The following is a 57,671-nucleotide window of genomic DNA, read 5'->3' as shown; positions in this document are numbered from 1 at the left end:
TCCCCTCTGGCTCTTGCAAAAAGCACATAATCGGATTCCATCACGTCTGCCATCTTTTCCCTGGTGTGGAGTGCGATATTGGCCACTCCGGTAATGCTTAAGGTCAGGGCCGGGAGCACCGCATGATAAAGCCGGTCGAAGACCGTGACCGCCGACGATTCCATTCCCACCGGCACAGACATTCCGATAGGGAACCAGCCAAGCCAGACAGAAAAAATCAGAAGAAGCAGGATCGCCAGCCAGAACGCCGGCGTACTGGAGATCACCACGCAGTATCCCCGGATCAGCCGGTCCGGGAGTCTCCCGCGGAACGCCCCGGCCACGACTCCCAGGAAGAGGCCCAAGATCCCGGAAAGAATCCATGCAGACAGAAGCAGGATGAGCGAACTGGAAAGCCGTTCTCCCACCACCTCCAGCACCGGTCTGCGGTATAGAAGGGATGTGCCGAAATCTCCCTTCAGCACATCGCCAAGCCATCCTGCGTATCTTGTAAGGGGCGGCGTATCCACACCCCAGTATGCCAAAAGGGCTTCCACCTGCTCCTGACTCATAGAGCCAAGAGCCACCTGCCCCACATTGGTCTGAAGAGGATCTAAAGGCGACGCCGACATCAAAAGAAAGGTCACAAAGCTTACCCCTAAAAGAAGCAGTGCTATCCGTATCAACTTTTTCCCTGCAAATCCAAGACGATGCTTCACACCTTGCTCCTTTCTCCTACTCTTCCCATTCCCACTGGTCTACATTATTGACGATGGACCAGCCATGGCCGTGGGGATGGATTTTTTGTTCCGCCACCGTAAGGCCGTCTCTTACCCAGTAGAGGTGGTCGATATTGACCAGCCACACCCAGGGGATATCCCCCTCCTGGGTCACACCGGTGGTTCCGTCCCACTGTGCCTGCTGCCACAGAGTATAGGCCTCTTCCAGGTCGCTTTCCGCCAGCGCCTGATCCATGTATGTGTCCACAGTTTCATTGGCATAGGGCGAGTACTGGGCCAGGTCCTTCCCGTCCACCGTATTTCCTTCAATCGTATGATAAATATTATAAAGCTCCATGGGCGTATGGGCTCCCCATCCCCACAAAAGAGGTTCTGACAAAGCCCTGTCGTAAGCCGTATCCCAGCCCACGCCCTCGATCGTACAGATAATCCCCAGTTCTTCCATCTGATCCGCAAAATCTGCCGCCAATGCCTGCCGTACGGAATCGCCATTGGAATACAAAAGATTCATCTTGGCCTGGGCGCCGTCTTTTTCCCGGACACCGTCCTCTCCCAGAACCCATCCAGCCTCATCAAGAAGGGCTGCCGCCCCCTCCGGATCGTATGTCACTTCCGACGCCTCGTTGTACCAGGGAAGCTGGTCACATACGCTATAGGCCGGACTTCCATACCCATTCAGCACATGGTCGATCATTTCCTGTCTGTCCACACCGATATTAATAGCCCGGCGCACCAGAACGTCAGAGGTAAAATCATTTCCCACCGCCCGTCCTTCCGAGTCTGTGGTTTCAGAAATTGCCGGAAGATTAAGCCCCCGGTTATCCACACTTTCATAAGCAGCCAGTGTATATCCTTCCACTTCTTCCTCTGAGTAAGTTGCCGATGTATAGGCCAGGTCCACTTGTCCGGACTGGGCGGCCAGAAATGCTGCATCCTCTTCCATAAACAGGATCGTCACCTGCTTCATCTTTGGCGCTTCCCCATAGTAATCCGGGTTTGCCTCCAGGATCACCTGCTGCCCTTTGTCCCACTGTTTTAATATATAACGGCCGGAACCGACAGGCTCTGTCCCGTAAGTCGCACTGTCATAGGCGTGTTCCGGCAGGATCCCCACCTCAGCCATGGTATAGGGCCAGATGGAAAACGGCCTCGTCATATGAAAGATCACTGTTGTATCATCTGCCGCCTCTGCGTGGTCCAGCATGGTAAAATCGTTGACCGAACTGGTCTCCTTTACCGTATTATAAGTAAACGCCACATCCTCCGCCGTCAGTGGCTCTCCATCTGTAAATTTCACATCGTTCCGGATCGTCACCTGCCAGGTCAGTCCGTCTTCACTGACACTGTACCCTGTAGCCAGGTCATAGCCAATGGTCAGGTCTGTATTGGTTACCGTCAGCGTACTCTGGATCAGTGGTTCGTGGACATGCTCTCCGGCTCCCCATCCATAGGCCGGGTCAAACCCGGCTTCCGGCTCCGAGCCGGGATCCAGGGCGATCACAACCGAATCCCCGTCTCCGCTTCCGCCGGAACGTTCCGCACTTTCTCCCCCGCATCCCAGGAGCAGTGATACCACAAGAGCCGCCATGCACAGCAGGGAGATCACTCGTCTTCTCTGCCCCATTTATGCTTCCTCCTGTCCGTCAGCTCTCTCAATTTTCTGCGCCGCCGCTTCCCAGACCTTTCCATAAGGCACCGCAGCCTCTCTCGCACACCGTGCCACATCCTCATATTCCGGTTTCGCATGGGTCACTCCATATCCAGCAGCCGTTTTCACCCGGATATTGCCCCACTTTGTCTGCACCGTTTCCATCCCCGGAGTCAGAAAATACTTTTCACACCGGCGTACCCTAAGGCCATTGGTAGTCGTCTCTGCCAGGATGTGACGGGCAAACGTCTCTTCTTTATCCGTCTCGCAAAGCACCGTCAGTACATGGCCCGCTCTCCCCTTTTTCATGGTCCCGGCCACGGTATAGACATCAAGGGCCCCAAACTCCAGAAGTCTTTCACAGGCAAAGGAAAGAGCTTCCGGCGTCATATCATCAATGTTGCATACAAGCTCCGTGATCTCTCCGTTTCCGCTCTTATTCTTTTCTTCAATATCCACGGTCTCTCCCAGGAAAACACGCACGCAGTTAGCCTGGTCAAATTCTTTGGTGCCAATACCGATTCCTACGCCTTCACTCTTCATCATCGGCATAGGTCCGAAGGTATCCGCAAAATGAGCAAGCAGCGCCGCCCCGGTAGGTGTACACAGCTCTCCCTTTACCTCTCCGCCATAGCTTGGGACTCCCTGCAGAAGATATGCCGTGGCCGGCGCCGGCACTGGCATCACACCATGCGCGCAGCGCACCGTTCCGCTTCCCACATGTACCGGAGAGACAATGATCCGCTGGGCTTTCAGAAGATACATGGCGTAGCAGACACCTGTCACATCCGCCACCGCATCCAGGGCTCCCACCTCGTGGAAGTGCACATCTCCCAGCGGGCAGCCATGCGCATGCGCTTCCGCCTGGGCGATGGCATCATATACTGCCTTGGCATGGCACTTCACCTCATCCGGCAGATTTAAGCCATCGATCAGCGCACCGATATGCCCCGGCGTGGCATGGTGATGCCCGTGGCCGTGCGCATGTGTGTGTGCATGCGTATGGTCATGTATGTGAGCATGCTCATGGCTGTGCTCGTGGTCATGTTCACGGCTGTGCTCGTGGTCATGCCCATGCCCGTGACCGTGCTCATGCTCATGGCTATGTCCGCAACCCGCCGACGGTTCCGTTTCTTCTTCTCCGTACACGGTAACCTTCATATGGGTTCCGGCAATCCCGCAGGTCTTTCCCCGTTCCGCCTTAAGGTTTACCCCTGGAAGTCCCAGACTGTTCATTTTCTCAAGAAATCCTTTTTGGTCTTCCAACAGTTCATAGAGCGCAGACATAAGCATGTCTCCGGCCGCTCCCATATTGCACTCGATATATAATGTTCTCATCTCTTACTCCTCCTTGATCCCTTCCATTTGGTTGATCCTGCTGGCCAGATATCCCGCGCCGAATCCATTGTCAATGTTGACCACACTGCATCCGGAAGCGCAGGAATTCAGCATCGATAAAAGGGCCGATAATCCGCCGAAGCTTGCCCCATATCCCACGCTGGTGGGTACCGCTATCACCGGACAGTCCACAAGGCCTCCCACCACGGAGGCCAGGGCCCCTTCCATTCCGGCAACTGCGATCACACACCGGGCCTGCATCAGCGGATCTAGATTCGACAACAGTCTGTGGAGCCCTGCCACTCCCACGTCATAGAGCCTGGTCACCCGGTTTCCCATGGCCTCTGCCGTCAGAGCCGCCTCTTCTGCCACAGCCATATCACTGGTCCCTCCGGTAGCCACCACGATATGTCCCCGTTTTTTCCGCTCCTCGGGAAATGCAATTCCAAGTCTGGGAATAGCGTGATAATCGATCGGGATCGTCTCTTTTAAGTAATCTGCCGCCTCCTGACCGATCCGGGTCACCAGGATATTCCTGCACCCTCTTTCTCCCATCGTGCATACAATCCCCCGGATCTGCTCCGGTGTTTTTCCTGCGCCGTAGATCACCTCTGCCGCTCCCTGGCGGACACTGCGGTGAAAATCAATCTTGGCATAATCAAGATCCTCAAAAGGCGCTTCTTTTAAGTCCAGCATCGCATCCTCCGGCGACACCTTTCCTCCCGCTACCTTTCGCAAAAGTTCCAGGATGTCCTGTTTATTATCCATACACGTCTCTCCTTTTCAAACCTGCTATCTTAATTCCTATCTTGACGCCTGCCGGGCTGTAAGATCCAGCAGCACCTCGGAAAACAAAGGCTTCAATGCCTCTAACACCTTTTCCCGTTCCAGGAGCAGCAATGCCATCTGCTGTTCCGTCACCTGGATCCTGGCCGCTTCTCCATACAAGCGCACCCGGAAATCCAAAAAGCCAAGTCCCGCAAGGGCTTCTTCTGCTCTTTCCACTTTTTTCAGATCCTCCATGCAGATCCTGGTGCCTGTAGGGATCCGGGTCGCAAGGCAGGCATATGCCGGCTTATCCCAGGTAAACAGCCCCGCCTCTTTGGAGCTTTTTCTCACCTCATCTTTTGTCATGCCACATTCCCGCAGGGGCGAACGTACCCTTAACTCCTCTAACGCCCGCATCCCCGGCCTGTCCCCGGCATCATCCGAAGCGTTTGTACCATCCAGAAGAAAGGAAAATCCGTCCTGCTTTGCTGCTTCTCTAAGCCTGGTAAACAGCGCTTTCTTGCAGTAATAGCAGCGCTCCTGCCCGTTATCCGCCGCTTCCGGAACCTCCAGGATCTCTACCGGAAGCTCGGTCATCGGTACGTCCAGCTCTCCCGCAAGTCTCCTGGCGTCCTGAAGTTCAAAAGCCGGCTGAAAAGCTGTCTTCACATAATATGCCCGGACTTCACAGCCGTATTTTTTTGCGGCCCACAAAAGGAACGCCGAATCGGTTCCTCCGGAAAATGCCACCGCCGCCTTCCTGTTCTCCCGGAAAAATTGTTCTAATGTCATCTGTTTCTCCTTTTACCATCTCTTTTTTTACAATACAAAAGGAAGATATCTGTCTTCTTCTGAAAACGGATATCTTCCTGATATCTCCTGCAAATTCTTCTGATTCACTAAATGTCACATCAAAAAATATTACCTCAACCCCATACAGCTTCAGCTGCTTTCCCGGCTTCCTGCCGGAATTTTACGTTCCTGATTTTACCATAAAAGTCAGGCCTTCGTCAAGATTCCATCCCCGGCTTTTCGATCCCTGCATGTTTGACATAGACCTCAAACGCGGACGGAATGGAATATTTTTTACCGATCTCTTCCGGCAAGGCAAACAGGAATCCTTTCTCATTCGTCTTTTCCAGCTCATCCACGATAACTTCATATCCGGTCATGTGCCACTCGATATGGCTGAAGATATGTTTTGCCTTTTCAAGCGGCCGGATACGAATGGGCGCAAGACCGATTTCTTTGCTGTAAGCAGTCACCTCATCCATGGACAGATGTCCCGAAAGATTCGGGAATTCATAAAGCCCCGCCAGAAGCCCCTTTCCAGGACGCTTCCGGACGGCAAGCTTCTGCCCGTCTTTAAAGATGAGCACCGTACGGTTTTCTATTTTTCTTGGCTTTGCCTTGCTCCGCACCGGAATCTCTCCTGTCAGCCCCTGCTCTCTGGCTTTGCACAGATGAGAAAGAGGACATTCCCCGCAATGGGGTTCTCCGTTTGGCACACAGACAAGGGCTCCAAGTTCTATCAGCCCCTGGTCAAAATCGCTGGCCTCTCCCTCCGGGATCACATGCTCCAGCGCCTCCTCGATCTTCTTCCTGACGGACTGCTTCATGATATCCTCCCGGCTTCCGGTGAGCCTGGATATGACACGCAGCACATTGCCGTCCACCGCCGGCTTCGGGATCCCATAGGCAAAAGCGCTGATGGCTCCCGCCGTATAACTTCCGATTCCTTTTAACGCACGGATCTCCTCATAGGTCTCCGGAAATTTTCCGTTATGATCGATCATTACCTGCTGTGCAGCTTTTTGCATGTTCCGGACCCGGTTATAGTATCCAAGGCCTTCCCAGAGCTTTAAAAGAACGTCTTCTTCTGCTTTTGCCAGATCCCTGACCGTGGGAAGTCTTTTCAGAAACCTCTCATAATAAGGCTTCACCGCCTCAACTCTGGTCTGCTGCAGCATGATCTCCGACACCCACACCCGGTAGGCGTCCGGGGACTGCCTCCAGGGAAGCTCTCTTTTATTTTCCCGGTACCACCGGGTCAATGGCTCTGCCATCTCATACAGCAGCGGATCTTCCAGCACCACCGGCACCGGATCTTTGATATGGACCTCGTCTTCTGACACCTGGCAGTCATAGGCCAGGATCTTGACCCCCTTTTCCGATGCGCGCAGCAGAGCCTTGGCAAATTCCGGATGGGTGTCCCGGTTCGGCGTAAAGAAACGGACGTCCTTCATCTGGATCACAAAGAACACGTATGTCTGCCATCCCTCCTGCACCGCTCCGGCCAGCTCTTCTACATGCTTCACCGCCCGGTCGCTTGGTGCGTCCGGGAAACGTACCCGGCCGTCCTCTTCCAGGGTCACACCCTTGACCTCGATCAGGATTTTCTGCCCGTCTGCTTCCACATACAGATCAAACCGTGAATTCCCATGGGTATACTCCGGCTGGATCTTCGTCACATTCCGGAAGAGATTTCCTTCCTCGATCCATTCTTTCACCAGCTGGTTGGGCGCCTGGGAATCCATGTTGATCATCCGTTCTCCCTTTTTTACCGCGATCAGATCCCACTTCGTCTTCCGCTCCGGATTTCCCGCCCGCTCCACATATACACAGGCCCCCGGCTGTAAAAGCTCCCGGCACCTGCCGGTGTTCTTCACATGCACCGTTTCCTCTTTTCCCTGGATCTCTATCTTGGCAATAAACCGATTGGGCCGGGAACGAAAGATTCCCGGCTCGATATTTTCGTACTTCATCTATTTGTCTCCCTTATCACAGGGCCTTCTTTTTTCTTCCAGCAGTCTTAAGATTTCTTCTGCGATCTTTGCCGCATCTGCCTCTTTTTCCGGATAGCCGCAGACATACTTAGGATAGCTGCTGTGTTTCAGCCCTTCTACCAGTATAATGTCTGCTTCGGGAAAATGCAAAAACAATTCTTGCTCTGTGATCCCTTCGCACTCCTTCGTCACCAGAAAACGATGATCCGAAAAGACTGCTGTCCCATAGGCCCCCGCCTTCCTGTGACGGAAGCTGTCGGTTCCCGGCACATCCGGTTCAAAGTCATGGCCGTCATGCTTGACCGTAGCCACAAGACACCCTCTCCCCGCAAGGAGCGGGATCAGTTTTGTGACAAGCGTGGTCTTCCCGCTGTTCTTCTCTCCGCAGATACAGTAAATCAAAGGTTGTTTGCAAGCATCCTGACCCATATTGTCTCTCCCTTCCTTACGCCTTCTTTCCGGCCCTTTATCTCCGCCAGACAGTTACATTCGCCAAGAGAAGCGAGCACACCGGATGCATGCTGCTCCGGAAATGATATCCGCCCGTCTTCCCACCGGGCACGGACAATACGTGGGCTCTCACAAGGTCTTACAAAATCACTGACCAGGACTCCCTTTCGATACTCCGGTGCATAAAAGCTGCTGCCTGTCATCTTTTCCAGAACCGGCCGCACCAGAAGTTCCAGATGCACCATGGCACCAAAGGGATTGCCGGACAGAGCGATCACCGGAACATTTCCATACATGCCTGCCATGGTAGGCGCTCCCGGCTTCACCTGTACGCCGTGAAAAAGCTTTCGGATCCCCAGCGCCTCAAACACCTCCGGCATCAGATCCTTCTCCCCTACAGACACGCCTCCTGTGGTAAGGATCAGATCCACCTTCTCTCTCATTTCACGGATCCATCCGGCGATCGCTTCCGTATCATCTGCCCGCCGGACGCTTCTTTCCACTTCCACGCCTAATTCCGAAAGTCTTGCTCCAAGGAGATAACCGTTAGAATTATAAATCCCGCCGGGCTTTAATGGCTCTCCTGGCTCCTGCAGCTCATCGCCGGTGGCAAGGACGGCCGCCCGGACTCTTCTTTTTACCGGAACCTCCTCATATCCTGCGGCCGCCGCCATGCCGACCGCCGCAAAATCCATCCGTTTTCCTCCCCGCAGCAGGACGGTCCCTTTGCAGAAATCCTCGCCTTTAGGACAGTAATTCTGCCAGGGCTTTAATTCCTCGCAGATCTCTACCATCCCATCTGCAAGAGGCTTTGTATGCTCCTGACGGATCACCGTATCCGCTCCTTCCGGGATAGGCGCGCCCGTCATGAGCCTCACCGCCTCTCCTTCTCCCACGCGGTGCTTCGCCATTTGTCCGGCGTAGATCTTTTCCGTGACGCTAAGGCGCACCGGCCGCTTCCAGGACGCGCCCCTGCTGTCACAGGAACGGATCGCATACCCGTCAAGAGGAGAACGGGGAAACGGCGGCTGATCCTCCTTTGCCGCAAGATCCTCTGAAAGGATCCTGCCCGTCGCTTCCTTGAGGCTGACCATTTCTGTTTCCGAGATCTCTTCTGCGGCATTCTTCAAAAGCTCCGCCGCCTCTTTTGCCGGAATCCATGCAAGCTTCCGATATTCCTCGATCCTGTTTATATTTCTAAGCTCCTCTTTTCCCGGTCCTTTCACCGTCACATAGTCCTCCTTCTCCCACAGACTCTTAAGCCTATAATCTCCCGATTCCAGATGCCGTTCCATCCGGGGCAGCATACTTTTGGTATAGACGCCCGGCAGGGGCAGAAATTCTCCTTCAAACAACACCGGCTTCCCGGTCTCTTCGTAGGCGCTCTTAAGCTTTTCTATGGATGCCTCCGACAGGAAGATCATGTCACAGGGCGCCACCAGAACCGCATCCTCTCTGCACCGCCTAAGCACAGAGGCAATCCCGCCCATAGGACCGGCGCCCGGGACCTCATCTTCCACCAGGATCATCCCCTCTTCCTGATATCTGCCTCTGTCTTCCACAGACAGATAGATCCGGGGGAAATTCCTGAAATTCCCCCGGATCCGATCTAAGAATGTCTCCCCCTGGTACTTAAGGTAAACCTTCTTCTCTCCACCCATCCGCAGGTTTTTTCCGCCCGCCAGGATACAGCCTGCGATTTCTCTCATCTCTAACGCTCCTCCATCCGGATCGCACCGGTACAGCAGACGCTTTTACAGGCCGGCTTTCTTCCCTCTTTTATGCGGCTGATGCATCCGTCACACTTTTCTGCCTTTCCGTCTTCGTCAAAGCGGATCACCTGCATGGGACAGACACTCTCACAGGCCCGGCATCCCGTACACTTTTCTTTATCTGCCAGCACCAGCCCATAAGTTTCCTCCCGGTACAGAGCACCGGATGGACAGACATTTATACACTTCCCGCAGTGGATACAGCCTGGGCACACATTTTTCTGAAAGCCGGCTGCCAGATCCGTCACTTTCTCCACACGGCGGAAACTCCCGGCGTCCGCTTCTTCCGGCCCGTGATGCTCTGCGATACAGGCCACATAGCATGCAAAGCATCCGGTACATGTATTTCGATCAAACCTTACTTTCATCATACTCTCTCCATCCTGCAGAAATAACTCTTGAATCCCGGGAAACCGGAAATCGGATCCAGATAGTCTTTCCCGATCAGTTCATTAGCGTCTCCATGGGGGCTGCCGTGATAGATATAAACCACTCCCGGTTTCCCGCCCACATGGTAGGCTGCTGCACCGGTCATTTCTCCTGCCGGCGACACCACCCGGACCTTTGCTCCGTCTTCAATCCCATACTTCTTTCCATCCTCCGGGTGGATCTCCACCATCGGTTCTGCCTCAATCCCGGCAAGCCAGGGCATCCGGTAAACCCGGGAATGGAAAAACTGTGGCTTCCTGCTTCCTGTATTCAGGATCAACGGATACTGCTTCTGATCGACTCCCGCTATCTCCCGAAAGTCCTGGTACACCGGAAGACCGGAGTATCCATGGGTGTCTTTATACCGCTCCAATACCAGGGAGCGGATCTCCACCTTTCCGGACGGGGTATGAAACGGCTCTCTTTCATAGGTTTTTACCGCCGGCGGATACAGATTTTTCCCTTTCATTCCCTCCGGGTGCGCCTTTAATTCTTCCAGAGTAAGCCCGGACGGCTCCAGGATATACTGCATATATGCGTCGTAGCCTTTTGCGAGGACTTCGTCCTCAAGCCCCATCCGCTTCATCACTTCCATGATGATCTCGATATCGTTTTTCGCTTCTCCCAAAGGCTCCACAACCCGATTGGAGAAGAAAAAACGTCCGCCAGGCTTCGTCTGTACTTCCTCTCTCTCGTAGGACGTGCAGGCTGGCAGCACCAGATCCGCCACTGTCGATGCATCCGACCAGAACATGTCTGTATTGACATAGAAATCAAGCTTCTTTAACGCTTCCAGAAGATGTCCGGGCTTTGGCCACATCCGGTGGTTCATTCCCGCAGAAAATACAGCCTTGATCGGATACGGATCTTCCTCCAGGATATAATCCGCCAGTCTGGTACACTGGGCCTCCTGGCACGGAAGATCAAACCAGGCCGGAAAGTCCTTCTGCCCGATAGCTTCCTTTCCGTCATAACGCTTCACTTTTCCAAATTCATTTGCCGGAGAAAAAGGTCCCGGCTGGGTCCGGTTGCCGCCTTCGACGTCATAATTTCCCGTCAGGGCGATCAGGGAAAAGACTGCCCGGTAGTTCTGCACGCCGCTTATATGATGTACGATCGGCGATGCCGAGAACATCAGGGATGCAGGACCGTTTCCTGCATAAAGTCTTGCCGCCCTGCGGATCTTATCAGCCGGAACGCCGGTGATCTTTTCGGCTTTTTCCGGAGGAAATTTCTGTACATACTCCCGGTATTCCTCGAAACCAAATACATAGTTTTCTACAAAGTCATGGTCATAAAGATCCTCCTCGATGATCACCTGCGCCATGGACAGCGCCAGTGCTCCGTCGGTTCCCGGAATCAGCTGGAGATGCAGGTCCGCATCATGGGCTGTGACCGTATGCCTGGGATCCACGTCGATGATCTTGACACCTCGCTTTTTCAGCGCCTGATAGCTTCCGCTGGTAGTCGTTTTCGAGTGATAGAGATTGGAACTCCAGATCAGAAGCGTCTTTGTATTATTAAGATCCGGTCCGCAGATCCTGTTTCCGTAAATGGACTTCCACGCCAGCGCCGCCGCCTGGAAACAGGTGCTGGACTCGGTACAGAAATTCGGCGACCCATACAGATTGGCAAACCGGAGCATGGCCGGGCGGAACCACTTGGGATATCCCACGTAGAATACTGTCGCTTCCGGGCCATATTCCCTTCGCACTTTCAGAAGATTTTCTGCAATCATATCGTAGGCCTCATCCCAGGAGATCCGGGCAAACTTGCCCTCCCCCTTCTCTCCGATACGCTTCATGGGATACAGGATCCGCTCCGGGTTGTATTCAAACTGAGCTGCCGCCACACCTTTCGCACACATACCGCCTTCCTGCATCGGCGTATTTTTCGCCCCTTCTACAGAAACCAGCTTCCCGTCCTCTACGTAAGCGTCAATCTCACAGCAGGCCCCGCAGACGGCACAGCTTGTTTTGACAATCTTCGTTTCTCCCATTTTTTCCTCCTTACCGCTTTTGTATCTTCCTCTTACGCCTTCGCTGTAAGCCTTTCAATCTCCCGGTTTATCCGGTTCCGAAGCGTAAGAAGATACATATCTGACTTAGGGAAACGGCGGAAGGTCAACGGTTCTGCCAGATCTCCCTCGATCAGTTCCATGACATGCTCCTTAGATGTCAGGCTTTCCAGAAGCTTACATGCCCTAAGGTCTGTCAGCGCCTCATAATGTACCATCATACGGATTGATTCCTCCGGATGGCCATCCGCTCCAGGATATACAATAAACGGATCCCCTGCCGGGAACGCATTTCCGGCATCTGTCACTTCATAAGGATTGATATGCTCGATGGAAAACTGAGTATTGTAAAAGTTATAACCCCAGTGCAGAATCCCGATAATGTCATATTTATACAGCTGCACGCCGTAAATCCTGTTTCTTAAGGACGGCATGGACATAAACCGGTTGCTCACCTCATAGAACTGCCCGGTACAGTAATAGGTCCACATATCGGTCAGGCCATGCTCCAGGAATTCTTCGATCTCATTGTTCCCCGGGATCGGTTTGTCGATCAGACCGTGCCGGTAGAACTCATAGCTTGAAAGAGCATCAAAGGTATGAAATCCGGAAAGCAGATCTCCCAGAGATTCCTTTGCCGCCCTGTAGCTCTCCAGGTGCTCCTCCCTTGGCTCATCGGAAATATGGAAATAGGTGTGCTCCGCGATCCCCCATTCCTTAAGCTTCTCAATAAGGCTTGGCAGAAAGCTGTGGAGGAAGTTTGTATATTCGCCCACCGCCGGTGTATGCCAGCCGAAGATCTTTTCTTCTTTTCCATCCACCGTTGCCACCACCTTGGGCGCATACTTAGCGCCCCACTGAGAGAACAGATGGGACATCTCAAAATATTCAATCCCGTATTTCCGGCACAGATCGATCCAGCGCTTCAGCCGGTCAAATCCAAAGATATACTGGCCGTCTTTTACTTCTACATCCACAAGCTGGGTCGTGGTCCGCTCCAGCCCCACAGCCGTATCCAGAGGGGAGGTAAACAGCGGCACCAGCATCATATTTCCGCCCCTCTTTACATACTCTGCAAAGAAATTTTCCAGGATCTGCCAGTGTTCCTCCGAGAACACCTCCACATGATAATAATCCGCCAGGCAGTCTGCATGCATCCATTCTGTATGCATGATCTCCTGCTTAGGAAGTGTCACCCCAACGACGTGAAGCTTCATCTTCGCAGAGCAGACAATCTCTCCTTCTTTTAGCAGCTGGATCTCAATCTCATAGTCGCCTGCCGGGATTTCTTCCGTCACTTCCACATCTACCCACAGACTTCTCCACTGATGCGAGCAGACAATGACCTTATGATCCTCCGGGAGATCCCTGAGAAGATCCGGATACATCCCCGGTGTTGTCTTCAGATAGTTATCATCCACGATCACGTTGGTGGCCCGTCCCACCGGCACCTGCTCCACGGTCCGCACCCGTACCCACTTTTCAAGCTCGGATACCACGCGCACCTCAAGCCGCTCCCGCATAAAACAGTCCCCGGTATAGGCAGCCTGGAAGGACACCGTCTCGTCCCACAGGGCGCTTAATACCAGGCATTCCGGCCTGTAGACCGGCGTTTCGGCCTGGAATACCTTCTCCAGGGAACTTAAAAGCTTCATTTCATAATTAATTTCTGTTTGTCTGCGCATCAAAATATCCTCTCCTTTTCATACCACATATTTTACTTTATGCCGCTCATAGTCATTCCTTTGATAAATTGTTTCTGGAACATAACAAAGATGATGATTATCTACATGTATCTATAGACATCATCTATGACACCGACTCCAATTCCCGGATCTTTCCCCTCCAATATGTATGCTTTTGCTTTCTTCTGAAGCGAGGTGTTCTCCGGATATCCGGACTTATCCTCCAGCACTTCCCCGAAGATCCTCTGTTCTGCCTGCGGAAAGGTATAGTGGACTTTCACGATCCGGAACAGTTTTTGAAAACGGATGATATTGCTGGTCTTAGGGAGCAGTTCTTCCAAAGCCGGAGACAGCAGCCAGGAATCGCACATATAAAATTCCGGCCTATCACCCTCTCTGTCTGCAAAAAAGAGCTCTGCCTGACGGAAAGACTCGATACACGCTTCATACTTCAAGGGCCCGTCCTCCGGGATATGCACATTCAGGCCTTTTGTTCCGGCCCTGATCCGAATCCCGTTCCCCTCCAGCGGCTCTTTTACCCGGATGGGCTCAAACTGGAGCCTCCCGAGCCTGAACAGCTTCATCTTTACAGACTGCCCCAGCCACCACAGCTCTTCCAGTCCATAGACTCCATATTTGCGGTAACATTCTCTGCACCAGATCGTAAGGTCATAAAAGGTCTGGTCAAATACCTGGTCCGGGATGCCTTCTTCCTGATATTTATCATATGTCTCCGCCGAAAGGCGCAGGTAAAAGGCAAGCGCCCAGGTATAGCGTTTTTCTTTTCCTTTCCAACGCTCCAGAAAGCTCTTGATATCCTGATAAAAAAGTTCTCTTTCCCGGACATACTCTTCCCGTGAAATCTCCACCTTTACAGCCGCGGTATAAGCCTCCCGCGGCAGCAATATCCGTTTTGCCAGCTCGTCTGTTTTCATAAATCTTCTTATCCTTTCACTCCGCCCATAGTCAGGCCTTCTTTAAACTTGCTCTGCATAAAAATGTAGAACAGGAACGGGGGCAGGAAGTTAATCACAGCACAGGCCATTGTCAGACCTACGTCTGTGTTGTACTGCGTCTTCATTAGACTAAGCGCCAGCGGCAGCGTCTTCATCTCTTCCTTGGTACATGCCACCAACGGCCACAGGAAGTTGTTCCACGCTCCTACAAATGTAAAGATTGCCAGCGCTAAAAGCGACGATCGCACCACCGGCAGCACCACCCGTACAAATGTCTTGAAATTACCACACCCGTCAAACCTATTTATTATATTTTTCTATAACTTCTGACTCCTTCCATGAAACAATCTACCTGCTCCGGTCCTGTGGTCTCTGGAATATCGCACCCCGTCGCAAGCGTGAATCCTTTTTCAGCCCTCTTTCCAGCGTCAATACATGATCTCACCGCTTCTATGATCTCATCCCGGCTTCCATTCATCACAATTTCCACCGGATCTACATTTCCTGCAACAGGCACATATTTCCCTAATTCCTCGGCCGCCTGCCGAAGATTGATGATATTATCCAGACTGACCTCATTAAGCTCGTACTGCGCCAGGTATTTCCAAATGCTGTTTGTCTTTCCGCACATGTGAAGCGAAACCTTCCTGCCTGTCCTCTCCGCCGTATAATCTGTCAGCTCTTTTGTAAATGGAAACACAAATTTCTCGTACATTTTCGGGCCAATCAGAGCAGGATTCGCCACCGGATCCGCCATTGCGATTCCCAAGCCATATTTTGCAGCCATATCGATACAGCTCTTCTGGCTGTCAGTAATAATCCTCAACAAACGCAGCACTTCCTCCGGGTATTTCCGGCAATCCCTCAAGAGTCTCTCCACCCCCCTTAAGTTAGCCGCGATCGTAAACGGCCCGCCGATACTGGCTTCAATCGGCACAATTTCTCCCGCTTTTTCCACCAGAAGCTCTGCGGCTCTTGCAAACGTCCGTATCCGTTCACTTTTAAACGCATCCACCGGCTCCATAACATTTAGCTGTTCAAAACTCTGAAGGAACGGTTCTCCAGCATAGGGCACACCTTTTTCCGGGTATATGAACGTTCCGCCAAGTGCCTCTGTAATCCCTCTGGTATTCGGTCCGGTCACGATGCGGTCATAGCCATATCTGTTAAACACACAAATCTCCGCCTCCGCCATTTTTTCCGGCAAATGCCAAAAATCCCAGATACTGACTCCGGAAAGATAACATTTAAACTCACTCATAAAAGGGACTGCCGGATACCGGTCAAAGTCCCTTCCATCATCAATCGCTTTCTTTCGTTCCCATGGCGTCATTTCATCCGCCGGATGCTTTACTGCTTGCATGAAATATTAATTCCTTTCTTCTATCAACGTACGGACTGTTTCCAGATCTGCCTCCAGAATCTCTGCGATTTCCTCCACAGACAGACCCTTTTTCCTCTTTTTCTCAATCAGTTCCTTAAGAAGCGCATTTCTCCCCTCTTCTATTCCGTCCTCTTTTATCTGGCGCATGTGCCTCTCCGCATCATATTCATATAAACTCACTTTTTTCACCTCCGCCCGGTTTCTCTCCAGGAAATCTGCCAGGATTCCTTCCTGGATACATTCCGTGATTGCCCGTTCTACTGCCTCCGGAAGATTCATTTCTCCTGCATATCGTCGGACTCTTTCCACATATTCTGCATAGTCCCCTAATGTCTTACAAACCTTTAAAAGTTCAGGATTATTCCCTGGATTGATATTCAGCATAACCGCCTCCAATTCCAGTGACGGCTGTCCCTCTCTTACCTGATATGCATCGGACAATCTAAGCACTTCTCGCTCTGCTCTTGGTTTTTCGCCATTATAAAAAATCAGGAACTTTGGCGGCGGCAGTTTTACCACTTTTTCCGAATATAAGTCCTTCTGTCTGGTCATAGATGAATATAAATCTGCCACATACATTAAAAAGCGCAAAGGAAGGTTTGGACTGTAAGTTGACTGATGCTCATACAGGGATAATCTCGAATCTATGACAAAAGATACGTCATTCTTGATTCCCATGTAGATTGCATTGTCCAGGGTATTAATCTCTAATTCTTCTGGATTCTTATAATTTGTACCATTAACCGCATTATACAATTTCAGCGCTTCTGCGGCATCGCTGAACAGCATCACAAAGACACTGGATTTAAAAGTTCTGTTTACAGTCTGTTTGATACCGTTGCTCATATGGAAACCTCCTTTTTGAAATATATACGAGAGATTTCCCTATCCATTCTTTCAGAAATCTCTCTGCTGGTTATGTTGGGATCAAAGCATTGAAATTTCTAAAAGACTTGGAATATAAGACTTGGCAATGCCAAAATAGAAACGCCAGAAATAAAATGCTTTGAAAGTATTATAACACAAGCAGATGGCGAATGCCATCTGCTATATAAATGTATTTTTAAGACGCTCCACTTGTTCGACACACCCGAAAAAAATCCCGTTGTTTTCCTTCCTTCTCCGTGGTACTCTATCCTTAAAAACAGAGTATGAAAGGAAGTATAAACTATGCAAATCATTACCACGGACAAAATCGCAAAGTCAAACGGTCCATATTCTCAAGGCTATACCCACAACGGCTTTTTCTTTACCGCCGGCCAGATTGGTGTGGAACCCTCAGACGGTGAACTGCACGTCCACACCATCGAAGAACAGACTGACCGCGCCTGCCGCAATATCGGCATTATGCTGGAAGCTGCCGGTACCTCCTTCGACAAGGTTATCAAGGCAAACTGCTTCATCGCAGATATGGATGATTTTGACGCCTTCAATCAAGTGTACGCCCGTTACTTTACCTCCAGGCCTGCTCGTACCTGTGTGGCCGTAAAAACACTGCCCAAACATGCCCTTTGCGAAATCGAAGTCATCGCCGCACTGGAAGACTAGATTTCCAAAAATCATAAAAGAAAGGTTCCATCATGATCTTCAGAAAGTATCAGCAGGAAGACCTGCCACAGATCCTCCGGCTCTTTCATGACACCGTTCACTCCATATGTTCCGGCGATTACACTGCAGCTCAGCTTGATGCCTGGGCACCTGATAGCTTTGATACCGATGTTCAGAAGCGATGGCATTGTACATTGACGGAACATTTCACAGTCATTGCGGAAGAAGGCTTGGTTATCACAGGCTTTGGAGACATCGATGACACCGGATACCTTGACCGCCTTTATGTCCATAAGGATTATCAGCGCCAGGGAATCGCTTCTGGTATCTGTGACCGCCTGGAAGCACATGCGTCTCCGAACATCATCACAACTCATGCCTCTATCACAGCAAAACCTTTTTTCCAGAAAAGAGGGTATCATGTGGCAGCCAGGCAGACTGTGAAACGCCACGGCATTCTTCTGACAAATTTTATTATGAAAAAGGAGTAGGTATTCCCTACTCCTTTTCCAGATCCCACCGTTCCAACACTTTACCGATCCGTTTTGCGATCAGCCCTACAAAAATCGCCGCCGCAACGGTTCCCTCTCTCACGCCCTGAAACTGTCCGGTAAATACGACAGACAGCAGGCAGGCCACAACGACCAATGTCACATCAAACCCGACTTTCATGTAGCCAAATTTGACAGGCAGCACCTTACATATGGCAAGCACTACCCCTTCTCCGGCAAGCACCACTACACCGGCCTTTACTTCCAGACTGACGCCGACCGCCACCAAAAAGATCCCGATGATGCAGATGATCCACTGCTGCCAGTAGGTATCATAACTGATCCCCTGGACAGCCCAGACTCCGAAATCCGTCAGATAGCCGAAGAAAAATGCAACCGGAAGCTGCATTAACTGGATCGGATGATAGTCTCTCCTCAGAATCAGGATCTGCATGACAATGAATACACAATGCATAATAATCGTTGCTGTTCCAACAGTCAGCGGCGCAAACAGGCTGACCACGTAGGGCACACTGGATATTGGCGAAGTCCCAAGTGATGCCTTGATGGAAAACGCTACTCCAAACGCCATGATAGAAAGCCCTAAAAGAAGAAGCAGATAACGCTTCAAAATATAAACTGATAATCGATTCAACTGTCTCATCCCTTTCTCGTCTCCCTGGCATTATAGCACTTCCATATCTGATGTCAAAAACCCGGCTCCTCTTTTCATGTATTAAAAAAGCCAGGCTTCTAAAACCTGACTTTTTCCATCGTTATTTTATGATTCATCCTCAAGCCCTCTTGGCATCTTCCCGAGTCTTGCGCCTCTTCCATACTTTCTGGCTGCGTAGATAAATGCCTCCACGTTTGCCTTCGGCGTTCCGATGGGGAGTTGACATCCTGTGTTCAGAATATACCCGGCAGGATTGTCCGCACATTTTTCCAGACATTCCCTGCAGGAAGCGATCACCTCATCGATGGTCCCCTCCTTCATCACATCTACCGGCGGCACATTCCCTGCGATCCGCATCCTGTCCCCCACCGCCTTTTTCGCTTCGGCCAGATCCTCACAGTTATCGATACTGAAAGAGAACAGCCCCGCATCTGCAAGGTCCTTCCAGATCGGATTGGTCTTGCCGCAGATATGGGCTCCCGGTCTCGATCCCATGATCTTCTCCGTTCCATCAATCAGCTTTTTGATATAGGGCAGGGAAAACTCATCGAACTGAGCCTTGCTGATCACATCCATACAGGTCACCGGATCCGAAAAATTCGTAGGAACCGGGCCAAACTCATGGGCAAATGCCTCAAACCATTTCAAAGAGCACTCTACTGTCAGATCCAGAAGCTTATGCAGCATTTCCGGATTTTTTCTGGTATCCTTCAGTACCTTTTCCACCGGCCGTACTGCGATCGCTGTAGATATGGGTCCTGCCACACTGGTCGTCATACTTACATCCGGGAAACGATCTTTCAGCCTCTTAGCACTTTCCAGAATCGGACGAAGCACTGGATTCGTATAAGGATCCGTCACCTCCAGCTTATCAAAATCTGCATAATCCCGAAGGATATGCTCCTCCACATAGTCAATCCCGTGTTCCGGTACGGCAAGCTTTGACCCCAGCGCTCCGCCGATGGTCTTAAGCCCTAGCCCTACATTGAAGCTATCCAGTCCAAACTCTTCCTTTCGACGACGGATCACCTCACTTTTTACCTCGAAATCTTTCGCAAACTGCGAGGTAGTGAACCCAAAGATATCCGCCATAGCCGGATCCGGCGCCTGCAGAGTATAGGGGATATGATCTACCTCTTCCCCTGCATTATAAGCCTTCATCCTCTCCTCTGCGGTCATCTCCACCTTCTGCTCTCTCATCAGTCGTTTTAATTCTTCATACTCCATATGCTTTCTCCCTCATCATCCAAGCATCCTGTCTTTTATAGAAAAATCATGCTGTCCGCAAAGATCCGTTCATAATTTTCCGTCTCGGCAAGCTCTATATATTCCATTTCAGATGCCAGTTCTTCGATTTCCTGTTTTGCCCTTTCGGACATCAGCGCCATGTAGGCCCCCGTCTTAGAAGAATTCCCCACATAGATCAGCTTGTCCTTTACTTCCTCCGGCAGAATCCCGGTCCCCACCAGCGATTCTGCCGGCAGATGTGCGCCAAACTGACCGGCGATCATTACCTTGTCCAGATCCCCCATTGTGATTGCCGCTTTTTCAAGAAGTGCAGTAAATCCGGATAGTATGGCGCCCTTTGCCAGCTGTACCTGACGGACATCTCCTTGTGTCACCAGGATTTCCGGCTTTTCATGTAACACAAATTCACGCTTTGTTCCATTGACCCGAATCATTGGGAAGCGATAGTCATCGTCTTCTAGTTTCTCTTTCTTGATAAACGCCCCGGTCTTCTTTACAATGCCGGTTCGGAGCAGTTCCTTTACCACTGCCAGGATGCCGCTTCCACAGATTCCTACAGGTTCCTGACCGCCAATGACTTTGATCTCATTTCCTTCCGGTGTAATCTTTACATCCTCGATGGCTCCTTCAGCCGCCCGCATTCCAGAGCTGATATTCATGCCCTCCAATGCCGGTCCCGCCGCACAGGAACAGCAAAGGATCCTGCCCTGGCTTGCCAGTACGATCTCGCCATTCGTTCCAATATCAATAAACAGCACGCGCCCCTTCTCTTTCTGGAGCGCACAGACATAAGCGCCTGCTACGATGTCTGCTCCAATATAGCCCGATACCTGGGGCAGACAGTACAAAAGAGTATCTTTGCCTGCCTCAATCCCGATCCCGGATGCGGGAAGTCTCTTTGCCTCTGTAAATTCCGGACGGTAAGGGGCTCTTCCGATGCTTCTGGCATCCACCCCCAGCAGCATATGCATCATTGTACAGTTGGCCGCCACGTCGATCTCCCGGATCTCCTCTTTTGGGATTTCCGCCTCGTCACATACCTCTGTGATCATGCCATTGATGGAGTGTACGATTGCATCCTGCAGTTCCCTGATTCCGGTCTGGGGATGCTCATACTCGTAGGTAATCCTGGTCAGCACATCCAGCCCATAATGCTTCTGGGCATTGATCATAGACGCACTTGCAAGCTCCTCCCCTGAGACCAGATCGATCAGTGCCGTCACCACGGTAGTGGTCCCGATGTCTATAACAATACCATAGCCTCCGCCAAAAGTATCCTTTTCAAATTCCGGCAGATATCCCCTGGTCAGGACTTCGTGTTTTCGCTCCTTTTTCAACAGCTCTACTTCCACATCACCATAGACTTCTGTCATGCAGGCCAGACGGATTCCCTCCCGGATTTCCTGCTCTTTCAGCAGATTTTTTTCTGTGTCCGACATTTCACAGGTCTTTCCCGACAGGATCCTGACTTTGCATTTTCCACAGATTCCTTTCCCACTGCAGGGATTATCCACAAAGGCCCCTCCCCGAAGGAGCTGATCCAGAAGATTTGCCCCATCCTCACATAGTACAGGGCCGTTCAATTGTTTTACTGTGATCCTGGCCATTTTCTTATGCCTCCCCTTTGACACAGGCAAGAATTGCCTGGATATTGGGAAGAGGCGACTTCATTCCCAGGCCGCAGGCCGGCGCAATAATATCCGACCCGTTTCTCATGCAGCTCTTTGTCAAAATTTTTACTCTTGCCGGATCGCCAAATTCTAACGCATAGGTACTGACATTTCCCATCAGCACCCGGTCCGGCAGGTGCTTTCTTGCCTCCTTCATCGGCACGATGGAATCAAAGCTGAGCGCACTGCTTCTGACCTCGTTAATCTCGTTATATACCGGACTCATCTGTCCGCAGATATGTACGATCGTACCCAGCTTCTCTCCCTGGAGTGCATCCAGCAGACGATTGATATAGGCCACCGCAAATTCTTCAAAATACTTAGGCCCCAGGATCTCCCCGGTACCGCTTGGGTCAGAAATTGCGATCACATCTGCCCCCGCCTCGATCTGAGCCCGTCCAAATGCGATCAGCTGATCTGTGATAAACTCCATATATTCATGAGCCTCTTTGTTGCGTTTACGAAGCTCTTTATAAAAGATCACTGGCTCCATCACAGAACTTGCTGTACTGACAGGGCCCGTCAGGTTTCCCACGATCGGAATATCCTTGGTCTCCGCTTTCAGGATACGAATGGCATCCGTCACCACTTTAGCCCGTCCTTTTGTCACATCCACCGGGGTCAGCTTCCGGTAATCTGTCACCGAATCAATGACGTATCCTGTCACATGAGGCTCGTAGATATTAGTCCCAAGATCTACGCTGGCGCCCATCTCTTCTGCTTCTACTGTCATGCAGAACGGCACGCCATAATTTTCGAAACATCCTTTTTCATACACAGTCTTCGCCAGATCCGCCATTTTCCTTGCATCCCTATGAGCATCGGGGAGATAAATATTCACGGCATCCATCAGGTCCGATGTCACCATGTTCATCATTCCTCCAGGACAGATACAGGCCGGACGGTCTGCTTTCTGCCCGTCAAATATTAGTTTCAGTCTTTCTTTTGGTGTCAACATCTTCTCTCTCCTATGCAATATTTAACAATCTCTTTGCCAGCTTAACAGCCTCCACTGCATTCTGGGAATAGCCATCCGCACCGATCTTGTCCGCATACTTCTGGGAAATCGGACCTCCCCCGATCATGACCTTCACCTGATTGCGGATCCCGGCCTCTTCCAGCAGATGAATCACCGTCTCCATGCCGCCCATGGTAGTAGTCATCAGCGTAGACAGGCACACCAGACTCGCATGCTCTTCTTTTGCTGTATCTACAAATTTCTGAAGCTCCACATCCCTGCCCAGATCAATCATCTCAAAGCCGGCCGTCTCCATCATGATCTTTACCAGGTTCTTACCGATATCATGAGTATCACCTTCTACAACACCGATCACAGCCTTTACCTTTTCTTCTCCTGAGTTATCCGGCAGATACGGCCGCAGAATATCAAGCCCTATATACATGGCGTCTGAGCAGAGCAGAACGTCCGTGACAAAATATTCCTCCTGCTCATACAGTTCACTGGCCCGGTTCATCCCGTCTACCAGACCTTCCATAATTCCGTCAAAGGCCGGATACCCGGCCTCCAGATATTCCTGTGCAGCCTCTGCCACATCATCCTCTTCCATCTCCAGCACACCGTCTGACAATCGCTTTAGCAACTCTTCCTTTGAGCTCATTTCTTCTTTCCTCCTTTATATCAGCTGCAGTTCTTTAAAAATTCCACTTTCCAGCTGGTAACCCACATTTTTGATACACATCTGGCCGGCAAACTTTGCCTTCCCTACCATCTGGATACATGCTTCTCCATAATGGGTTCCTGAATCAATCAGATAATCTTTAAATTTTGCGTGCCCGGTCCCAAGAAGTGCAAAAGAAGTCTTGGGGCAGAGCAGGATCATCGTTTTATCATCTGCCAAGGCTTCTGCCTTTTTTAAGAATTCAAAGGTAAAATCTTCCACCACCTGCTCCGCCATTTTTGGTCCCAGGATATTCACTCCGCCGGAAGAATCCGCATAGCTGATCAGATCCACATCATATTTCTTTGCTTCTTCCATAAATCTTAAAATCTCATCACCCAGCTTCCAGAAAACCTTTTTCATGACCTCCGGCTGCTTCCTCATTCCTTTGAACACATAGCGGGCATCAATCAATACATTCAGGATCGTAAATGGTCCGGATACCTGGAGTACCACATGCTGTCCCTGCTTTCTTAACTCCTTACAGGCCAGAAGCACCTCATGGATCCGTCCTGTCGTAAAATCAATAGCCGGCAGTTCCAGAAGCTCTTCCGGTTTTGTACAGATATATTCCTTTGCCCGGGGCCCGGTCTTATCATTCCCATAATTGACCAGACCTCCCATGGCCTCTGCCTCCACCGTATGGCAGAAGGGCAGTTCGCAGAACGCCGCCCCGTCATGCTCCTTCAAAGCCTTTGACAGCTCTGCCATCGTCTCATGGTGCAGATAGGCGTCCGGAAAGGTCAGATTCAGCTTCGCCGTCACTTCGCCATTGATCCCGGCTGAATTGTCATAGGTACAGTTAAAATCTTTGATCTCGCCCAACGTATCTTCCCCCCTTTTTACTTCTTTCCAAACAGAACCTTTTCTGCATCTTTGGCCGCGCGGACCGCCTCTATCACATTCTCATCGGGCGTCATCGGTGACACATCACAGTCTCCGCTCAGGATAAACCGCCCGTCTCTCGCCCCGTCCATACACTCCTGATATGCATACTTGTAAACTTCTTCCGGCGTTCCCTCCATCAACACCGAGACACAGGGAATATTTCCCATCAGAGAAACCTGATCCCCATACTCATCCTTTACCTTCTTTGTCTGGGTGTCAGAAATATGCCATGCGTCCCCCGATTCCTTCAGCACCAGATCAAACCGGTCGTCATATGGACCGCAGGTGTGGATTACAATGTTTGCTCCGTAGTCTTTGATCCGTTTGTTGGCACGGATGTTGCTCTCGGAAATACATTTTTCATAAGTCTTTCTGGAAATGCAGTAACCTCCGAAGTTCGGCATCGGAAACCAGAGGAAATCCACACCGGCATCCCACAATATTTTCGAGGACTCCACTACAGCATCTTCTACATGATCCGAAAGTGCCCGGAACAGCTCCGGGTTCTTAACCATCGCCTTAAAAGCAGGTTTTGCTCCCATCAGGGTAAATGCCACGGCCGCCGGCACATGCAGGATTACATAGATCGGTTCATCCGGTTCTTCTTTCCGCATCAGCTCAATGGTTTTCAGCAGGTTTTTCAGCATCGGACATTTTTTCGGATCATAGGGACGCAGCTTCTCAATATCCTCCCTCGAGTGTACCACATCATCTCCATCTCCTACAATCTTTCCTTCACTGTTCGGGAGATGACCGCCCATCATTGCCGAGATGCCGCCATAGGCTCCGGCGCACATCCCGTCATATCCCAGTTTTCTCCGGGTTCCGACCATACATTCTGTCATCTTCTCCGGGCTCGCCATCACCTCCGGCATCGTATATCCATAGCGCGTTACCGGAAGAGAAAATGCATTCATGATCACCGGAATTCTGTCCGCACCCTTCCCCTCCAGGATTGCTTTTACTGCTTCTCTTTTTCCCATCATGTCTTTCGTCCTCCTTATGCTGCTCCTACCAGTTTCTTTGCAAATTCTACTGCTTCGATGGCATTTCTGGTGTATCCGTCCGCTCCGATCTTCTCTGCAAACGCAGGGGATACCGGTGCGCCGCCCACCATGATCTTGACTTTATCGCGAAGATCTGCTTTCTTTAATTTTTCTATCACCTTCCCCATTCCCGGCATAGTTGTGGTCATCAGGGAAGACATGCAAAGAATGTCCACATCATTGTCCCGTACATAATCCACAAAAGTGTCCAGCGCCACATCTCTTCCAAGATCGTACACATCAAATCCTCCTGTCTCCAGCATGATCCGCACCAGGTTCTTGCCGATATCATGGGTATCTCCTTCCACCACACCGATTGCCACCTTCCCGATACTCTGCTTCTCTGTATCCGGAAGATATTTCTGGAACTCCTCGATTCCGGCATACATGGCGTCTGAGCAAACGATCAGTTCCGGTACAAAATACTCCCCTTCTTCATATAGAACGCTGGCACGTTTCATTCCGTCTACCAGACCTTCCAGCATGTCCTCCTGAGGATCATAACCGGCAACGATATATTCCTTCACCACATCTACAACTTCATCATCCTCCATGTCACACACGCAGTCTGACAGTCTGCTTAATAATTCTTCCTTGCTCTGCATCTTGCCTTCCTCCCTTTTTGATGTTCATATTTTATATTTTTCTTATATCCTGGACCTTTTCGGCAGCCTGACCGGGCTCTTTTTCTGAAATAGTTCTTCCAGAGCCGGACGATTCAAAGCGGAACCGATGACGACCACCCTGCTCTCCTTCTGGTCTTTGCAGGATCGGAAACATGCATGAGACAATGTCACATCTATCTGAAGCTTATCGCCCGATGGAGTTTCCAGTATGCCTTTTGCCCTCAGGATCCGTCCATACTTTCGGTCCTGCAGTTTTTCCAATAATGTCTCTGCCTCCAGTTTCGTCATCCGGGGAATATTTTGAAAGCTGATGCTGGAAAAGGTAAGCTCTGCCGCCCCGGAAATATTTATTCCCGGAGCTTCCGTCCCAGGCGGCTCCGTCCCTGTATCTGTCTTTTCCGCCATCTTTAAAATCCCTACAAGTTCTTCTCCTTCCAGCTTTCGGAAATCTCCTTCACAGATCACCGCATCCGGATTTCTTTTTCTGATATCCTTCAGGATCCCTGTCTTCTGCTCTTCTGACAATTCTTCCATCTGACTGCAGAAAATAATCTGCGCCTGCCGGATCTGATCCAGATAGAATGCGCCAAATCCATCTGCATATTCTTCATAAGAGCTCCCATCCACCACGGTGATGCGCCGGGCGACCTTAAGTTCTACTCCGTCTCTGTCTCTGACTTTCTCACATACCTTGACAATATCGGAAAGCTTCCCCACCCCGGAAGGTTCGATCACGATCCGGTCCGGCTGATACTGCCTGACGATTTCCCGGATCCCGTTCCGGAAATCTACGGCCAGACTGCAGCAGATGCATCCTGCATAAAGCTCTTTCACTGGAATATCGGACTGGATCAGATCTCCATCCAGCCCGATTTCCCCATATTCGTTTTCAATGACCACTGTCTTCCCGGTAAGCAGCGGCAGATACTGCTTCAGAAAGGTTGTCTTTCCGGCTCCGAGAAAACCGGATACGATCTCAATGTCCATGCCGTCTCCTTTGTCTGCATAAAAAAAGGTGCGAAAAGGCACAACGTAACCGCTGTCCTTTCCCCACCGAAAAAAATCATACTCATATATAGCAGGTCTCCTGACTCGATTTCATCCAGCGCTTCCGCCTTCCCCTTCTCCCGGGTGGCATATCCAGAAGGCTGTCCATCACACAGTAGAGCGGGCTGTTCCGGATTCTCACCGGATTCCCTTTTCAATGCCTTGGCATCACTATATACGTTACATGACAATCATATCACAAAGGAGTTTTGATAGCCCAATTGATAATTCAAATGTTTTTATCATTTTTTTCTATGATTTAAAAAAACTGTTTCATTGATTCTCTCATTTTTGTGCGATATAGTAAACATAGATTCAAATTTCTGTTTTAAGTACAAAGGGGGTCTTATTTTATGCACAAAGATGACCAGATGACGCCAAAAGAAAGAGCCTTTGCTCTTTTTGCCAAAGAAACGGTCGGTGATAAGATGTCGATCATGGGAAATGTTTCCCCGATCGAAATCCTGGAAGGCACGCCAGACAGTATTCAGGCAGCGGTTATAGACTGCTTCCGGAAATGCTGGGACAACCCCTGCGGCTTCACGATCGCCCCAGGCTGTGACATCCCGGTACAGGCTCCTCTTGAAAACATAGATGCATATATGAAGGCTGCACGGATGTGTGCCAAATATCCGGTTCAGCCATCAAACTGGGAATAGAATTTCTTAATCAGGCGGCATTTTTCGCCGCCTGATTACTTTTCATTATTCCTCCATTTCTTCTTTCGGAACAAATTTAAACAGCTTAGACTGTCTTGGCATCCTCCCGATAATACTCCAACAGACACTGATACCCAAGCTCGAACAGTTTTTTCTGCCTGTCATATATCTCCCGATACTCTTCTCTCGGGCAGAATATCTTATCTGTTTTTACAAACTGACGCACAACAGAAAAATCCTGGAATGCTCCTACGCCCACGCCCGCAATCACCGCTGCGGCGATGGACGTGGCCGTTTCCACATGATCCAGGCGGTGCAGCTTCACTCCCAGCACATCGGCCAGGATCTGCGCCAGCACGTCTCCCTTTGCTCCGCCGCCGGTCAGGATCAGCTCCTTCCCGTCTATATGCTCCCGCTGTGCCTTTAAGATCACATCCAGGTTCATGGCAATGCCCTCCAGCACCGCACGCACATAATCACATTTCTGGTGCTCCATCCGGATTCCCAGAAAACTGCCGGAGGTATCCGGATTCCATCTGGGGCTTCTCTCTCCCAAAAGATAAGGCAGAAAAATCAGCCCTTTTGCCCCCGGAGGGGACTGGCACACCAACTGATTCAGAAGCTCATAGACAGATTCTCCTGTTTCTTCTGCATGTCTTTCCTCTTCCTGGCACAGAGCCTCTCTGATATAGGAATAAGAACTTCCGGCTGCCTGCATCGTCCCACAGGGCATATATTTCCCCGGAACCACATGTCCGAACCCGATCAGGGTCTTTTCCCTGTCCAGCTCAACTCTGCCGGAGGTTCCTGCGATCCAGGCTGAGGTTCCAAAGGACAGGAACAGCTGGCCGTCCTCGACACATCCTGCTCCCAGCGCAGAACAAGGTCCGTCTCCTCCTCCGCAGACTACCTTTGTCTTCGTGGTAAGTCCCAGCTCCACCGCTGCTTCTGCAGTCATCTCTCCGATCACATCTGTGGATGCATGAAGCTCCGGAAGTTTGCCCGGATCAATTCCGGCTGCCTCCAGGATCTCCTCCGACCATTTCAGATGCCGCAGGTCAAATACATCTGTTCCGGAGGCTTCCGAATAATCTGTCACAAACGCTCCGGTGAGACGACAGATAATATAATCCTTTGCCAGCAGCATCTTATAGGTCTTCCCATAGATCTCCGGTTCATGTTCCTTAATCCACATCAGTTTTTCAATACTGTAACTGGGGCTGACCCGGTGCCCGTTGATCTCATACATCCGGTCAAAACCGATCTTTTCCTCCAGGGATTCCGCCTGCTTCTCCGCCCGGTGATCCGCCCAGATCATGGCCGGACGCAGCGCCTTCCCCTCCCGGTCGACCACAATACACGCCTGCATCTGCGAGGAAAAGGACACCGCCAGCACCTCCGAAGGATCGATCCCCTTTACACTCTCTCTGGTAGCCTGGCACACAGCCTGCCACCACTCTTCCGGGTCCTGTTCGGCATAATTTTTATGAAAAAAATGAACGTCATATGGAACTGTATGGCTTTTGATCAGTTCTCCTTCTGTCGAAAACAGAGACGCCTTATTGCTGGATGTCCCCAGATCATGTGATATCAGATATTTTGCCATGTGACACTTTCCTCCTTATGATAATGAAATCTTCTGCTTTCCTGTTTTCTTTCCACCATCTTATCATACGCCGTCCACCTTGTAAACTTCGAAGTGTATTTTACTTTCGTACGAAACTATATCTATTGACTTACATTATTTTTTTTGCTAATATACACTCAGATTACATATCTCTTCCTTAGCATGAGACTGCACGTCAGATCAGACTGTCAAACCTGCTGCCGAAGAGATCAAGGAGGCGTTGACTATGAAAACGCGACACAGTAAAATCCTGGAATACATCACTGAACACGGGAAAACAGAAGTCTCCGTACTGTCAGACAAGCTTCAGGCTTCCACAGTCACCATCCGCAAAGACCTGGACTATCTGGAAGAACGCGGCATGCTAAAACGCGAGCGGGGCTTCGCCGTCCCCAACGATCCGGGAGACATTTTCTACCGTATGGCCTTCCACGCCGATAAAAAACAGCGTATCGCCAGAACTGCCGCTGCTTACATCGAGAATGGCGAAACTGTCATGATCGAATCCGGCTCCACCTGTACGTTACTGGCCGAGGAACTTGCCCGCACCAAGAAGAGTGTGACCATCGTCACCAACTCTGTCTGCCTGGCGGAATATGTCCGTTCCTACTCAAATATCCAGCTCATTCTCCTGGGCGGAATCCTGCAGACACCCAGCCAGTCTCTGGTAGGGCCATTGACCCGGCAGGCCGCGGAAGCTTTTCATGTAGACAAGATCTTCACAGGGATTGACGGTTACTCCCGTTCTTTTGGATTCACCGGAGACGATCTCACCCGGGCCGATACTCTGCATGCTATGATTGCTTCTGCCAGACATGTCTATGTGTTGACAGATTCTGAAAAATTCCGGCACCCGGGAGCCGTCTCCTTCCTTCAGCTTGACCAGGTTTATGAAATCATCACAGATGAAGGCATCCCCCCGGAAGAAAAATCCTTTCTGGAAAGCCAGAATATCCGTATCACAATTGCAGACAACTAATTCATATATTTTCAAGGAGGTTTCATCATGAAATATTTATTAGACACAGCCAATCTTGCAGACATCCGCCGGTTTTATGATATCTTTCCCATCGCCGGCGTCACATCCAACCCTTCTATCGTAAAACGGGAAGGAAACGTAGATTTCTTCGCACATATGAAAGAGATCCGCTCCATCATCGGACCAGAAAAGGCATTGCACATCCAGGTAACCGCACTGGATACAGAAGGGATGTTAAAGGATGCGGATACCATTCTGGAAAAGGTAGATCCTGATGTTTATGTCAAAGTTCCTGTCACTATGGAGGGGATCAAAGCAATCAGGCTGATGAAGCAGAATGGCATCCGTGTAACCGGAACCGTTGTCTACAGCAAACAGCAGGGATTCCTGGCCATGGAAGCCGGGGCAGACTTTATCGCTCCTTACTTCAACCGTATGGAAAATCTAGGGATCGATCCCGATGACGTGATCGCCTCCCTGGCAGAAATGATCGCCCTTTACGATTATCCGACTCAGATTCTGGCCGCCAGCTTTAAAAATGCAGGGCAGGTAGACCGGGCATTCCTGGCCGGCGCCCAGACTGCCACCATGGATCCTTCCATTCTGGAGGGTATGCTGGCCCAGCCCCATATTACCGGAGCCGTAGATGCTTTTGACGCAGACTGGAAGTCTATTCACGGGAATACTCTGATCTGCGACCTATAGGTTATAGACATTATCTATGTCTTTGCCCCGGACATTAAAAAAAGTGATTTGATATCTCCCGACTCCAGGTCTATACTATGAAATAGATATGAATAAGGAGGTAAGAGTCATGTCAATTACTGCAGAAACTGCAAAAGCACATGTAAATGATCCGGCCGTTTTATGCTGCAGAGCTGAAGCTGGTATTACGATCGAAGCTGCCAATCTGGAGGATCCGGCAATCTTCGATGAGCTGGTAGACTCAGGTCTGCTCACTTTAGACGGCTGTCTGACAATCGGACAGGTACTGGGTGCAAAATTAACAAAAACGAGCGATTCCTTATCCCCGTTAACCCCAGACAACGTAGAAGGATACAAAGAATCCGTACCTGCGGAAGAAGAACCGGGAGAAGACACTGATTCTGCTGCAACCTCTCAGCCTGCAGAAATAAATGTTGCCGGTGCAGTTACAAAAATCCAGCATGGAAAAGTTGTAATTTCTATTAAAGAAGGGAAAGACATTTATCTGGAACTTCCGATATAAACAGAACAATTACCTTTTTATGACATATTTTCCCTTATGTTAATGCGCAAAACAAAAAGGACAGAACCCATTCCCCATGGATTCTGTCTTTTTGTTTTCCGTAATTTTCAAATGACTATAAGATTTTGGATAAAAATTCCTGAAGTCTTGGATCCTTCGGATGCTCAAAAAATTCTTCCGGCGGAGCCTCTTCTTTGATCATTCCTTCATCCATAAAGATCACTCTGGAAGCCACCTCTCTTGCAAATCCCATCTCATGAGTAACTACTACCATGGTCATGCCGTCTCTTGCCAGCTCCTTCATCAGATCCAGAACCTCCCCTACCATCTCGGGGTCCAGGGCAGATGTCGGCTCATCAAAAAGTATCACATCCGGGTCCATTGCCAGTGACCGTATGATCGCCACTCTCTGTTTCTGTCCGCCGGAAAGTGTGGACGGATATGCATCCGCTTTATCATCCAGTCCTATCCGCTTCAGAAGCTCCATTGCCCGTTCACGGGTCTCCTTTATGATCTGCTCCTTTGTCTTCTCAATGGGGATCAGTTCCTTTTTTTGCGCTCCCCGGAAAAGATTTCCAAACTGAGTCTTCCGGTTTTCCCGTTTCGCCTTCTTTATATCCTTACACTTCAGATATGCCGGAGCCATCATCACATTCTGCAGCACCGTCTTATTCTGAAATAGATTAAAATGCTGGAACACCATTCCCATATGGCGTCTGTGTACGTTAATGTCTACTCTCATGTCAGCAATATCCACGCCATTAAAGATAATACTTCCAGAGGTCGGATCCTCCATACAGTTCAGGCATCTGAGAAATGTACTCTTTCCGGAGCCGGAAGGCCCGAGCACCGCCACGATATCTCCTTTATTGATCGTGATATCAATTCCCTTAAGCACCTGTATCTCGCCAAAGTCCTTTTTCAGATTAATTACGTCTATCACTCTTCTTCAGGCTCCTTTCCATGATTTTTATCAGCAGCGTGATCACCAGTACCAGCAGGATGTAGATCAACGCCATCACCAGGTACGGAACCATAAACTCGTAGCTGTTACTTCCAATATAGTTAAACGCTACATACAGATCCGCCGCTCCCACGAAACTGACCACCGATGTTTCCTTAATCAGTGAAATGAACTCATTTCCCAGCGTCGGCAGGATGTTTTTAACCGCCTGTGGAATCACGATCTTTATCATGCTGGTTCCAAAGCTTAATCCCACAGCTCTTCCTGCTTCCATCTGACCTGGATCTACCGACTGGATTCCACTCCGCATGATCTCCGATATGTAAGCGCCACTGTTTAGTCCGAACACCAGCATAGCTACCTGGACACCGGTAATCTGCCAGCCAAGGATCGGAAGCAGTACATAGTAAAATACCAGCAGCTGCACTACCATCGGTGTTCCCCTGAACAAAGCCACATAAAAGCCACAGATTCCGTTTAAGATCCTGGGCAGCCGTTTATATTTCGGCAGCACCCGCACCGTTGCGATGATCGTGCCGATCAGGATACCAATGACAAGACCCGTCACCGCAATCAACAATGTATTCTGGAGTCCTTCCACGACTTTTACATAGCCATTCTGCTCCAGAAATATCTCCATAAACTTGTCTACTTTCTGACCAAAATTTCCCATAGTCTTCCCTTCTCAAAAAAAGGAAGGCGCCATCGAAAAAGACTGCCTTCCTCTTCCTTTCTTTCTGAACTCTTCCTACTGCATCTCATTGATGGCTTCTGTAATCGCTGCTGCCGGAGCCGCATCAATGATCACATACTGGATATTGCCATTCAAAAGATCCTGTACCGCCAGTGAACCGCTCTTATACGGAACACATTCTGCCGGAAGGCCATCGAATCCCCATTCCTCATCGCCTTCTACATAATACTGTCCGGTCGTTCCCTGCTGTACACCAATCTTATCAGAAGACTCCAGTTCACCGAGCTTAGCTGCTACAGCATCTGCATCCTCACAGTCATCAAAAGCACTGTCATCGCTGCGTACTACCAGACGCTGAGATGCCTGATAATATGGATCAGAGAAGGTTACGTACTCCTCTCTTTCCTCATTGATGGTAAGACCTGCCATGGCGATGTCACATTTCTGCTGTCCTACAGACAGACATACCGCATCAAAATCCATGTTCTGGATTACCAGCTCCTGTCCCAGCTCTTCTGCCAGGAGTGCCGCAATCTCCATATCAATTCCGTAATACTGGTCACCCTTCGTATACTCAAACGGTTCAAACGCTGCATTTGTAGCCACCACCAGCTGATCCTTAGAAGAATCCAGCTCAGCTGACTCTACTGCCTCAGGTTCTCCGCCTCCGAAGTATTTATCGCAGATTTCATCAAAGGTGCCGTCTTCCTGGATCTTGGCAATAAAACCATTTACCTGATCCAGAAGCTCCGGCTGGTTCTTATCCACACCAAATGCATATTCCTCACTTGTAAGGTCGATATCAATGACCTTTGCTGTTACACTTCCATCTCCGGACCCCTCAGAAGATCCTTCTGAACTGTCGCTGCTTCCGCCGCATCCTGCCAGTGTACCGCAGGCAAGGATCAGGGCAAGGCCCAAAGCTAATTTCTTTTTCATAACATTCCCTCCATTCGCTTTCTCTTTGCATAAACATACAAATCGTTCTCATAATTATAACATGTTTTTAACAAAAAGCAAGCCCTAACCTAAAGCCAGCTGAATCAATGCTACAACGATGATCAGCCCACCCAGCACGATCCGGTAATATCCAAACACTTTGAAATCATGCTGCTTGATATAACCCATCAAAAATTTGATCGCCACTACGGAGACAACAAAGGATACCACACAGCCCAAAAGCAGGTACCCAAGCTCGCCTCCCGTAAAGGAAAAGCCGAACCCGATCAGCTTCAGAAGGCTGGCGCCGAACATAACCGGAATCGCCAGAAAAAAGGTAAACTCTGCCGCCACTTCTCTGGACACCCCGATGATCAACGCTCCAACGATCGTCGCCCCTGATCTTGAGGTTCCCGGAATCAACGCCAGCATCTGGAAAAATCCAATCCACAGAAGCATCTGTATACTTAACTGTGAAATCTTTGTCACGGACGGTTTTTTCCCTGCATTCCGGTTTTCAACGATAATGAATAAGATACCGTAGACAATCAGCATGATCGCCACCGGCAGCGGTTTGTAAAACAGGCGGTCCAGCACGTCGTTAAACAGAAGTCCGATCACTGCCGCCGGAACAGATGCAATCAGCACCTTGATCCACATCTGCCATGTCAGCATCTTCTGGCGCTCCGTTTTCTTCGGCGAAAATGGATTCAGTTTATGAAAATACAAGACCACTACGGCCATAATCGCACCAAGCTGGATCACCACGTTGAACATTTCCATAAACTCATCGCTCATACCAGGGGACAAAAGATCCCCTACCAGGATCAGATGTCCGGTACTGCTGACCGGCAGCCACTCCGTGATCCCTTCTACAATCCCAAGAATAATTACTTTTAATACGTCTAACATTTGCCTCTCCCTTCTATGGTTTAAAGAACATACTTCTCGATGAACTTTGCAGCTCCCTCTTCATCATTGGATCCTGTCACATAATCTGCGGCTTCTTTTACCTCATGGACAGCGTTTGCTACCGCAACGCCGATCCCTGCCTCCCGGACCATCTGTATATCGTTGGCCGCATCGCCAAATACCAGCACCTCCGCCAGCGGGATCTCAAGCATCCTGGCCAGCAGCCGGACTGCCTTCCCTTTATTGACGCCCCCGGCATTCACCTCAATATTTCTTTCCAGAACACTGGTCACTGCAGTACCAGGAATCTGTCTGATCCTTTCAAGCGCCTCATCCCTCTCCCCGGCCTTGGCAAACAGTCCCTGCAGCTTATCCACGCCACGCTTTTCCTGCTCAAATTTTACCATTACATCGTCAACCGGTATCCGGGTAGATACTACATATTCCGCCATCGGCGGATAGGAAAGATAGGTATGGATCCTCTCCAGACATTCGCGGGGTGCATATCCGATCCCATCGTAATAGACTTCCCTCATCGCATCATACTCTCCCATAATGTTCAAGATCCTGCGGGCCGTCTCCGCCGGCAGAAGATCTTCATGCAGGATCTTCTCCTCCTTCCGGTCCACGATCCTCCCGCCGTTTGCCGAAATCACATACCGTATTCCGGGGAGTGCCAGCAGTTCCTCCGGTACACCGCACAGCGGACGGCCGGTAACAGGCAAAACAATCTTCCCCTGTCCCGCCGCATCCTTAAGCACCGAAGCCGTATAGGGAAACAGCTTTTTATCCGTAGTCAGCAAAGTCCCGTCCAGGTCCACACCGATCATCTGCACCTTAAGCTTCATAGATCACCAGTTCCCTTCTGTCTGCCAGAAAACGAAGCTTCTCCAGGCTGATCTGGTCTTCACTCTGGTCATAGGCCATTTTTGCATGATCCTCCATCTTTTTTACCACTTCCGGCTGTCCCGCAGGTGCAAAAAGAACCGTGTCTTTTGCCGGCGCAATGATGATCAGGTCATCCTTTAATTTATCCACGCACACCTGCCAGATATGCTTCAGGCAAAGGGCACTGGCTTCATGATGTCCGTCCGCCAGAACGGCAAACGCACCGTACCAGGTATTTCCGATCACAAACTCCACATCCCGCACCAGATTTTCACAGGCCTTGCGGTATACATCCTCAATATCGCACCCCGGCGGAAGCATGGAATCCTTCAGCACCTCAAACACATCTGCGTTTCTCTTTATAACAAATATAATCTTAAGTTCTCCCAGGAATACCACCACAGGCGCATCTTTCTCAGAAAAATGTTTTCCATTCAAAGCCTGGGTGTCTGTCAGTTCATTTTTGATCCAGGGATAAACCTGATCTTCGATCGTTTCCCACTTATAATGGGGCTCTTCATACTTTTCCATGCAGTATCTCCTTTTTTCTACACTTTCTCTCTCATTTTACCAAAAATCGCTTTATAAAGCAATTTCTTAATGATATGATAAATAATAGCGGGCAATTATTTTATAGAAACATTACCCGCATTGAAAATCTTTAGGAGTGATTTGGTATGAACACTGAGAGCAAAACTTCGAATCCGATCACCGATGGGGTGATCTGGAAACAACTTCTGATTTTTTTCTTTCCGATCATGGTCGGCACGCTCTTTCAGCAGCTGTACAATACTGTCGATGCCGTGATCGTGGGCCGTTTTGTGGGGAAGCAGGCCCTGGCCAGTGTCGGCGGTTCTGCCGCTGTACTTTCTAACTTTGTAATCGGATTTTTCACCGGTCTTTCATCGGGTGCCACCGTCATCATCGCGCAGTATTACGGTGCAAAAGATGAAAAAAATCTGAATAAGGGATTACATACGGCGTATGCCTTTTCTATCATCGCCAGTATTCTGATCTCTATTATTGGATGGTTTGCAACGCCGGGACTTCTTCGTCTTCTGAAGACACCGGCAGATACGATCCCGGATTCTATCCTGTATCTGCGGATTTACTTCCTGGGCATCATATTTACCCTGATCTACAACATGGGATCTGCGATCATGCGTGCCCTGGGCGACTCCAAACGTCCGCTCTATTATCTGATCGTATGCTGTTTTTTGAATATTGTACTGGACCTCTTTACGGTCGTAGTCCTTAATATGGGGATCGCCGGCGCCGCTATCGCTACCGTAATTTCTCAGGCAGTCAGCGCGGCACTTGTCACCCGGTCTCTCATGAAGTCCTATGACCTTTTAAAACTGCGCCTTCGGGCCATACGTATCCACCCCGATCTTCTGCGGGCAGAATTCCGCATTGGTCTTCCCGGAGGACTGCAGTCCTGTGCATACAGTATTTCCAACATCATCATCCAGGCAGCTATCAACAACTTCGGCACGGACACTGCCGCCGCCTGGGCCGCTTTTGGAAAAATGGACGCCATTTTCTGGACCATCAGCGGATCCTTCGGCATCACTATTGCCACCTTTGCCGGTCAGAACTTCGGAGCCCGCAGGTTTGACCGCATCCAGAAAAGTGTCCGGGTATGCCTTGCCATGGCCCTGGGTCTTTCCTGTGTCCTGCTGGTCTTTCTGTTTGTCTGCTGCCGGCCGCTGTACTACGCTTTCACCACGGATCCGTCCGTCATCGACATCGGCGTATATATGTTAAGACTTATCACGCCCAGCTATATTATTTACATATTTGTAGAAATCTTCTCTGGCGCTCTCCGGGGAATCGGAGACGTCCTGATCCCCACGACCATTACCATGGGCGGTGTGCTTCTCATCCGGCTTTCCTGGATCCTCTTTGTCACACCGATGACCGGAGAGTTATCCACACTTTTGTACAGTTATCCCCTTGCCTGGGGCGCAACGGCGCTGTTTTTGCTTCCCTATTACTTCCGGCGGAAGAAAAAGCTGCTGGCATAACCGGCATAATAAAAAGCAATGGGGAACGGCGGCCGCCGTTCCCCTGACTATTTATAGCCGTATTTAAATCTCACTTCTATTTTCCCTGCATCTGCTCCAATGCATACAATGCCGCACCCGTGGCACCCACGATTTCCGGCTCCTGGCAAATGTAGAGATCCGCACCGAGTTTGCGTTCCACAGCCCGCACCACACCGGGGTTCTTGGCCACTCCTCCGGTCATCATAAAGTCTGGCTCCATTCCCGCCCTGCGAAGAAGCCCGTATGCCTTATTCGCAATGGCATTGCAGACACCATTTGCAATATCATTTTTTTCCTTGTTGTTTGCGATCAGAGAGATGACCTCCGACTCAGCAAAAACAGAACACATGCTGGTGATCTCGATATTCTCCGTGGAAGTAAGCGCCAGTGCTCCCATCTCGTCCAGACTGATCTCCAGCGTTCTTGCGATCATTTCCAGAAACCTTCCTGTCCCCGCTGCACATTTGTCATTCATGACGAAGTCTTTCACTTCTCCGTTTTCACTTAACCGGATTGCCTTGCTGTCCTGTCCGCCGATATCCAGGATCGTCCGGATCTTCGGATTGAAATAATGAGCCCCCTTGCCATGACAGCTGATCTCCGTCACATTTTCATCCGCAAAAGGGATGCTGACACGGCCATATCCGGTAGATACGATCCAGGCGATATCCTCCCTGGAAAGTCCCGCCTTCTCTAGCACCTCTTCCAAAACCTTGTCTGCACTCTCTCCTGATTTGGCGCCTGTGCGCACCACAGAAAATGCCGTGATATTTCTGTCCTGATCCATGATTACCGCATTGGTGGATGTGGATCCGCTGTCGATTCCAAGTACATACATACCGTTCTTTCCCTCCATCTTCTTTACCGGCTTTATCGCATCTTTTCCAAGCGACTCCAGAAACGCCTCGATCCGCGTCAGGATCTGTCCGTAGCTCTGTTTCGTATAATCTGTCTCCAAAAGCAGCATCGGACGCTTGAGCCAGCTTTTCAGCCAGGCATATTCATAAGCATAATTATCGCAGAACTGTACCGTGTGGTAGATGACGCCGTCCACGCTGTCTGCATACCGACGGATCAGCTCGTCTCTTCCCGCCGCCTGCTCCATACGCATACACGGGAACTGTCCAAGGAGACCTCTGGCATATTCTCTTAAGGGCTCTTTCTCATCGTAGAAAAGCTTTCTCCCAAGCCCGGTACAGGTCAGGTCAAATGCCACATTCGCATTTCTTTTTTCCAGGATCTCGCAGATGCTGTCGTTGGCTCTTGCCCCCAGGATCCCGATATTGACTGTATGATCTTTCATTCCGGCCTGCTGGCTCTCTTCTTTATCCCTGATATAGTCTAAAAATACTTTCTCATCAAAACATTTCCCGGAAAACTCTTCATACGCCCGGATCATTGCCCGTATCCGGGATTCATAGAGTCCGACACCCACTTCTTTGAGAAGTCTTGGCGTATCCAGCATATAAATAAATTTATCCGGAAACTCTTCCTTCAGTACATCATACAGCCTTCGGATGCTGTCGCAGCATGTGGTCAGGATGACCCCTTCATAATCCTTTTCCATGACCTCTTCCAGCACCCCTTTGGCAAAGCTGCAGATATTGGGATGCATCTTGATCTCCGCCTGGTTAAAATTGGTCACCTCAGGCTCGATCCTCTCCATCTTGACGCCCATGGATTCAAATACCTCAATAGGCGCATATTTGCAGATATATCCTATCATAATGTCTCCTCTTCCTTTTCTGTGTCTAACATTTCTAAGAATGCCTCCAGCCTGGTCTTGATCTGTCCATCGTGGCTGTTCCTTTTATCAATGCCGTCTCCGTCCAGGATGAGCATAGGGATTCCCTTCTTCTGCATCTCTTCTTTCAGAAGCACACTTCCTCCCGAAGACTGTTTACAGCCCCAATGGCAGAACTGGATCACTGCATCCGGCTTAAGGGTATCCGCAAGCTGCCCTACCATCTGAGCCTTATGGAAGTAGGAGCCATTGTACATGTTCCGGATGATCTTTTTTGCCAGCGAATGGAACGGCTTTTCCGGATCCAGTTCTTCCACGGAATCAAGAATGATGTCACTGGCAATGATCTGATAATCCTGGCTTCCATTAAAGCACTGATTCAGGCTCTCCTGATAAAACGGAAGAAGATGCACCCACAGGATTTTCTTTCCCTCGAACTTCGGATATGTCTTGATCTCTTCGTTCATATACCTGATCAGATCCAGAAACTCCTGCGTTCCGATCAGCAGATGCATCCCCATCATCATGTAAAGATGACTGATCAGTTCTCCCGGATAATAATATTCACTCTGCAGCTGGAAGAAACGCATCAGTTCCTTCCTGGTCTCATTCTCGATCCGCAGTGCCTCCTTCAGCTTGTCTTCCTCAAACCGTCTGCCAAACCGCCGCTCCAGTTCAGCTGTAAATTCCTCAAGCTGCCCGGCCAGATATTCCACAGAGGCCTCGTCATCACCATAGGGCACATCCAGGAAGGTAAATGGCACGCCTCTTTTTTTCTCCAGATAGCGAAACGTATTCAAATTCCCGTCACAGGAAAGAGAGGTGGTAACCGCATACTGAGGTACCGGCACCGCGTCACTGTCAATGGCGCCCACGAACGTCTTATGATAGGAGCACAGTGTCGGGGCAATCCCCGTATTCTGCGCATAGTCAATGAAATAATCCTCCAGATGATATCCGCTCAGGTAACAGGCCAGGCACTCGATGGACAGTGTTCTAAGCCCAAAACACTGGGTGATCTCGCAGGGCGAAAAAATATTTCCCCACACATAACTCTCCGAATGACTCAGTGCATCTGCCACGAAAGACATCATCATCGCCTCCAGCTTCTGATATCCCTTTGCCAGCCCTTTCTTTGGCAGAATCTTTGTTCTAAGCTTATTGGCCTGGAACCCCAGAAGTATTTTCCCCCAGCTCTTCTTCGGATCCTCAATCGTCTGTTCTTTTACGTAATCAATGTATTTGTCTACGACCCACATTCTGTATCCTCCATTTAAAAAAATCCAAAAGGAAGTGATCAGCTTTCTTCTTTCGAAAAGCGATCCCTTCCTTAGTAATTTTTCCTATATAAAATCTATATAAAATATGGTCTGCTGCTAAACCCATCCGGCCAGCAGCTCTACTGCTTCCTGAACCATCTTTGCCATTGGCATGTCCCGGACTCCAGCTATTATATTATCACACTGTCCCACCGGCAACAAGATTCTTTTTGCTTCGCTTTGTCCTGCTGCTGCCGCCATGACCGGCGTGATCTCTCCCAGCATGGCATCTGCGATCACAATTCCGATCGGTCCCATGATCACATCTGCTCTCCTCGATGCCACCAGCACGGCATTTTCTCCCGTAGCCGCCTGATCCGCCCCGGCACGGAGCATGGCACCGGTAGCTGTGCTGTTTGCCCCCACAGCCAGGACTTCTATTTCGGGGAAGCGCTCCTTGACCGCCACCACCAGCTGGCGTCCCAGGCCACCTCCCTGCCCGTCTATGATCAGCACCTTCATCTATTCATCCCTGCCTCTTCTGGTATGTTTTATAATGTAAGAGACGGAGCCGCGTAAACACGTCCGCCCAGCTCCTGATCCAGCATATAGAGACTCTTTGCGTCCCCGCCGAACAGTTCCATCTTTTTGATCAGGTCACTGGCATTAGTCTCTTCCTCGCCCTGCTCCTTTACAAACCAGTCTAAAAACTGCATAGTACGGAAATCCTTTACCTCATAAGCCGCCTCATAGATCGCATGGATGAGTCCGGTCACATACTGCTCATGCTCATACCCCGCCTTCAGCGGATCCATCTTGTCATTCAGCGCCGCATCCGGTTTGTCGATCGCATCAAAGGTTACCGGCACATCATTATTCTGCATATACTGAATGAACAGCATTGCGTGATCCCGCTCCTCCTGAGCCTGGATCTGGTACCAGTTTGCAAAGCCGTCCAGGCCCTGCTCTTTATAGAAATTCGCAAAACTCAGATAGAGATATGCGGAATAAAATTCCTTGTTTACCTGCGTATTTAATAACTCAGAAACTTTTTCATTTAACATTGCCAAGCATCTCCTTTTTACTTTTTAACTAGTATAACACCGTCTCACCATAAATTCAAAAAAATTCATCCAACAGAAAAATTTCTTTTGACTTTTTCATTTCTTTTATGTTAGACTACTTTTTGATTTTTGAAGACAGTTCAAAAGAAACCAACAACGTGCAGTATCAGAAGCGTAAGTCCAGTTGTCTGATACAGGCGCGTTTTTTTGTTGCAATTTTTCATTTTCAGGAGGGAAAACAATGCCACAGACAAAATTTCAAGATATCGTTTTTACGATCCTTATGGTACTTATCTTTGTATACGTTATGACTTTCTATAACGCCGGTCTGGAGAGAGATATCACCCTTTCCACCTTTGGCTATGCCCTGACCCATATGTGGCCCGAGGGCATCGGCGCTTTCATCGCCCAGCGTTATATCGCTTCCCCCGTTGTGAAGCGCCTGGTTTCCCGGCTCTTCACTCAAGGAGAGTATAAACCTATCTTCATCATCCTCGCCACTGCCGGATTTACTGTCTCCATGATGGCGCCTATGATGACTCTGTACGTTTCCATTTATCACATGGGACTTACTCCAGGGCTTCTGGACCACTGGCTTACCAAACTGATACAGAATTTCCCGTTTGCACTCTGCGCCCAGATCTTTTATGTGGGACCGCTGGTACGGCTGATTTTCCGTACCTTATTCAGAAAACAACTGGCCATGCAGAAGCACACTTCCGCATTAGTCGCATAAACACGCTGAATGATATATTTTCATCCTTTTTACAGTTGACCTCTCCCCGGTATCCGGTGTTATAATATGATGCCAGGGGATATTCCCCTGCATATGCGAATATCTTTTGAAATAGTTCTGTCATGAGAGGAAGCTGTATATGAGTACATTAAAAAAATTTATTCAATATTATAAACCTTATAAAGGCGTCTTTTTCCTGGATCTTCTGTGCGCCACCTTTATCAGTGTTGTGGATCTTCTATACCCCCAGTTTCTAAGAAGCGCCATAAACGGGCTGTTTACCCGGGGCACAGAGGCCATCCTGTCCGCACTCCTTCCCATTGCCATTGGCCTTTTCATCATGTATGTTCTCCAGAGCCTCTGCAAATACTACATCAGCTACCAGGGACATATGATGGGCGCCCATATGGAACGGGATATGCGGGCAAAGCTTTTCGACCACTACGAGACCCTTTCTTTTTCCTACTATGCCCAGAATAATTCCGGACAGATGATGAGCAAGCTGGTCTCTGATCTTTTCGACATAGCAGAGTTCGCCCATCACGGACCGGAAAACCTGTTTATTTCCCTGATCAAGATCGTAGGATCCTTTATTTTCCTGTTCATGATCAACTGGCAGCTGGCAATCCCGCTGTCCGTTCTGGTTCTCTGTATGCTGGTATTTTCCATCAGCCAGAATAAACGGATGCAGGCCACCTTCCTGGATAACCGCCGTAAAATCGGGGACGTCAACGCTAGTCTCCAGGATACTCTGGCCGGGATCCGCGTTGTACAGTCCTTTGCGAATGAAGATATTGAGCGGGAGAAATTTGCCAGGAGCAACCATGGCTTCCTGCTTTCCAAGGACGCCAACTACAAATGCATGGGTGACTTTACCGGAGGAAACCTGTTCTTCCAGGGTATGATGTATCTGGTAACTTTTGTCTACGGCGGCTATCTGATCGCCCACGGACGAATGGATGTGGTAGACCTGTCCATGTACGCGCTCTATATCGGCATCTTTATCAGTCCGATCCAGATCCTGGTAGAGCTGATGGAAATGATGCAAAAGGGTATGTCCGGATTCCGCCGTTACCTGGACGTGATGGAGACCGAAACAGATATCAAAGACGCTCCTGACGCACAGTCGCTCACCGATATCCAGGGAAATGTTTCCTACAAAAACGTATCTTTCCACTATCCGGATGACGATGCACCGGTCCTGGAAAATGTATCCTTTGAGATCCCCGCAGGGCGTTCGATCGCTCTGGTAGGGCCGTCTGGCTCTGGAAAATCTACCATTTGCAATCTGCTTCCCCGGTTCTATGATGTAACCGGCGGCCAGGTACTGATTGATGGGAAAGATGTCCGGGGACTGACACTTTCCTCTCTTCGAAATCAGATCGGTATCGTCCAGCAGGATGTCTACCTGTTCTGCGGAACCATCAAGGAAAATATAGGCTACGGCAAACCAGGCGCTTCTATGGACGAGATCATCGACGCTGCAAAGAAGGCTAATATCCATGACTTCATCGAAAGTCTGCCTGACGGCTATGACACCTATGTGGGAGAACGGGGGACAAGGCTTTCCGGCGGCCAGAAACAGCGGATCTCTATTGCCAGAGTCTTCTTAAAGAATCCGCCGATCCTGATCCTGGATGAAGCCACCAGCGCTCTGGACAATGAGAGCGAACGCTGGATCCAGAAAAGCCTGGATACCCTGTCTCATAACCGTACTACCATCACCATCGCCCATCGGCTCTCCACGATACAGAACGCCGATGAGATCCTTGTGGTGGCAGACAACGGCATCGCTGAGCGGGGCACCCACGAAGAGCTGTTAAAGCTTGGAGGAATCTATGCACATTACTATCATATGCCTTCGGCTGAAACACCGGCCAGACAACAATAGCATTGGAACTCACAAGGCGGAGGACCTCCCTGGTCTTCCGCCTCTTTATTTCTCTTTCGTATCACCGTTTTTCTTTTTATTCTTCCTTCCACAGCCGCTCCAGGATCCCTGGGAAATCCACCTCCAGACTGCCGTCATAAATTCTGACAGGCACCCGGTCCCGGAAGGAATACATGGTGATCTCCGGCGCATCCTCGCCCTCAAACCAGTAGCAGATGACCTTTTCCCTCTTCCGGTCCACAATCCAATATTCCCGGACTCCGGCATTCATATATTTCTGCATCTTGACCCCGTAATCCCTTTTCCTGCTGGAATCCGACACGATCTCGATACAAAAATCCGGCGCTCCATAGATCCCTTTTCTTGTGATTCTTTCATTCCGGCAGATCAGTGCGATATCCGGCTGTACCATGGTCCGGTTGTCACAGTCAAGCTGTACGTCCAGAGGCGACGGAAGGACCCGGCAGGGACCCTTATTTTTATGAATGTACAGTTTTATCTCAAACAAAAGCTCCGTAACAAGCTCCTGGTGCGTAAAGGTGGGTGTCTCCAGAAATATCAGCTCCCCATCGATCAGCTCTGCCCGCACATCCTCCGGCAGCTTCCGGTAATCCTCCACCGTATACTCGCCCTGTCTTTTTGTAAGATACGGAGTCACCGCTTCCCGGACTACGTCCGGAGGATTTCCATAAGCCGTGTCCCAGGATCCCCCCGGCACATTCCGGCTTTCCTCTGCACTTCCTGTCTCTGATCCTCCTGCTCCATACAGAACTCTTTCAAGTGCCTGCCAGGTCGCATAACGGGGCGACCTGGTCTCTCCGCTTAAGATCTTATTGATCGTTCCCACCGGTACCCCTGACAGCTGGGAAAGCTGCTCTGTAGTCATGCCTAATTCTTTTTTTCTCTCACTTAATTTTTCGTACAGCATCCAGATCCCCTCTCTTTTTCCTTTTTCTTATCATATCCCCTCTGTATATATTTGTCAACCGTTTTCGGATTAAATTACCCGTTTTATCCATTTTTGAGCATTTATATTTTTTATTCGCTGATGTAATCCAGATAATCTGCTTCACTTGCAAATAAAATATATGTTCCATCCACACATCCCATATAACCATTGCTTACAAAATAGCCCTTCATCATTGAAACCTTCTTTCTTTTTTATTCTGGCAGAAGACCTGCCGTGCTTACTTTTTGTTTCTATGGTTATAGTTTACCGTTCATGGTGTCCAAAAAACTCCCCTTCCACTCTTCCTTTCTAAATTTTTTTCTGATATGATTAAAAAAACACAGGAAATTCTCCATGGATAAACTTAAAAGAAGGCAGGTGCTTAAATGGCAAAAGGAAAAAATCAGAAACTAAAGCTTTTGTATCTGTTAAAGATCCTGATGGAGGAGACAGACGAGTCACACGGTCTGACCCGGCAGGAACTCTTAGATCGGCTGGCTTCCCACGGTGTAAATGCTGACCGCAAAACTTTATATACAGATTTCGAAGAACTCCGCACCTTCGGCATCGACGTCCTGTCCGAACGTCATGGGAATGACTGGTTCTACTATATCGGCAGCCGGGAGTTTGAGCTGGCGGAATTAAAACTGCTCGTGGATACCGTCCAGTCTGCCAAATTCATTACAGAACGAAAATCCCAGGCCCTGATCAACAAACTGGAGAGCCTGGTCAGCAGACACGAGGCCGGGCAGCTGCACCGCCAGGTGCTGATCTCCGGACGGATCAAGACTATGAATGAAAGCGTCTATTATAATGTGGACAAGATCCATGCTGCCATTAGCAGCGACTCCCGGATCCAGTTTCAGTATTTTCAATGGAATGTCTGGAAAGAAATGGTGCTGCGCCACGACGGAGCCAGCTATCATGTCAGCCCCTGGGCGCTGGTATGGGATAATGAAAATTACTATATGGTCGGTTACGACTCTGCTTCGCAAAAGCTCCGTCATTACCGTGTTGACAAGATGTTGAATATCTCCCCGGACGGGCAGAAACGGGAAGGACAGGAACAGATGAAACATTTTGACATTTCCCGCTACTCTAGGCAGCTGTTCGGCATGTTCGGAGGGGAGGAGACGAACGTCTCCCTGGAGGCCAAAAACTACATGGCCGGAATCCTCATCGACCGTTTCGGCAAGGATATTCCTATGTTCCCAAAATCGGACGGATCCTTTACCGCCCATGTCAATGTAGCTGTCAGCCCCCAGTTTCTCGGCTGGATCATAAGCCTTGGCAGCGATATCCGTATCACCGGGCCGGAATCTGTCGTACAAATGATGCAGGAGGAAGCAAAAAGACTACTGAAACAATATGAAAAGGGTTCAAATAGCTAGAAACCTTGCTGTCAAGAGTTCCTTGCTTTACTTTTCCTTCTTCTTCTCCGATAATGAAGGCAAGAACCTAAAACATCTTAGCGCTACGGAAGGGATGACGTATATGAATATCGGAAATGCCATCACAGAAATACGGAAGACTCAAGGCCTTACCCAAGAAGAATTTGGAGCACTGTTTCATGTCACCAGGCAGACCGTATCAAACTGGGAGAATGAGAAGAATTATCCAGACTTACAGATCTTAGTCAATATCAGCGATCAATTTAACGTTTCTCTGGATCAGCTTCTCAAGAGTGACCAGCAAATGATCCTACAAATCGACAAAGAACGTTCTCTGGGGAAACTCCGGCGCGAAAAGAAAATCATTGATTTCCTAAACGGTGCCGGAACCGGCCTTATCCTTGGCTGCCTATACTCGCCGGATACCTGGCGAAAGGCTCTGACAATCACCATTGCCATCATCATGATCATTACCGGAAACTGTCTAAAAACCAAATATGATGAAAAAATGGAGAAATATCTGCAGTAAACATAAAAACACCGCCGTCTCGCAGGACTTTCTAGGTCCCGCGAAACGGCGGTATTCTTCTTTTTTATTTTTCGTCTATCGTCCACTTCAGCATATGTTTTTTCAACATTTCAAATATCTGCATCACAATAACCAGCACAATGACCATAAACACGAATCCGACCCAGGTATTTGCAAAGATGCCTAATTCTGCATATTTTTTTACAAAATATCCCATGCCTTCTCCTGCCCCGTACATTTCTGCGAATACCAGCATTACAAACGAGCTTCGCAGGGAATTGACAAACCCAGCCATGATGGAAGGGCTTGCCGCTGGCAGAATAACCTTGGTCATCCGCTTGAAACCAGTCAGTTCCAAGGTTGCCGCTTTATCCAAATAACGCTTGTCAATGGTCATAATACCTGTAATGGTGGCAAATAAGGTTGCCCACACAATATTATAAACAATCAGGAACACCGATGCCGAAAACAGGCTCGGCGCCATCAGAAGTACAAAGGGTGACAGCAGGATAGATGGTATCACACTGAACGCATAGATAACCGGATGCAAAACCTCCCGAACCCTTTTATTCATCCCCATGATTGTCCCGAGTACCAGTGCAATGATCAGTGAAACGATAATTGATGGTATCAGCAGTTTAAAGGATGCGGCCATATTTCCGAGCATCATGCCGCGGCTTGACACAAATGCTTCTTCGATCGCCTCTGTGGACGGAAACAGGTATGGATTAACCCATCCATTTTCCGTCGCTGTAACATACAGCAGCACAAGGCCCAAAAATATGCAGAACGTGATCCAATATTTCTTTATAAATTTTATTACCTTGTTCATGCATCCCTCTCCTTAACCACATCTATTACTTGTCGTTCTCTTCAAAGAAGGTCTTCATTTCTTCGTAGAATTCAGGATCCTCGTCACCATATTTCTCGGTTGCTTCTGTCAGAGCCTCCTCATACAGTTCCGTATTGATGTGATCATCGATATTGATATCTTTTGCTTTCTCATCCAGGAATCCGGTCTTGTCCAGAATATCCCATGCACGTTTTACGGAATTCTTCAGCGGATCTACACTTACAAAATAGTGCTCATCATCCAGCATATAAGCTGCAACGTATTCTTCAGTTGCCTCGATATCCTTTGCCAGAAGTGTTACAGCCTCTTCCTTGTTATTCTCATAGTAGGACTGTGCACGAAGCAGAGCACGGATAATCGCTTTTACGGTATTCGGATTTTCATTAACCCAGTCTGTCTGTGCTTCCATACGGCAGCAAGAGTAGTTTTCCATAATCTCGCTCTGATAACTTACGATATCGATCTCACCATTTGCAGCCATCTCCTGTACTGCCAGGTTCTGACCGGTTCCCATCAGCGCATAAGCCACATCACCGCGCACAACTGCTGCCAGAGCATCATTATAGTCAGAATATACTTCCCAGTCCACTACGCTAAGCGGATCCTCATATCCCAGATCCATAACTGCACCCGTGAATGCAAAATAGCTTGGATTTACTGCAACTTTCTTTCCAATAAAAGATTCGATGCCGTTCCACTCAGCTCCTGCCTTTGCCACTACCGGCATACATCCTTCCACCATATGTCCGCCGAAAATTGTCAGATCAACTCCGGATGCAATCTGCTGAAGCGGATTACTGGTTCCGGCATTTGATACCACGTCTACCTTCCCTGTCGCCAGCAACGTCATCGCATCTGCGTTTGCATTTGCCTCCACATACTCAATAGAAATCCCTTCATCTTCCAGATACCCCTTGTCTTCTGCAATCGTCAGAAGAACATTTCCACTGGTACCACAGTTCCATTTCACAACTTCCTGCTCCGGAGCGCCGTCTTCTGTCTTAGTTCCTTCTCCCTCTGCGCTTTCTTCTGAGGAACCGCCGCAGGCTGCCAGACTAAATGTCATCGCTGCTGCCAGCAGCACCGCAAAAATTCTCTTTTTCATAATTTTTTCCTTTCTCTTTTAGAATTTGTTTTCTATGTAGAATGGGAGTCTCCCGATTGCTACCTTACTCAATATGTTTTGCCACATCACGGTTGATCTGCCGGATCAGTTCTGTACGCATCTTCAGCATTTCCAGATTCTCAAACTGATTTTCTCTGGTTGGACGCCTATCTTCCGGGATCACACACTCATAGATAATGTTACTCGGCGACTGTCCCAGCACCAGGATTCTATTTGCCAAAAGCATAGCCTCATCTACATCGTGAGTTACAAAAAACACAGTTTTTTTCGGATTATCCTGGGCCCAAAGTTTCAGAATCAGATCCTGAAGTCTTGCACGGGTAACCGCATCCAGTGCTCCAAATGGCTCGTCCATTAAGAGGATTGGCGGATTCATACTGAACGCCTGCGCAATGGCACATCTTTGCTTCATTCCTCCGGACAGTTCCTTAGGAAGCATTTTGTAGACCGTTTCCTTAAGCCCAACTTCTTTTAACATATTCAACGCAATATCTTTAAGCTCCTGCTTGGATCTTTCTGGAAAACGCTGTTTCAACGCAAGCATGATGTTCTCTCCCGCTGTCATCCATGGGAAAAGTCCGTAGTCCTGAAACACTACTCCACGCTCCAGGCTGGCCCCTTCAATCTTTTGTTCTCCGATCCGGATCTCGCCTTCCGTTGGTTTTTCCAGTCCCGCCAGCAGCCGCAGCAATGTACTTTTTCCACACCCCGACTGCCCCAGGATACAGATAAACTCACCGGCCTTCACTTCTGTATTGATATCCTTTAAAATTAATCTGCCTCCTTCTTCATAGGAAAACGACAGATTACTGATTGTAATATACTTCACCTTTGTACATATCCCTCTATTTTTTCAACACATCAATGATCCTTTGTGCTGCTGTCTCAATATTCTCCCTGCTGGTTGCCAGATTTACCCGAATAAATCGTTCACTTTCTCCACTGCCAAACCATGCACCATAGTCTACGCCCAAACCACACTTATCACAGATTACCGTTTCCATTTCCTCCGGACGGATATATTCCCCCAGATCGATCCACATCAGATAGGTCCCTTCCAGCTTAGAAATCCACACTTTAGGGAGCTCTTTCTCAAGAGTTTCCCTCAAATAATGATAGTTGCCTTCGATGATCTCCAGCACCTCTTCCAGCCATTCTCTTCCATTCTCATAGGCGCTCTGCACTGCAATGTATCCAAATGCATTCCCGCCTTTAATCCGAAGGCGGTTCAGATATTCATCATATTTTTCCCGAAGTGTTTCATCTGGGATTATCAGGATCGAATTCTGACAAGCCGCCAGGTTAAATGTCTTCGTTGCCGCAGTCAGTGTGATCAGGATCTCATCATAATCTCCTGTAGAGGCCGCCACAACATGACGGTGTCCTGTCATGATCATATCCTGATGGATTTCATCTGCAATTACATATACCCGATGCTTTTTACAGATATCCAGAACTTTCCGGATCTCTTCCTCTTTCCAGACTCTTCCTACAGGATTGTGTGGCGAACAGAACACGAAAAGCTTTACATCATTCTCCACAATTTTCTGTTCAAAGTCCTCGTAATCCATCACATATCCCTGTTCGATACGCCTCAGGGGGCTTTCTACAATCTTTCTTCGATTATTGACCAGCGCATCCCTAAACGGATAATACACCGGCGGCATGATAAGTACACTCTCCTGCTCCTTGGTCAAGATCTGTATGATCCAGTTAATTGCCGGAACTACTCCTGGCGAAAAACGAATCCATTCCCTTTTCGCCTCATAATTATGATAAGACTTCTCCCATCTGATGAATGCTTCTTCATATCCAACTGAGGGTTCATAATAACCAAACACCCCAAACTCCACATACCTTTTCAACGCTTCTTTTACACATGCCGGAGCTTCAAAATCCATATCTGCAATCCATAGAGGCAGTATGTTTTCCTTCCCGAATTTTTCTTTACATTCATCCCATTTCCTGGAATTTGTATTTTTCCGGTCCTTATATACCACATGACTCATAATAACTTTTTACACCTCTTATTGCCTGTCAAAACTTGTCGAAAAGCGCTTCTTTAAGTCTATAAAGAAAGTCCCTTTTTGTCCAATTGATATTTCTCATAAAATTCATCATCTATAGTCATTTTCTATAGACCGACACTGTAGCACTGTGCTTTTCTCCAGTCTCTGCTTGACGTTCGACAACTATGGCGTTATAATTAACATTCACTAAATCACATATGAAATTATAAATTGTTGGATTATAAAACAGAATTGCATATAGTATGCATAGAAATATAGATATTTTCCGAATACGTTTTTGTACTTACAAAATTAATTTTTGACCGACAAGGTCACTCTGGTCACCCCAGAGCAGGGTACGGTTAGCGCCGTACCCTTTTTATTTACCAAATCAAACTATCCCGCCGCTTTCCTCTGTTTTTTACGTCTGATCAACAGCCCGATCACCAGTCCGATTCCAGCCGGCAGCACCCATCCAAGTCCCTGTCCCGCCAGCGGGATCCACGTCTCCGCCAGCTCTGTCACTCCACTGATATGGAGAAATTCTTTCGTCCCTTCCGGCAGTGTCCGCAGGAAATCCACCATAGCCGCCACGCCGGTAAAGCCAAGTGTCCATCTAAGCACCGTCCCGTCATTGTCAAACCATTTCCCGCACAGTGTCAGAAGCACCAGTACGATTGCCAGCGGGTACAAAAACATCAGTACCGGCACCGCATAAGCAATGATCGCATCCAGTCCCAGGTTGGCCGTCAGAAAAGAGAGTGTAGCAAAGCCCACCGCCCAGGTCCGGTATCCCGGTCCGCCCGGAAACATTGCGCAAAAGGTCTCACTGCAGCTGGTCGTCAGTCCAATAGCTGTTTTCAGACAGGCCACCGTCACCAGTACAGCCAGGATCAGCATCCCGGCGCCGCCAAAATAATAATCTGCGATCTGCGCCAGCGCCTCTCCGCCGTTTGGAGCCGTCTCAAGCTGCCCTCTGCTCTGGGCTCCCACAAGCGTCACCAGCAAGTAGATCACCGCCATAAGTAGCGAACTGAAAATCCCAGCCTTAACGGTACCCCTGGCGATCTGTCCCGGCTCTTTTACCCCAAGCCCACGGATCACGTCGATCACCACGATTCCAAAGGCCAGTCCCGCCAGTGCATCCATGGTATTATATCCCTCCAGGAGTCCGGTGAAAAAGGCTCCTGATTCATAGGCGCTTTCCGGGACCATATCGCCCGGCGTCCCCATAGGCGCACTCAACGCCCGGAGCACCAGGATTCCCAGCATCACCAGGAACACGGGATTCAATACTTTTCCGATCCAGGTCATGATCTCTCCCGGTCTCAGAGAAAAGAATAGAACCACCGCAAAAAACAGAAATGAAAATGCAGCCTGCCAGAGCATATATCCGCTTCCTGACACGGCATTTGCCGGCAGGATCCTCTCAATCCCCACGGTAAAAGAAACGGAAGCACATCGGGGCGTCGCAAAAAACGGACCGATTGTCAGATACAGAGCACAGGTAAAGAAAATGCCAAATTTCTTTCCCACTCTGCCGGCAAGTCCCTGCAGGCCATTTTCCCGGCTGATGCCAAGAGCTGCCACGCTAAGGAGCGGCAGCCCTACTCCTGTCACCAGGAATCCTGCCGCCGCCTGCCACATATTTCTTCCTGCCATCTGCCCCATAGATACCGGAAAAATCAGATTCCCCGCCCCGAAAAACATACCAAAAAGCATACTGGCCACGAAAATTGTTTCTCTAAACGTCAACTTTTTCATATCACAAATTTCCCCATTTTCTTTTTATTATAGTGACTTAGTCACAGAAACTCAATCCGAAACCTGGTATTCTTAACACAACAAACACAGAGAACATAAAAAGGAGGACAAAAATATGTCAGCTATCAATATTAATAAAGATAATTTCAGTCAGGAAGTTTTAAATTCCGAAAAGCCAGTATTAGTAGATTTCTGGGCCAGCTGGTGCGGCCCCTGCCAGAAGGTACTTCCGCTGGTAGACGAGATTGCCAGAGAGCGGGGCGACATCAAAGTCTGCAAGGTCAATGTAGATGAGCAAAAGGATCTGGCAATTAAGTTCCGGGTTTTAAGCATCCCCACACTTGCGGTATTCAAAAACGGAGAACTGGTCAGCCGTTCTACCGGCGCAAAACCGAAGGAAGAAATTCTGGAAATGATTTAGTAGCAAATAGAAAACCCCCCCCCAATCTCTTAAACTTAAAGAAGCACAGTCCCCCCTCCAGAGACTGTGCTTCTCTTTTACGTTATCTAAGACCCTGCCACTTCTTCCAGTCCCGCAGCATCCGTAATCTCTACCATTCCTCTCGACAGCTTCACCATTCCCTCGCTCTGGAAGTAGCGAAGCATCCTTGTGACCACCTCTCTTGCTGTCCCCAGGTGGTTGCCGATCACTTCATGGGTAATTTTTAAAAGACTGGTTCCCTCCACCGACACTTCTTCCAGCAAAAATTCGGCCAGACGCTTGTCAAAGCTTTTCCACATAATCTGCTCGATCAGCCACATCACATTCGTAAACCGATCCGCCATTAACTCATTGGTATAATTTGCCAGTACCGCCGATTCTTCGTTCAGCTGCTTCCATACCTTGGTCGGGATTACCCACACCCTGGTATCCTTCTCCGCTTCAATGGTTACCTCAAACTGAATTCCCGACATCATACAGGATGCGGAAAACAGGCACACATCCCTCTCAAACAGACGATACAGCGTAATCTCCCTGCCTTCCTCCGACAGAATATAGGCCCGGAGCATCCCGGACTGTACGACCAGAAGTCCGGTACAGTCCGCCGCACCGTCATGGAGCACGGTTCCTTTTTCCACACTTTTTTCAGTTACCGCCTCCTGTATCCTTTTCTGCTGTTCCTTTGACAGCTTCCGGATCACCGGAAAGTATTCTTCAAATTTCATTATCCAACCTCTCAATATTCCATTCTTGGCTTATATCCCGGAATCTCTATAGCATGCTCCCGATCTACCTGATTTCCCAGATAGATCCAGCCTCCGTTCCCCTCTTTCATGGTCACCTCATGGCTGAAAGAGCAGTCCAGCCCCTCTACCACCAAGATGGCATCCACTTTTAATGTCCATGTGCCGTCTCCGTTTTCCCGACATTCTACCACCTCCGGAAACGGCTGAACCTGCGGCACCCGGTTCCAGGACCGTACCGGCTCCCAGGGATAAACGCCAAGCTCCGCATCATATCCTGCGGTCTGTTCCAACTCCTCCGTGGATATCTCAAAATAAGTCTGGATCACATCCTCAAACTCTGCCTTGGGAATTCCCCCCTGGTACGCAGCCTCATCCAATTCCGCTCCATACTTCATGGCATACAGAAATTCATACAGGTCATTAAACTCTATGCTGTCCATATTTTCTTCATTCCAGTCCGCCAAAAACAGATTGTTGCAAAAATAGCTGACGGGCAGGATATAGGCATTGCCAAGCTCCCTGCATTTTTCAGGAAGCGGCAGGATACGGCAGAAGCTGTGCATGTCCATCTCCTGATTTTTCGACAGCGCCTTCTCCCAGATCAGCCACCCTTTTTCTGTATATTCCCAGTCATATACCTGGAATTTTTCCAGCTGCCGGATCTCAATGCCCATATCTTCCTGAAAGACTGCATTTCCATAGGTCACGGCCAATTTCCCATCTTCAGCTTCCAGGCCGTAATACTGAAAAGCGCCGCTGACTGTGAGTTTATAAAACTCTGCCTTTCCGGACCTTCCCTGCGTCGCTTTCTGAAGCGCTTCGTCCACAGACTCATAGTTACGCATATTGTAATCATAGCTCGCACAGGTTACGGCATCTCCATCTGCCGCGGCAGCCTCCACCATCTCATGCACCACATCCTCCGCAAGCGAAACGTCATCAGCGCCGCCTTTTTCTGCTCCGGCATAGATTTCCCGGCAATCCTCCATCAGTCCGGTAAGCTTCTCCTGGGCTCCGGCCTTTTCCTCCTTGCTCATATCCAGATAAACAACCTCGTATTTTTTCTCTGGATCTTCTGCCTCTGCTGCCTTTTCTGTTTTTTCATCTGACGTGCCGGTATCAGACTCCTCGCCCGCCCCGGAACACCCGGACAGACACAGCAGACAGAAGGTCAAAAGTCCTGCAAGCCATTTCTTTTTTCTCTTTTTAAAAAGCATATTCATGATATGATTGTTCCTTTTTTATTTTCCGTTTAACCTTATCATGAACGAACCCTTTTTTCAACCTAGGAACAATTCATTTGCACCGCGGACCGCCCGGAACGCTCCAAGCTTTTCATCCATCATCTCCTGCATCGGCGGCGGCAGGATACGGGCATGTTCCGGACAGGCCGCCTTACACGCCATACACAAAATACAGCTTTCCTTTTCGGTCATCACCTGCCCGTCTTCAATCCTGATCGCATCCGTCGGACAGGCCATGGCACATCTGCCGCACTTCGTACAGGAAGGAGCGGACATCGGCGTTGCCGGGATCTCCATCTCATCCTTATAAGGTCTGTTTCCTGGGATTTCCACGGCACCATGGGAACCCTTCTCCAGTTTTTCTCTCACTTTTCTTCCAAACTCCAGGATCTCCTTCTGGTCTTCCTCATCCGGCCTTCCGGCGCCAACCTCCGGCACCATAGAATGCTGCGCCACAAGCGCTGCCGCTGCCGTTACCTCAAAGCCACATTCCTCCAGGATGTCCTTAAGCTCCAGCAGCGCATCCTCGTAAGCCCGGTTTCCATACACCGCTACCGCGACTGCCTTCTTTCCCTTTCCGTTCAAAGTCCGCAGCTTTTCTGCTGCCACACCCGGAATCCTGCCGCCAAAAACCGGCATCGCCGCAACTACCAGATCCCCTTCAGGCTCCCTTGGAGCTTCTTCCTTTTTCCCCAGGTCTACCGCTTCTACATCCCAGGAAATCCCCTCGCACAGCAGCATGCCCGCTTTCTTTGTGCCCCCGGTGGGACTAAAATAGTATAATTCGGTCAACTCTCTCATTATAAATTCTCCTTTTCATTATCCGTTGTATATTTATATTTTACAACATCATACTCTTTTGTGGTTGTATTGTCAATATTTACAACGCTCCAGAAATAAAGTATAATGCTTTTAATATCAGGAAAGAGGTTTTGACTATGAGGCTCAATACAAAATGCTCTGTCGCACTGCACTGTCTGGTCTTTTTATCCGAATATGAGGATCAGACCAAAATCACCAGCGAACTGCTGGCAAAAAGCACCGGCTGCAATTCTTCAGCTATCCGGAGTATCCTGAACGATCTTCAGAAAGCAGGCATCGTATCTGTCGTACGCGGGATCGGCGGCGCACACCTTAACAAAGCACCAGCGGATCTGACTTTCTGGGACGTCTATCATGCACTGGAGCCAGGTGGTCTGGAACATTTTATCGGTTTTCATCCGAACCCCTCCGACCAATGTCCGGTTGGGAGACAAATCACACCGCTCCTGGAGCAGTTTTATCAAAAGATCGGCGGTTCTGTCAGGGAGGCGATGGAACAGCTCACCTTAAGACAGCTTCTGGACGCTTACCAAGGCCAGGAAGCTGCTTCGAAAAAGTATGTCAGGGATTATCTCCCCATGTTCCGGGATTCCGACGCCCAGGGACTGATCGGCGCACGCGCCTACCTCTACTATTTTCAGGATATGTCCACCCTGCATCTCCACCAGATGGGGAAAGGAAATGATACGCTGCCGGAAACCTACGGTGCCGCCTGGATTTATACGAAATACAAAATAAAAATATGCAGGCGTGCGGATTATACAAGACCGCTCCACATGGAGACCTGGATCGAAAAGCAGGATAAACTTAGGATCTGGCAGGATCTCAAAATATCAGCAGGAAATGAAACTTACGCCCTTGGCCGTCTGGAAAGCTGTGTGTTCCATCTGAACGAACAGAAAATCGGATTGTTGTCAGACATCCATATGCCGGAAGCTATGGCCTCCGACCAAAAAATCCCGCTCGGGCCCTTTGCCCGGCTCAAACGGAATCTGTCCGAAATGGAATATGTCTATACCCACACAGTCCGGTATGCTGATCTGGACAAGAGCCATCACATGGCCAACCACCGCTATGTGACCCTGATGGAAAATGTATTCTCTCCTGACTTTTTCAATAGAAACGAGCTGAAGGAGCTGGAAATCCACTATATTTCCCAGGGATTCTATGGGGATGAGATCCGATTATACAAAAAAGAAACGGAAACCGGATATCTCATCACCGGCGCCAGAAGTGACGGCACTATCGTTTTCACGGGATGTATGATTTTCTAATCGAGTAGGAGGGAGTGAT

General features: G+C 49.3%; 57 protein-coding genes and 1 riboswitch (1 of these 58 running past the window's edge). Of the genes, 13 read left to right on the top strand and 44 right to left on the bottom strand.

The genetic code is table 11. The features are described 5' to 3' along the window. The 15 genes from BKD12_RS06095 to BKD12_RS06025 all read right to left on the bottom strand — a co-directional run. Positions 1-698, bottom strand: the 5' portion of a protein-coding gene (locus BKD12_RS06095) for an ABC transporter permease (RefSeq protein WP_070088430.1). 295 nt of this gene lie to the left of the window's left edge; only the first 698 of its 993 coding nucleotides appear in the window; its start codon is at positions 696-698; its stop codon lies beyond the left edge, outside the window. Positions 699-714: 16 nt separating this feature from the next. Continuing rightward, positions 715-2,307, bottom strand: a complete 1,593-nt coding sequence (locus BKD12_RS06090) for an ABC transporter substrate-binding protein (protein ID WP_242872729.1) — start codon at positions 2,305-2,307, stop codon at positions 715-717. A gap of 36 nt (positions 2,308-2,343) precedes the next feature. Further along, positions 2,344-3,705 carry a nickel pincer cofactor biosynthesis protein LarC gene (larC, locus tag BKD12_RS06085; RefSeq protein ID WP_070088428.1) on the bottom strand — a complete coding sequence of 454 codons (1,362 nt, stop codon included), beginning with the start codon at positions 3,703-3,705 and terminating at the stop codon, positions 2,344-2,346. Between the two features lie 3 nt (positions 3,706-3,708). Continuing rightward, a complete protein-coding gene (gene larB / locus BKD12_RS06080) occupies positions 3,709-4,473 on the bottom strand; it encodes a nickel pincer cofactor biosynthesis protein LarB (protein WP_070088427.1) in 765 nt (254 codons plus the stop codon). Positions 4,474-4,509: 36 nt separating this feature from the next. Beyond that, complete coding sequence (gene larE / locus BKD12_RS06075) at positions 4,510-5,265, bottom strand: ATP-dependent sacrificial sulfur transferase LarE (RefSeq protein WP_070088426.1); 756 nt, start codon at positions 5,263-5,265, stop codon at positions 4,510-4,512. Positions 5,266-5,483: 218 nt separating this feature from the next. Then, the gene (gene mutY, locus BKD12_RS06070) at positions 5,484-7,238 is read right to left on the bottom strand and encodes an A/G-specific adenine glycosylase (protein ID WP_070088425.1); all 1,755 of its coding nucleotides are present in this window, start codon (positions 7,236-7,238) and stop codon (positions 5,484-5,486) included. Then, positions 7,239-7,688 (bottom strand): molybdopterin-guanine dinucleotide biosynthesis protein B, encoded by a 450-nt coding sequence (gene mobB / locus BKD12_RS06065; protein WP_070088424.1) that lies wholly within the window; start codon positions 7,686-7,688, stop codon positions 7,239-7,241. Beyond that, positions 7,658-9,418 (bottom strand): molybdopterin-binding protein, encoded by a 1,761-nt coding sequence (locus BKD12_RS06060; protein ID WP_083262855.1) that lies wholly within the window; start codon positions 9,416-9,418, stop codon positions 7,658-7,660. Before BKD12_RS06060 ends, mobB begins: the two co-directional genes overlap by 31 nt. 2 nt (positions 9,419-9,420) lie before the next feature. Beyond that, positions 9,421-9,852: a 4Fe-4S dicluster domain-containing protein gene (locus BKD12_RS06055; protein WP_070088423.1), complete on the bottom strand. Its 432-nt coding sequence runs from the start codon at positions 9,850-9,852 to the stop codon at positions 9,421-9,423. After that, positions 9,849-11,909 (bottom strand): molybdopterin-containing oxidoreductase family protein, encoded by a 2,061-nt coding sequence (locus tag BKD12_RS06050; RefSeq protein ID WP_070088422.1) that lies wholly within the window; start codon positions 11,907-11,909, stop codon positions 9,849-9,851. The genes BKD12_RS06055 and BKD12_RS06050 overlap by 4 nt, the downstream gene beginning before the upstream one ends. A gap of 32 nt (positions 11,910-11,941) precedes the next feature. After that, on the bottom strand, positions 11,942-13,612 hold the full coding sequence (locus tag BKD12_RS06045) for a DUF4091 domain-containing protein (RefSeq protein ID WP_070088421.1): 1,671 nt from the start codon (positions 13,610-13,612) through the stop codon (positions 11,942-11,944). Between the two features lie 101 nt (positions 13,613-13,713). Further along, a complete protein-coding gene (locus BKD12_RS06040) occupies positions 13,714-14,547 on the bottom strand; it encodes an acyltransferase domain-containing protein (RefSeq protein ID WP_070088420.1) in 834 nt (277 codons plus the stop codon). An 8-nt stretch (positions 14,548-14,555) separates the two neighbouring features. After that, a complete protein-coding gene (locus tag BKD12_RS06035; RefSeq protein WP_270644027.1) occupies positions 14,556-14,876 on the bottom strand; it encodes a carbohydrate ABC transporter permease in 321 nt (106 codons plus the stop codon). Continuing rightward, positions 14,876-15,931, bottom strand: coding sequence for a uroporphyrinogen decarboxylase family protein (locus BKD12_RS06030; protein ID WP_070088419.1), 1,056 nt, complete (start codon positions 15,929-15,931; stop codon positions 14,876-14,878). Before BKD12_RS06030 ends, BKD12_RS06035 begins: the two co-directional genes overlap by 1 nt. A 6-nt stretch (positions 15,932-15,937) precedes the next feature. Then, positions 15,938-16,798 carry an RpnC/YadD family protein gene (locus tag BKD12_RS06025; RefSeq protein ID WP_070088418.1) on the bottom strand — a complete coding sequence of 287 codons (861 nt, stop codon included), beginning with the start codon at positions 16,796-16,798 and terminating at the stop codon, positions 15,938-15,940. A gap of 324 nt (positions 16,799-17,122) precedes the next feature. On the opposite strand from BKD12_RS06025, the gene BKD12_RS06020 reads away from it, so the two are divergent. Both BKD12_RS06020 and BKD12_RS06015 read left to right on the top strand, forming a co-directional pair. Continuing rightward, positions 17,123-17,500, top strand: coding sequence for a Rid family detoxifying hydrolase (locus BKD12_RS06020; protein WP_070088417.1), 378 nt, complete (start codon positions 17,123-17,125; stop codon positions 17,498-17,500). A gap of 32 nt (positions 17,501-17,532) precedes the next feature. Beyond that, positions 17,533-17,991: a GNAT family N-acetyltransferase gene (locus tag BKD12_RS06015; protein WP_070088416.1), complete on the top strand. Its 459-nt coding sequence runs from the start codon at positions 17,533-17,535 to the stop codon at positions 17,989-17,991. Positions 17,992-17,998: 7 nt separating this feature from the next. Here BKD12_RS06015 and BKD12_RS06010 read toward each other — a convergent pair whose 3' ends face one another. The 9 genes from BKD12_RS06010 to BKD12_RS16715 form a co-directional block, all read right to left on the bottom strand. Then, entirely contained in the window at positions 17,999-18,655 is a 657-nt protein-coding gene (locus BKD12_RS06010) for a YczE/YyaS/YitT family protein (protein WP_070088415.1), read from the bottom strand. Between the two features lie 117 nt (positions 18,656-18,772). Beyond that, positions 18,773-19,894 (bottom strand): uroporphyrinogen decarboxylase family protein, encoded by a 1,122-nt coding sequence (locus tag BKD12_RS06005; RefSeq protein WP_070088414.1) that lies wholly within the window; start codon positions 19,892-19,894, stop codon positions 18,773-18,775. A gap of 35 nt (positions 19,895-19,929) precedes the next feature. After that, positions 19,930-21,522, bottom strand: coding sequence for an ASKHA domain-containing protein (locus BKD12_RS06000; RefSeq protein ID WP_070088413.1), 1,593 nt, complete (start codon positions 21,520-21,522; stop codon positions 19,930-19,932). Between the two features lie 4 nt (positions 21,523-21,526). Continuing rightward, on the bottom strand, positions 21,527-22,543 hold the full coding sequence (locus tag BKD12_RS05995) for a methylcobamide:CoM methyltransferase MtbA (RefSeq protein ID WP_070088412.1): 1,017 nt from the start codon (positions 22,541-22,543) through the stop codon (positions 21,527-21,529). Between the two features lie 10 nt (positions 22,544-22,553). Then, complete coding sequence (locus BKD12_RS05990; protein WP_070088411.1) at positions 22,554-23,204, bottom strand: cobalamin B12-binding domain-containing protein; 651 nt, start codon at positions 23,202-23,204, stop codon at positions 22,554-22,556. Between the two features lie 15 nt (positions 23,205-23,219). Continuing rightward, positions 23,220-24,089, bottom strand: a complete 870-nt coding sequence (locus BKD12_RS05985) for a uroporphyrinogen decarboxylase family protein (protein ID WP_070088410.1) — start codon at positions 24,087-24,089, stop codon at positions 23,220-23,222. Between the two features lie 17 nt (positions 24,090-24,106). After that, the gene (locus BKD12_RS05980; RefSeq protein ID WP_070088409.1) at positions 24,107-25,138 is read right to left on the bottom strand and encodes a uroporphyrinogen decarboxylase family protein; all 1,032 of its coding nucleotides are present in this window, start codon (positions 25,136-25,138) and stop codon (positions 24,107-24,109) included. 14 nt (positions 25,139-25,152) lie between these two features. Further along, entirely contained in the window at positions 25,153-25,803 is a 651-nt protein-coding gene (locus BKD12_RS05975; protein WP_070088408.1) for a cobalamin B12-binding domain-containing protein, read from the bottom strand. Between the two features lie 42 nt (positions 25,804-25,845). After that, positions 25,846-26,811: a CobW family GTP-binding protein gene (locus tag BKD12_RS16715; RefSeq protein ID WP_070088532.1), complete on the bottom strand. Its 966-nt coding sequence runs from the start codon at positions 26,809-26,811 to the stop codon at positions 25,846-25,848. A 73-nt stretch (positions 26,812-26,884) separates the two neighbouring features. Next, positions 26,885-27,062, bottom strand: a riboswitch (cobalamin riboswitch). A gap of 162 nt (positions 27,063-27,224) precedes the next feature. On the opposite strand from BKD12_RS16715, the gene BKD12_RS05965 reads away from it, so the two are divergent. Beyond that, entirely contained in the window at positions 27,225-27,530 is a 306-nt protein-coding gene (locus BKD12_RS05965; RefSeq protein ID WP_070088407.1) for a uroporphyrinogen decarboxylase family protein, read from the top strand. Between the two features lie 85 nt (positions 27,531-27,615). On the opposite strand, the gene xylB is transcribed toward BKD12_RS05965, so the two are convergent. After that, a complete protein-coding gene (gene xylB / locus BKD12_RS05960) occupies positions 27,616-29,136 on the bottom strand; it encodes a xylulokinase (protein ID WP_070088406.1) in 1,521 nt (506 codons plus the stop codon). A gap of 247 nt (positions 29,137-29,383) precedes the next feature. Here xylB and BKD12_RS05955 point away from each other — a divergent pair, with 247 nt between their 5' ends. From BKD12_RS05955 to BKD12_RS05945, 3 genes are all read left to right on the top strand, one after another. Beyond that, positions 29,384-30,136, top strand: a complete 753-nt coding sequence (locus BKD12_RS05955) for a DeoR/GlpR family DNA-binding transcription regulator (protein ID WP_070088405.1) — start codon at positions 29,384-29,386, stop codon at positions 30,134-30,136. 27 nt (positions 30,137-30,163) lie between these two features. Next, positions 30,164-30,841, top strand: coding sequence for a fructose-6-phosphate aldolase (locus BKD12_RS05950; RefSeq protein ID WP_070088404.1), 678 nt, complete (start codon positions 30,164-30,166; stop codon positions 30,839-30,841). A gap of 109 nt (positions 30,842-30,950) precedes the next feature. Continuing rightward, complete coding sequence (locus tag BKD12_RS05945) at positions 30,951-31,364, top strand: sugar transporter (protein WP_070088403.1); 414 nt, start codon at positions 30,951-30,953, stop codon at positions 31,362-31,364. A 115-nt stretch (positions 31,365-31,479) separates the two neighbouring features. On the opposite strand, the gene BKD12_RS05940 is transcribed toward BKD12_RS05945, so the two are convergent. From BKD12_RS05940 to BKD12_RS05915, 6 genes are all read right to left on the bottom strand, one after another. Next, the gene (locus tag BKD12_RS05940; protein WP_070088402.1) at positions 31,480-32,307 is read right to left on the bottom strand and encodes an amino acid ABC transporter ATP-binding protein; all 828 of its coding nucleotides are present in this window, start codon (positions 32,305-32,307) and stop codon (positions 31,480-31,482) included. Then, entirely contained in the window at positions 32,291-33,001 is a 711-nt protein-coding gene (locus BKD12_RS05935; RefSeq protein ID WP_070088401.1) for an amino acid ABC transporter permease, read from the bottom strand. The genes BKD12_RS05940 and BKD12_RS05935 overlap by 17 nt, the downstream gene beginning before the upstream one ends. Before the next feature lie 75 nt (positions 33,002-33,076). Continuing rightward, complete coding sequence (locus tag BKD12_RS05930) at positions 33,077-33,961, bottom strand: transporter substrate-binding domain-containing protein (RefSeq protein WP_070088400.1); 885 nt, start codon at positions 33,959-33,961, stop codon at positions 33,077-33,079. Positions 33,962-34,045: 84 nt separating this feature from the next. Then, on the bottom strand, positions 34,046-34,873 hold the full coding sequence (locus BKD12_RS05925; RefSeq protein WP_070088399.1) for an undecaprenyl-diphosphate phosphatase: 828 nt from the start codon (positions 34,871-34,873) through the stop codon (positions 34,046-34,048). Positions 34,874-34,893: 20 nt separating this feature from the next. After that, positions 34,894-35,721: a Cof-type HAD-IIB family hydrolase gene (locus BKD12_RS05920; RefSeq protein ID WP_070088398.1), complete on the bottom strand. Its 828-nt coding sequence runs from the start codon at positions 35,719-35,721 to the stop codon at positions 34,894-34,896. Then, positions 35,711-36,292, bottom strand: a complete 582-nt coding sequence (locus BKD12_RS05915) for a hypothetical protein (RefSeq protein WP_070088397.1) — start codon at positions 36,290-36,292, stop codon at positions 35,711-35,713. Before BKD12_RS05915 ends, BKD12_RS05920 begins: the two co-directional genes overlap by 11 nt. Before the next feature lie 146 nt (positions 36,293-36,438). Between BKD12_RS05915 and BKD12_RS05910 the strand changes: the two genes are divergently transcribed. Next, positions 36,439-37,788 carry an MATE family efflux transporter gene (locus BKD12_RS05910; protein ID WP_070088396.1) on the top strand — a complete coding sequence of 450 codons (1,350 nt, stop codon included), beginning with the start codon at positions 36,439-36,441 and terminating at the stop codon, positions 37,786-37,788. A gap of 76 nt (positions 37,789-37,864) precedes the next feature. Here BKD12_RS05910 and BKD12_RS05905 read toward each other — a convergent pair whose 3' ends face one another. The 4 genes from BKD12_RS05905 to BKD12_RS05890 all read right to left on the bottom strand — a co-directional run bounded on the left by BKD12_RS05905 (position 37,865) and on the right by BKD12_RS05890 (position 41,876). After that, the gene (locus tag BKD12_RS05905) at positions 37,865-39,535 is read right to left on the bottom strand and encodes an acyl-CoA dehydratase activase (protein ID WP_070088395.1); all 1,671 of its coding nucleotides are present in this window, start codon (positions 39,533-39,535) and stop codon (positions 37,865-37,867) included. Further along, complete coding sequence (locus BKD12_RS05900; protein WP_070088394.1) at positions 39,532-40,812, bottom strand: 2-hydroxyacyl-CoA dehydratase subunit D; 1,281 nt, start codon at positions 40,810-40,812, stop codon at positions 39,532-39,534. The genes BKD12_RS05905 and BKD12_RS05900 overlap by 4 nt, the downstream gene beginning before the upstream one ends. 117 nt (positions 40,813-40,929) lie before the next feature. Next, positions 40,930-41,334 carry a DUF3842 family protein gene (locus tag BKD12_RS05895; protein WP_070088393.1) on the bottom strand — a complete coding sequence of 135 codons (405 nt, stop codon included), beginning with the start codon at positions 41,332-41,334 and terminating at the stop codon, positions 40,930-40,932. A gap of 29 nt (positions 41,335-41,363) precedes the next feature. Then, complete coding sequence (locus BKD12_RS05890) at positions 41,364-41,876, bottom strand: ferritin (protein WP_070088392.1); 513 nt, start codon at positions 41,874-41,876, stop codon at positions 41,364-41,366. A 241-nt stretch (positions 41,877-42,117) separates the two neighbouring features. Between BKD12_RS05890 and BKD12_RS05885 the strand changes: the two genes are divergently transcribed. Beyond that, complete coding sequence (locus BKD12_RS05885) at positions 42,118-42,612, top strand: DUF2798 domain-containing protein (RefSeq protein ID WP_070088391.1); 495 nt, start codon at positions 42,118-42,120, stop codon at positions 42,610-42,612. A 139-nt stretch (positions 42,613-42,751) separates the two neighbouring features. Further along, positions 42,752-44,503 carry an ABC transporter ATP-binding protein gene (locus tag BKD12_RS05880; RefSeq protein ID WP_070088390.1) on the top strand — a complete coding sequence of 584 codons (1,752 nt, stop codon included), beginning with the start codon at positions 42,752-42,754 and terminating at the stop codon, positions 44,501-44,503. Between the two features lie 76 nt (positions 44,504-44,579). Here BKD12_RS05880 and BKD12_RS05875 read toward each other — a convergent pair whose 3' ends face one another. Further along, positions 44,580-45,431 (bottom strand): Uma2 family endonuclease, encoded by an 852-nt coding sequence (locus BKD12_RS05875; RefSeq protein ID WP_070088389.1) that lies wholly within the window; start codon positions 45,429-45,431, stop codon positions 44,580-44,582. 407 nt (positions 45,432-45,838) lie between these two features. Between BKD12_RS05875 and BKD12_RS05870 the strand changes: the two genes are divergently transcribed. Further along, a complete protein-coding gene (locus BKD12_RS05870) occupies positions 45,839-46,843 on the top strand; it encodes a helix-turn-helix transcriptional regulator (RefSeq protein WP_070088388.1) in 1,005 nt (334 codons plus the stop codon). A 103-nt stretch (positions 46,844-46,946) separates the two neighbouring features. Continuing rightward, complete coding sequence (locus tag BKD12_RS05865) at positions 46,947-47,372, top strand: helix-turn-helix domain-containing protein (RefSeq protein WP_083262871.1); 426 nt, start codon at positions 46,947-46,949, stop codon at positions 47,370-47,372. Positions 47,373-47,436: 64 nt separating this feature from the next. On the opposite strand, the gene BKD12_RS05860 is transcribed toward BKD12_RS05865, so the two are convergent. The 5 genes from BKD12_RS05860 to brnQ form a co-directional block, all read right to left on the bottom strand. Beyond that, on the bottom strand, positions 47,437-48,204 hold the full coding sequence (locus BKD12_RS05860) for an ABC transporter permease (protein WP_070088386.1): 768 nt from the start codon (positions 48,202-48,204) through the stop codon (positions 47,437-47,439). A 25-nt stretch (positions 48,205-48,229) separates the two neighbouring features. Next, positions 48,230-49,330 carry an ABC transporter substrate-binding protein gene (locus tag BKD12_RS05855; protein WP_070088385.1) on the bottom strand — a complete coding sequence of 367 codons (1,101 nt, stop codon included), beginning with the start codon at positions 49,328-49,330 and terminating at the stop codon, positions 48,230-48,232. Between the two features lie 64 nt (positions 49,331-49,394). After that, complete coding sequence (locus BKD12_RS05850; RefSeq protein WP_083262853.1) at positions 49,395-50,180, bottom strand: ABC transporter ATP-binding protein; 786 nt, start codon at positions 50,178-50,180, stop codon at positions 49,395-49,397. A gap of 16 nt (positions 50,181-50,196) precedes the next feature. Next, the gene (locus BKD12_RS05845; protein ID WP_070088383.1) at positions 50,197-51,360 is read right to left on the bottom strand and encodes a MalY/PatB family protein; all 1,164 of its coding nucleotides are present in this window, start codon (positions 51,358-51,360) and stop codon (positions 50,197-50,199) included. 396 nt (positions 51,361-51,756) lie between these two features. Beyond that, on the bottom strand, positions 51,757-53,124 hold the full coding sequence (gene brnQ / locus BKD12_RS05840) for a branched-chain amino acid transport system II carrier protein (protein ID WP_070088382.1): 1,368 nt from the start codon (positions 53,122-53,124) through the stop codon (positions 51,757-51,759). 115 nt (positions 53,125-53,239) lie between these two features. Between brnQ and trxA the strand changes: the two genes are divergently transcribed. Beyond that, entirely contained in the window at positions 53,240-53,545 is a 306-nt protein-coding gene (gene trxA, locus BKD12_RS05835) for a thioredoxin (RefSeq protein ID WP_070088381.1), read from the top strand. A gap of 86 nt (positions 53,546-53,631) precedes the next feature. Here trxA and BKD12_RS05830 read toward each other — a convergent pair whose 3' ends face one another. Genes BKD12_RS05830 through BKD12_RS05820 form a run of 3 tightly spaced genes read right to left on the bottom strand, consistent with a single transcriptional unit; the run spans position 53,632 to position 56,357 of the window. Further along, entirely contained in the window at positions 53,632-54,291 is a 660-nt protein-coding gene (locus BKD12_RS05830; protein ID WP_070088380.1) for a Crp/Fnr family transcriptional regulator, read from the bottom strand. 11 nt (positions 54,292-54,302) lie between these two features. Beyond that, positions 54,303-55,535, bottom strand: a complete 1,233-nt coding sequence (locus BKD12_RS05825) for a DUF6070 family protein (protein ID WP_242872720.1) — start codon at positions 55,533-55,535, stop codon at positions 54,303-54,305. A gap of 57 nt (positions 55,536-55,592) precedes the next feature. Continuing rightward, positions 55,593-56,357: an EFR1 family ferrodoxin gene (locus BKD12_RS05820; protein ID WP_070088379.1), complete on the bottom strand. Its 765-nt coding sequence runs from the start codon at positions 56,355-56,357 to the stop codon at positions 55,593-55,595. Between the two features lie 137 nt (positions 56,358-56,494). Here BKD12_RS05820 and BKD12_RS05815 point away from each other — a divergent pair, with 137 nt between their 5' ends. Beyond that, positions 56,495-57,652, top strand: coding sequence for an Rrf2 family transcriptional regulator (locus tag BKD12_RS05815; protein WP_070088378.1), 1,158 nt, complete (start codon positions 56,495-56,497; stop codon positions 57,650-57,652). The last annotated feature ends 19 nt before the right edge of the window (positions 57,653-57,671 follow it).

The sequence above is a fragment of the Merdimonas faecis genome, assembly GCF_001754075.1.
In the GTDB taxonomy this organism is placed as follows: Bacteria; Bacillota; Clostridia; order Lachnospirales; family Lachnospiraceae; genus Merdimonas; species Merdimonas faecis.
Note: the sequence above shows the minus strand (reverse complement) of the source record. Positions and strands in the feature narration are given on the sequence as shown.

Bases quoted from the DNA above. Each gene is read 5' to 3' on its own strand.
- BKD12_RS05820 (WP_070088379.1), bottom strand. From the start codon at position 56,357: ATGAGAGAGTTGACCGAATTATACTATTTTAGTCCCACCGGGGGCACA.
- BKD12_RS05990 (WP_070088411.1), bottom strand. From the start codon at position 23,204: ATGAGCTCAAAGGAAGAGTTGCTAAAGCGATTGTCAGACGGTGTGCTG.
- mobB (WP_070088424.1), bottom strand. From the start codon at position 7,688: ATGGGTCAGGATGCTTGCAAACAACCTTTGATTTACTGTATCTGCGGA.
- BKD12_RS05885 (WP_070088391.1), top strand. From the start codon at position 42,118: ATGCCACAGACAAAATTTCAAGATATCGTTTTTACGATCCTTATGGTA.
- mutY (WP_070088425.1), bottom strand. From the start codon at position 7,238: ATGAAGTACGAAAATATCGAGCCGGGAATCTTTCGTTCCCGGCCCAAT.
- larE (WP_070088426.1), bottom strand. From the start codon at position 5,265: ATGACATTAGAACAATTTTTCCGGGAGAACAGGAAGGCGGCGGTGGCA.
- BKD12_RS06090 (WP_242872729.1), bottom strand. From the start codon at position 2,307: ATGGCGGCTCTTGTGGTATCACTGCTCCTGGGATGCGGGGGAGAAAGT.
- larB (WP_070088427.1), bottom strand. From the start codon at position 4,473: ATGGATAATAAACAGGACATCCTGGAACTTTTGCGAAAGGTAGCGGGA.
- BKD12_RS05950 (WP_070088404.1), top strand. From the start codon at position 30,164: ATGAAATATTTATTAGACACAGCCAATCTTGCAGACATCCGCCGGTTT.
- BKD12_RS06045 (WP_070088421.1), bottom strand. From the start codon at position 13,612: ATGCGCAGACAAACAGAAATTAATTATGAAATGAAGCTTTTAAGTTCC.
- larC (WP_070088428.1), bottom strand. From the start codon at position 3,705: ATGAGAACATTATATATCGAGTGCAATATGGGAGCGGCCGGAGACATG.
- BKD12_RS05915 (WP_070088397.1), bottom strand. From the start codon at position 36,292: ATGGAAAAGTATGAAGAGCCCCATTATAAGTGGGAAACGATCGAAGAT.
- BKD12_RS06030 (WP_070088419.1), bottom strand. From the start codon at position 15,931: ATGCAAGCAGTAAAGCATCCGGCGGATGAAATGACGCCATGGGAACGA.
- BKD12_RS05895 (WP_070088393.1), bottom strand. From the start codon at position 41,334: ATGAAGGTGCTGATCATAGACGGGCAGGGAGGTGGCCTGGGACGCCAG.
- BKD12_RS05865 (WP_083262871.1), top strand. From the start codon at position 46,947: ATGAATATCGGAAATGCCATCACAGAAATACGGAAGACTCAAGGCCTT.
- BKD12_RS06050 (WP_070088422.1), bottom strand. From the start codon at position 11,909: ATGGGAGAAACGAAGATTGTCAAAACAAGCTGTGCCGTCTGCGGGGCC.
- BKD12_RS05945 (WP_070088403.1), top strand. From the start codon at position 30,951: ATGTCAATTACTGCAGAAACTGCAAAAGCACATGTAAATGATCCGGCC.
- BKD12_RS05880 (WP_070088390.1), top strand. From the start codon at position 42,752: ATGAGTACATTAAAAAAATTTATTCAATATTATAAACCTTATAAAGGC.
- BKD12_RS05860 (WP_070088386.1), bottom strand. From the start codon at position 48,204: ATGAACAAGGTAATAAAATTTATAAAGAAATATTGGATCACGTTCTGC.
- BKD12_RS05975 (WP_070088408.1), bottom strand. From the start codon at position 25,803: ATGCAGAGCAAGGAAGAATTATTAAGCAGACTGTCAGACTGCGTGTGT.
- BKD12_RS05890 (WP_070088392.1), bottom strand. From the start codon at position 41,876: ATGTTAAATGAAAAAGTTTCTGAGTTATTAAATACGCAGGTAAACAAG.
- BKD12_RS06040 (WP_070088420.1), bottom strand. From the start codon at position 14,547: ATGAAAACAGACGAGCTGGCAAAACGGATATTGCTGCCGCGGGAGGCT.
- BKD12_RS05910 (WP_070088396.1), top strand. From the start codon at position 36,439: ATGAACACTGAGAGCAAAACTTCGAATCCGATCACCGATGGGGTGATC.
- BKD12_RS05995 (WP_070088412.1), bottom strand. From the start codon at position 22,543: ATGTTGACACCAAAAGAAAGACTGAAACTAATATTTGACGGGCAGAAA.
- BKD12_RS05825 (WP_242872720.1), bottom strand. From the start codon at position 55,535: ATGAATATGCTTTTTAAAAAGAGAAAAAAGAAATGGCTTGCAGGACTT.
- xylB (WP_070088406.1), bottom strand. From the start codon at position 29,136: ATGGCAAAATATCTGATATCACATGATCTGGGGACATCCAGCAATAAG.
- BKD12_RS05920 (WP_070088398.1), bottom strand. From the start codon at position 35,721: ATGAAGCTTAAGGTGCAGATGATCGGTGTGGACCTGGACGGGACTTTG.
- BKD12_RS05925 (WP_070088399.1), bottom strand. From the start codon at position 34,873: ATGTTAGACGTATTAAAAGTAATTATTCTTGGGATTGTAGAAGGGATC.
- BKD12_RS06025 (WP_070088418.1), bottom strand. From the start codon at position 16,798: ATGAGCAACGGTATCAAACAGACTGTAAACAGAACTTTTAAATCCAGT.
- BKD12_RS06010 (WP_070088415.1), bottom strand. From the start codon at position 18,655: ATGAGACAGTTGAATCGATTATCAGTTTATATTTTGAAGCGTTATCTG.
- BKD12_RS05870 (WP_070088388.1), top strand. From the start codon at position 45,839: ATGGCAAAAGGAAAAAATCAGAAACTAAAGCTTTTGTATCTGTTAAAG.
- BKD12_RS06005 (WP_070088414.1), bottom strand. From the start codon at position 19,894: ATGGAGTATGAAGAATTAAAACGACTGATGAGAGAGCAGAAGGTGGAG.
- BKD12_RS05830 (WP_070088380.1), bottom strand. From the start codon at position 54,291: ATGAAATTTGAAGAATACTTTCCGGTGATCCGGAAGCTGTCAAAGGAA.
- BKD12_RS05845 (WP_070088383.1), bottom strand. From the start codon at position 51,360: ATGAGTCATGTGGTATATAAGGACCGGAAAAATACAAATTCCAGGAAA.
- BKD12_RS06015 (WP_070088416.1), top strand. From the start codon at position 17,533: ATGATCTTCAGAAAGTATCAGCAGGAAGACCTGCCACAGATCCTCCGG.
- BKD12_RS05980 (WP_070088409.1), bottom strand. From the start codon at position 25,138: ATGATGGGAAAAAGAGAAGCAGTAAAAGCAATCCTGGAGGGGAAGGGT.
- BKD12_RS05955 (WP_070088405.1), top strand. From the start codon at position 29,384: ATGAAAACGCGACACAGTAAAATCCTGGAATACATCACTGAACACGGG.
- BKD12_RS05935 (WP_070088401.1), bottom strand. From the start codon at position 33,001: ATGGGAAATTTTGGTCAGAAAGTAGACAAGTTTATGGAGATATTTCTG.
- BKD12_RS06060 (WP_083262855.1), bottom strand. From the start codon at position 9,418: ATGAGAGAAATCGCAGGCTGTATCCTGGCGGGCGGAAAAAACCTGCGG.
- BKD12_RS16715 (WP_070088532.1), bottom strand. From the start codon at position 26,811: ATGGACATTGAGATCGTATCCGGTTTTCTCGGAGCCGGAAAGACAACC.
- BKD12_RS05905 (WP_070088395.1), bottom strand. From the start codon at position 39,535: ATGATAGGATATATCTGCAAATATGCGCCTATTGAGGTATTTGAATCC.
- BKD12_RS06000 (WP_070088413.1), bottom strand. From the start codon at position 21,522: ATGGCCAGGATCACAGTAAAACAATTGAACGGCCCTGTACTATGTGAG.
- BKD12_RS05900 (WP_070088394.1), bottom strand. From the start codon at position 40,812: ATGTGGGTCGTAGACAAATACATTGATTACGTAAAAGAACAGACGATT.
- BKD12_RS06020 (WP_070088417.1), top strand. From the start codon at position 17,123: ATGCAAATCATTACCACGGACAAAATCGCAAAGTCAAACGGTCCATAT.
- BKD12_RS05855 (WP_070088385.1), bottom strand. From the start codon at position 49,330: ATGAAAAAGAGAATTTTTGCGGTGCTGCTGGCAGCAGCGATGACATTT.
- BKD12_RS05815 (WP_070088378.1), top strand. From the start codon at position 56,495: ATGAGGCTCAATACAAAATGCTCTGTCGCACTGCACTGTCTGGTCTTT.
- trxA (WP_070088381.1), top strand. From the start codon at position 53,240: ATGTCAGCTATCAATATTAATAAAGATAATTTCAGTCAGGAAGTTTTA.
- BKD12_RS05965 (WP_070088407.1), top strand. From the start codon at position 27,225: ATGCACAAAGATGACCAGATGACGCCAAAAGAAAGAGCCTTTGCTCTT.
- BKD12_RS05930 (WP_070088400.1), bottom strand. From the start codon at position 33,961: ATGAAAAAGAAATTAGCTTTGGGCCTTGCCCTGATCCTTGCCTGCGGT.
- BKD12_RS06055 (WP_070088423.1), bottom strand. From the start codon at position 9,852: ATGATGAAAGTAAGGTTTGATCGAAATACATGTACCGGATGCTTTGCA.
- BKD12_RS05875 (WP_070088389.1), bottom strand. From the start codon at position 45,431: ATGCTGTACGAAAAATTAAGTGAGAGAAAAAAAGAATTAGGCATGACT.
- brnQ (WP_070088382.1), bottom strand. From the start codon at position 53,124: ATGAAAAAGTTGACGTTTAGAGAAACAATTTTCGTGGCCAGTATGCTT.